Source organism: Phyllobacterium sp. OV277 (assembly GCF_900104355.1).
Classification (GTDB): Bacteria; Pseudomonadota; Alphaproteobacteria; order Rhizobiales; family Rhizobiaceae; genus Phyllobacterium.
This window is the reverse complement of sequence record NZ_FNIY01000009.1, coordinates 1-57,671: the sequence shown is the minus strand read 5'-3', so window position 1 is coordinate 57,671 and position 57,671 is coordinate 1. Positions and strand designations below refer to the sequence as shown.

General features: G+C 55.6%; 51 protein-coding genes and 1 pseudogene (1 of these 52 running past the window's edge). 34 read left to right on the top strand and 18 right to left on the bottom strand.

Annotated features, from left to right (window positions below; genetic code table 11):
• The 5 genes from BLU05_RS21480 to BLU05_RS21460 form a co-directional block, all read left to right on the top strand.
• On the top strand, nt 1-801 hold the end of the coding sequence (locus BLU05_RS21480) for a CocE/NonD family hydrolase (protein WP_091884866.1). The gene continues 1,206 nt to the left of window position 1, outside the view; 801 of the gene's 2,007 nt are visible here — the last part of the coding sequence; its start codon lies beyond the left edge, outside the window; it ends in the stop codon at nt 799-801.
• A 120-nt stretch (nt 802-921) separates the two neighbouring features.
• Nucleotides 922-2,511, top strand: coding sequence for an ABC transporter substrate-binding protein (locus BLU05_RS21475; protein ID WP_091884863.1), 1,590 nt, complete (start codon nt 922-924; stop codon nt 2,509-2,511).
• A 3-nt stretch (nt 2,512-2,514) separates the two neighbouring features.
• Nucleotides 2,515-3,474 carry an ABC transporter permease gene (locus BLU05_RS21470; RefSeq protein WP_091884631.1) on the top strand — a complete coding sequence of 320 codons (960 nt, stop codon included), beginning with the start codon at nt 2,515-2,517 and terminating at the stop codon, nt 3,472-3,474.
• A gap of 9 nt (nt 3,475-3,483) precedes the next feature.
• Nucleotides 3,484-4,314 (top strand): ABC transporter permease, encoded by an 831-nt coding sequence (locus BLU05_RS21465; RefSeq protein ID WP_091884628.1) that lies wholly within the window; start codon nt 3,484-3,486, stop codon nt 4,312-4,314.
• Nucleotides 4,307-5,968, top strand: coding sequence for an ABC transporter ATP-binding protein (locus tag BLU05_RS21460; RefSeq protein WP_091884626.1), 1,662 nt, complete (start codon nt 4,307-4,309; stop codon nt 5,966-5,968). The genes BLU05_RS21465 and BLU05_RS21460 overlap by 8 nt, the downstream gene beginning before the upstream one ends.
• A gap of 310 nt (nt 5,969-6,278) precedes the next feature.
• Here BLU05_RS21460 and BLU05_RS21455 read toward each other — a convergent pair whose 3' ends face one another.
• The 6 genes from BLU05_RS21455 to BLU05_RS21425 form a co-directional block, all read right to left on the bottom strand.
• Nucleotides 6,279-7,229 carry an alpha/beta hydrolase gene (locus tag BLU05_RS21455; RefSeq protein WP_091884624.1) on the bottom strand — a complete coding sequence of 317 codons (951 nt, stop codon included), beginning with the start codon at nt 7,227-7,229 and terminating at the stop codon, nt 6,279-6,281.
• Nucleotides 7,226-8,008: a carnitinyl-CoA dehydratase gene (locus BLU05_RS21450; protein ID WP_091884622.1), complete on the bottom strand. Its 783-nt coding sequence runs from the start codon at nt 8,006-8,008 to the stop codon at nt 7,226-7,228. Before BLU05_RS21450 ends, BLU05_RS21455 begins: the two co-directional genes overlap by 4 nt.
• Nucleotides 8,001-10,073: an acetate--CoA ligase family protein gene (locus BLU05_RS21445; protein ID WP_091884619.1), complete on the bottom strand. Its 2,073-nt coding sequence runs from the start codon at nt 10,071-10,073 to the stop codon at nt 8,001-8,003. The genes BLU05_RS21450 and BLU05_RS21445 overlap by 8 nt, the downstream gene beginning before the upstream one ends.
• Before the next feature lie 198 nt (nt 10,074-10,271).
• Complete coding sequence (locus BLU05_RS21435; RefSeq protein WP_091884614.1) at nt 10,272-11,435, bottom strand: acyl-CoA dehydrogenase family protein; 1,164 nt, start codon at nt 11,433-11,435, stop codon at nt 10,272-10,274.
• Nucleotides 11,436-11,439: 4 nt separating this feature from the next.
• Nucleotides 11,440-12,501 (bottom strand): carnitine 3-dehydrogenase, encoded by a 1,062-nt coding sequence (locus BLU05_RS21430; protein WP_091884611.1) that lies wholly within the window; start codon nt 12,499-12,501, stop codon nt 11,440-11,442.
• A gap of 4 nt (nt 12,502-12,505) precedes the next feature.
• Nucleotides 12,506-13,411, bottom strand: a complete 906-nt coding sequence (locus BLU05_RS21425; RefSeq protein ID WP_091884608.1) for a beta-keto acid cleavage family enzyme — start codon at nt 13,409-13,411, stop codon at nt 12,506-12,508.
• Nucleotides 13,412-13,490: 79 nt separating this feature from the next.
• Here BLU05_RS21425 and BLU05_RS21420 point away from each other — a divergent pair, with 79 nt between their 5' ends.
• A complete protein-coding gene (locus BLU05_RS21420) occupies nt 13,491-14,477 on the top strand; it encodes a GlxA family transcriptional regulator (RefSeq protein ID WP_091884860.1) in 987 nt (328 codons plus the stop codon).
• A gap of 92 nt (nt 14,478-14,569) precedes the next feature.
• Nucleotides 14,570-15,049, top strand: coding sequence for a thioesterase family protein (locus BLU05_RS21415; protein WP_091884606.1), 480 nt, complete (start codon nt 14,570-14,572; stop codon nt 15,047-15,049).
• A 181-nt stretch (nt 15,050-15,230) separates the two neighbouring features.
• Here BLU05_RS21415 and BLU05_RS21410 read toward each other — a convergent pair whose 3' ends face one another.
• Entirely contained in the window at nt 15,231-16,130 is a 900-nt protein-coding gene (locus tag BLU05_RS21410) for a LysR substrate-binding domain-containing protein (protein WP_091884603.1), read from the bottom strand.
• Between the two features lie 152 nt (nt 16,131-16,282).
• On the opposite strand from BLU05_RS21410, the gene BLU05_RS21405 reads away from it, so the two are divergent.
• From BLU05_RS21405 to BLU05_RS21395, 3 genes are read left to right on the top strand one after another with little or no spacing between them, the layout of a single operon-like run.
• Nucleotides 16,283-17,515, top strand: a complete 1,233-nt coding sequence (locus BLU05_RS21405) for an aromatic ring-hydroxylating oxygenase subunit alpha (protein WP_091884600.1) — start codon at nt 16,283-16,285, stop codon at nt 17,513-17,515.
• A gap of 38 nt (nt 17,516-17,553) precedes the next feature.
• Complete coding sequence (locus BLU05_RS21400; protein ID WP_091884598.1) at nt 17,554-20,001, top strand: GcvT family protein; 2,448 nt, start codon at nt 17,554-17,556, stop codon at nt 19,999-20,001.
• Nucleotides 19,998-22,442: a GcvT family protein gene (locus BLU05_RS21395; RefSeq protein ID WP_091884595.1), complete on the top strand. Its 2,445-nt coding sequence runs from the start codon at nt 19,998-20,000 to the stop codon at nt 22,440-22,442. Before BLU05_RS21400 ends, BLU05_RS21395 begins: the two co-directional genes overlap by 4 nt.
• 308 nt (nt 22,443-22,750) lie before the next feature.
• Here the strand turns inward: BLU05_RS21395 and rocD are convergent, their stop codons facing one another.
• The gene (gene rocD, locus BLU05_RS21390) at nt 22,751-23,959 is read right to left on the bottom strand and encodes an ornithine--oxo-acid transaminase (RefSeq protein ID WP_091884856.1); all 1,209 of its coding nucleotides are present in this window, start codon (nt 23,957-23,959) and stop codon (nt 22,751-22,753) included.
• A 28-nt stretch (nt 23,960-23,987) separates the two neighbouring features.
• Nucleotides 23,988-24,977, bottom strand: a complete 990-nt coding sequence (rocF, locus tag BLU05_RS21385) for an arginase (protein ID WP_091884593.1) — start codon at nt 24,975-24,977, stop codon at nt 23,988-23,990.
• 171 nt (nt 24,978-25,148) lie between these two features.
• On the opposite strand from rocF, the gene BLU05_RS21380 reads away from it, so the two are divergent.
• From BLU05_RS21380 to BLU05_RS21355, 6 genes are all read left to right on the top strand, one after another.
• Complete coding sequence (locus BLU05_RS21380; protein ID WP_091884590.1) at nt 25,149-25,574, top strand: Lrp/AsnC family transcriptional regulator; 426 nt, start codon at nt 25,149-25,151, stop codon at nt 25,572-25,574.
• A gap of 22 nt (nt 25,575-25,596) precedes the next feature.
• The gene (gene pabB / locus BLU05_RS21375; protein ID WP_091884587.1) at nt 25,597-27,000 is read left to right on the top strand and encodes an aminodeoxychorismate synthase component I; all 1,404 of its coding nucleotides are present in this window, start codon (nt 25,597-25,599) and stop codon (nt 26,998-27,000) included.
• Nucleotides 26,997-27,590 (top strand): anthranilate synthase component II, encoded by a 594-nt coding sequence (locus BLU05_RS21370; RefSeq protein ID WP_091884585.1) that lies wholly within the window; start codon nt 26,997-26,999, stop codon nt 27,588-27,590. Before pabB ends, BLU05_RS21370 begins: the two co-directional genes overlap by 4 nt.
• A 143-nt stretch (nt 27,591-27,733) precedes the next feature.
• Nucleotides 27,734-29,182, top strand: coding sequence for an aldehyde dehydrogenase family protein (locus BLU05_RS21365; protein ID WP_091884582.1), 1,449 nt, complete (start codon nt 27,734-27,736; stop codon nt 29,180-29,182).
• Nucleotides 29,183-29,333: 151 nt separating this feature from the next.
• Nucleotides 29,334-30,746: a magnesium transporter gene (gene mgtE, locus BLU05_RS21360; protein WP_091884580.1), complete on the top strand. Its 1,413-nt coding sequence runs from the start codon at nt 29,334-29,336 to the stop codon at nt 30,744-30,746.
• A 123-nt stretch (nt 30,747-30,869) separates the two neighbouring features.
• Nucleotides 30,870-31,256, top strand: a complete 387-nt coding sequence (locus tag BLU05_RS21355) for a MerR family transcriptional regulator (RefSeq protein WP_091884577.1) — start codon at nt 30,870-30,872, stop codon at nt 31,254-31,256.
• A gap of 229 nt (nt 31,257-31,485) precedes the next feature.
• Here the strand turns inward: BLU05_RS21355 and BLU05_RS21350 are convergent, their stop codons facing one another.
• Entirely contained in the window at nt 31,486-32,460 is a 975-nt protein-coding gene (locus BLU05_RS21350) for a heparan-alpha-glucosaminide N-acetyltransferase (RefSeq protein WP_091884574.1), read from the bottom strand.
• 213 nt (nt 32,461-32,673) lie between these two features.
• Here BLU05_RS21350 and BLU05_RS21345 point away from each other — a divergent pair, with 213 nt between their 5' ends.
• Nucleotides 32,674-33,873 (top strand): MFS transporter, encoded by a 1,200-nt coding sequence (locus BLU05_RS21345; protein WP_091884855.1) that lies wholly within the window; start codon nt 32,674-32,676, stop codon nt 33,871-33,873.
• On the opposite strand, the gene BLU05_RS21340 is transcribed toward BLU05_RS21345, so the two are convergent.
• On the bottom strand, nt 33,868-34,587 hold the full coding sequence (locus tag BLU05_RS21340; RefSeq protein ID WP_091884571.1) for a DUF599 domain-containing protein: 720 nt from the start codon (nt 34,585-34,587) through the stop codon (nt 33,868-33,870). The genes BLU05_RS21345 and BLU05_RS21340 overlap by 6 nt on opposite strands.
• A 587-nt stretch (nt 34,588-35,174) precedes the next feature.
• Here BLU05_RS21340 and BLU05_RS21330 point away from each other — a divergent pair.
• From BLU05_RS21330 to BLU05_RS21320, 3 genes are all read left to right on the top strand, one after another.
• Nucleotides 35,175-36,575, top strand: coding sequence for an L-serine ammonia-lyase (locus tag BLU05_RS21330; protein WP_091884566.1), 1,401 nt, complete (start codon nt 35,175-35,177; stop codon nt 36,573-36,575).
• 133 nt (nt 36,576-36,708) lie between these two features.
• Nucleotides 36,709-38,238 carry a nucleobase:cation symporter-2 family protein gene (locus BLU05_RS21325; RefSeq protein ID WP_175540702.1) on the top strand — a complete coding sequence of 510 codons (1,530 nt, stop codon included), beginning with the start codon at nt 36,709-36,711 and terminating at the stop codon, nt 38,236-38,238.
• Nucleotides 38,239-38,343: 105 nt separating this feature from the next.
• On the top strand, nt 38,344-38,778 hold the full coding sequence (locus BLU05_RS21320; RefSeq protein WP_091884850.1) for a DUF1489 family protein: 435 nt from the start codon (nt 38,344-38,346) through the stop codon (nt 38,776-38,778).
• Between the two features lie 18 nt (nt 38,779-38,796).
• On the opposite strand, the gene BLU05_RS21315 is transcribed toward BLU05_RS21320, so the two are convergent.
• Together BLU05_RS21315 and BLU05_RS21310 are read right to left on the bottom strand one after the other, a co-directional pair.
• Nucleotides 38,797-39,057: a hypothetical protein gene (locus BLU05_RS21315; protein WP_091884564.1), complete on the bottom strand. Its 261-nt coding sequence runs from the start codon at nt 39,055-39,057 to the stop codon at nt 38,797-38,799.
• 48 nt (nt 39,058-39,105) lie between these two features.
• Nucleotides 39,106-40,437 (bottom strand): D-alanyl-D-alanine carboxypeptidase, encoded by a 1,332-nt coding sequence (locus tag BLU05_RS21310; RefSeq protein WP_244518485.1) that lies wholly within the window; start codon nt 40,435-40,437, stop codon nt 39,106-39,108.
• A gap of 309 nt (nt 40,438-40,746) precedes the next feature.
• Here BLU05_RS21310 and BLU05_RS21305 point away from each other — a divergent pair, with 309 nt between their 5' ends.
• From BLU05_RS21305 to BLU05_RS21280, 6 genes are all read left to right on the top strand, one after another.
• Entirely contained in the window at nt 40,747-41,079 is a 333-nt protein-coding gene (locus tag BLU05_RS21305; protein WP_091884559.1) for a phasin family protein, read from the top strand.
• 218 nt (nt 41,080-41,297) lie between these two features.
• A complete protein-coding gene (gene clpS / locus BLU05_RS21300; protein ID WP_162700234.1) occupies nt 41,298-41,630 on the top strand; it encodes an ATP-dependent Clp protease adapter ClpS in 333 nt (110 codons plus the stop codon).
• Between the two features lie 6 nt (nt 41,631-41,636).
• Nucleotides 41,637-44,111, top strand: coding sequence for an ATP-dependent Clp protease ATP-binding subunit ClpA (gene clpA, locus BLU05_RS21295; RefSeq protein ID WP_091884554.1), 2,475 nt, complete (start codon nt 41,637-41,639; stop codon nt 44,109-44,111).
• Between the two features lie 65 nt (nt 44,112-44,176).
• Complete coding sequence (locus BLU05_RS21290) at nt 44,177-44,935, top strand: AzlC family ABC transporter permease (protein ID WP_091884847.1); 759 nt, start codon at nt 44,177-44,179, stop codon at nt 44,933-44,935.
• Nucleotides 44,932-45,279 (top strand): AzlD domain-containing protein, encoded by a 348-nt coding sequence (locus BLU05_RS21285; protein ID WP_091884845.1) that lies wholly within the window; start codon nt 44,932-44,934, stop codon nt 45,277-45,279. The genes BLU05_RS21290 and BLU05_RS21285 overlap by 4 nt, the downstream gene beginning before the upstream one ends.
• Before the next feature lie 189 nt (nt 45,280-45,468).
• Nucleotides 45,469-46,272 (top strand): phosphatase PAP2 family protein, encoded by an 804-nt coding sequence (locus BLU05_RS21280; RefSeq protein WP_175540701.1) that lies wholly within the window; start codon nt 45,469-45,471, stop codon nt 46,270-46,272.
• Between the two features lie 8 nt (nt 46,273-46,280).
• Here the strand turns inward: BLU05_RS21280 and BLU05_RS21275 are convergent, their stop codons facing one another.
• The 4 genes from BLU05_RS21275 to BLU05_RS21260 form a co-directional block, all read right to left on the bottom strand.
• Nucleotides 46,281-46,706: an HIT family protein gene (locus BLU05_RS21275; RefSeq protein ID WP_091884550.1), complete on the bottom strand. Its 426-nt coding sequence runs from the start codon at nt 46,704-46,706 to the stop codon at nt 46,281-46,283.
• 65 nt (nt 46,707-46,771) lie between these two features.
• Nucleotides 46,772-47,956, bottom strand: coding sequence for a GNAT family N-acetyltransferase (locus BLU05_RS21270; RefSeq protein ID WP_091884548.1), 1,185 nt, complete (start codon nt 47,954-47,956; stop codon nt 46,772-46,774).
• A 114-nt stretch (nt 47,957-48,070) separates the two neighbouring features.
• Complete coding sequence (locus tag BLU05_RS21265; RefSeq protein WP_091884546.1) at nt 48,071-48,790, bottom strand: glycerophosphodiester phosphodiesterase; 720 nt, start codon at nt 48,788-48,790, stop codon at nt 48,071-48,073.
• A 2-nt stretch (nt 48,791-48,792) separates the two neighbouring features.
• Nucleotides 48,793-49,257 (bottom strand): RidA family protein, encoded by a 465-nt coding sequence (locus tag BLU05_RS21260; protein ID WP_091884544.1) that lies wholly within the window; start codon nt 49,255-49,257, stop codon nt 48,793-48,795.
• A gap of 150 nt (nt 49,258-49,407) precedes the next feature.
• Here BLU05_RS21260 and BLU05_RS21255 point away from each other — a divergent pair, with 150 nt between their 5' ends.
• Nucleotides 49,408-50,202: a cell envelope integrity EipB family protein gene (locus BLU05_RS21255; protein WP_244518481.1), complete on the top strand. Its 795-nt coding sequence runs from the start codon at nt 49,408-49,410 to the stop codon at nt 50,200-50,202.
• Between the two features lie 423 nt (nt 50,203-50,625).
• Here the strand turns inward: BLU05_RS21255 and BLU05_RS21250 are convergent.
• Nucleotides 50,626-50,973, bottom strand: a pseudogene (locus BLU05_RS21250) (XRE family transcriptional regulator).
• 285 nt (nt 50,974-51,258) lie between these two features.
• Between BLU05_RS21250 and rpsB the strand changes: the two are divergent.
• The 7 genes from rpsB to rseP all read left to right on the top strand — a co-directional run bounded on the left by rpsB (nt 51,259) and on the right by rseP (nt 57,347).
• On the top strand, nt 51,259-52,053 hold the full coding sequence (rpsB, locus tag BLU05_RS21245; RefSeq protein WP_091884539.1) for a 30S ribosomal protein S2: 795 nt from the start codon (nt 51,259-51,261) through the stop codon (nt 52,051-52,053).
• A gap of 117 nt (nt 52,054-52,170) precedes the next feature.
• Nucleotides 52,171-53,094 (top strand): translation elongation factor Ts, encoded by a 924-nt coding sequence (gene tsf, locus BLU05_RS21240; RefSeq protein WP_091884536.1) that lies wholly within the window; start codon nt 52,171-52,173, stop codon nt 53,092-53,094.
• Between the two features lie 101 nt (nt 53,095-53,195).
• The gene (pyrH, locus tag BLU05_RS21235) at nt 53,196-53,918 is read left to right on the top strand and encodes a UMP kinase (RefSeq protein ID WP_091884534.1); all 723 of its coding nucleotides are present in this window, start codon (nt 53,196-53,198) and stop codon (nt 53,916-53,918) included.
• A gap of 69 nt (nt 53,919-53,987) precedes the next feature.
• On the top strand, nt 53,988-54,548 hold the full coding sequence (gene frr, locus BLU05_RS21230) for a ribosome recycling factor (protein WP_091884531.1): 561 nt from the start codon (nt 53,988-53,990) through the stop codon (nt 54,546-54,548).
• A 39-nt stretch (nt 54,549-54,587) separates the two neighbouring features.
• Complete coding sequence (locus BLU05_RS21225; RefSeq protein ID WP_091884529.1) at nt 54,588-55,307, top strand: isoprenyl transferase; 720 nt, start codon at nt 54,588-54,590, stop codon at nt 55,305-55,307.
• Nucleotides 55,304-56,155 (top strand): phosphatidate cytidylyltransferase, encoded by an 852-nt coding sequence (locus BLU05_RS21220; RefSeq protein ID WP_091884527.1) that lies wholly within the window; start codon nt 55,304-55,306, stop codon nt 56,153-56,155. Before BLU05_RS21225 ends, BLU05_RS21220 begins: the two co-directional genes overlap by 4 nt.
• A gap of 52 nt (nt 56,156-56,207) precedes the next feature.
• Entirely contained in the window at nt 56,208-57,347 is a 1,140-nt protein-coding gene (gene rseP, locus BLU05_RS21215) for an RIP metalloprotease RseP (RefSeq protein ID WP_091884524.1), read from the top strand.
• Nucleotides 57,348-57,671 lie beyond the last annotated feature (324 nt).

Sequence of the window (57,671 nt, the reverse complement as noted above, 5' to 3'; positions counted from 1 at the left end):
TGCTATGATGGCGCTGTGCTTGAAAAGGCTGTTGATATTGTCGGCGCACCTGAAATCTCGCTGACGCTTTCCAGCGACAAGCCTGTTGCCCTGGTTGCCGTGCGCCTGTGCGATGTGCACCCGGATGGCGCATCGACACGCATCACCTATGGTGTGTTCAATCTTTGCCATCGCAACAGCCACGAAAAGCCGGAAGCCCTGACACCGGGCGAACCTGTCAAAATCCGGTTCAAGCTGGATGACATTGCCTACCGTGTCCCTGCCGGTCATCACCTGCGCATTGCCGTCTCATCAAGCTATTGGCCGATGGTCTGGCCATCGCCTGAGACTGTCAGCCTGACGCTGCACGGTGGCAGACTGGATTTGCCATCCCGTGATCTCGCAATGGGTGACGAATGGACCTTTCCCGAGCCGGAAGCAGCGTCGCCATGGCAACTCGACACCTTGCGCAAGGGCACAAACAGTCGCCTGATCGAACAGGATCAGGTCAGCGGCAAGATTGTCCTGTCGATCATGGATGATTTTGGCGAAGCGCGCGACAAAGAGCATGGGCTGATCCATGGCAGTGTTGCGCGTGAACGCTGGGAAATTCATCCTGACAATCCGCTTTCCGCCTATGGCGAGACACATTGGACGGAGCTATCAGGCCGCGATGAATGGCGCGTCCGCACGGAAACGTTCACCACGATGCGGTCAGACAAACAGAACTTTCATCTGACGGGCCGCATTGAAGCCTACGAAAATGACGAGCTGGTTTTCGAGCGAAATTTCGCCGAGACAATCGCGCGTCAGCACATCTGATTGCTGGAGGTTATAGTCAAACGTCACATTGACGGTTGAAATCCACGGGTATCAAGTCGCATAATTCACAAAAACCGAATTTGGGCGCTATGCGTTCCAAGCAACAAAAGGGGAATGGGTATGTCAAAAGAACTCGATTATCTGAGCCGCAAGGTCGCACGCGGACATTTGTCCCGTCGTGATTTTCTTGGCCGCGCTGCCGCTCTCGGTGTCACCACCGTTTTAGCCAATTCATTGCTTTCCAGCGCGGCTTTGGCAGAAGGTCCGGTCAAGGGCGGTACGCTGAAAGCCGGTATGCAGGGCGGCGCTTCGACCGACAGCATGGACCCGGCAACATGGCAGAGCCAGGTTCCCTATAAATTTGGCCGCCAATGGGGCGAACAGCTCGTTGAAATTCAGGCCGATGGCACGTTAAACCCGAAACTTGCCACGGAATGGGGTTCGACACCCGACGCCAAGGTCTGGACCTTCAAAATCCGCAAGGGCGTACAGTTCCACAATGGCAAGGAAATGACCGCTGATGACGTCGTAGCCACGATGGAACGCCATTCCGACGCCAATTCAAAATCCGGTGCGCTTGGTGTCATGAAGGGCATCGACAATGTGAAGAAAGACGGCGATACCGTTGTTTTCACATTGAAAGAGCCGAATGCCGACCTGCCGTTCCTGATGGATGATTACCATCTGATGATTCAGCCCAATGGCGGCAAGGACAAGCCGACCGCCGGTATCGGCACCGGGCCTTATAAGGTCGTCAAGGACGAACCGGGCGTGCGCCATATCGGCGAGAAGTTCGCCAGCTATTGGGACGGCGATAAGCGCGGTCACGCGGATCAGATTGAAATCATCGTCATCAACGATGCCACGGCCCGCACATCCGCTTTGCAGTCCGGACAGGTTCACATGATCAACCGCGTCGAGCCGAAGATCGTTGATCTGGTCAAGCGCGTTCCCGGCGTGACCATCCAGAACGTGGCGGGCAAGGGACATTATGTGTTCATCGCCCATTGCAACACGGCACCGTTCAACAATAACGACCTGCGTCTGGCGCTGAAATACGCCATGAATCGCGAAGATATGGTGCAGAAAATCCTGCGCGGCTATGGTTCGATCGGCAATGATTTCCCGATCAACAAGGCCTATCCGCTGTTTTCGGATGATATCGAACAGCGTGCCTACGATCCTGACAAGGCGGCTTTCCACTTCAAGAAGTCTGGCCATGATGGTTCGGTACTGCTGCGCACATCCGATGTGGCCTTTCCGGGCGCTATCGATGCGGCACAGCTTTTCCAGCAGAGCGCGGCAAAGGCTGGCATCAAGATCGAGGTCAAGCGCGAACCCGGCGACGGCTACTGGTCCGAAGTGTGGAACAAGCAGCCATTCTCGGAATCCTATTGGGGTGGCCGTCCGACACAGGACCAGATGTATTCAACCGCCTATCTTTCCACCGCAGACTGGAACGACACACGCTTCTTCAATGAAAAATTCGACAAGACATTGATTGCAGCGCGCGGCGAGTTGGACCCCGCCAAGCGCAAGCAGATGTATCGCGACATGTCGGTGACTGTCCGCGATGAAGGCGGTGTTATCGTGCCGATGTTCAACGACTTCATCGATGCGACCAGTGCCAAGGTTGGCGGCTGGGTGAAAGATGGCAATCAGGAAATGAGCGGTGGCTATGCCTTGTCCCGCTGCTGGCTGATGGCCTAACGGATGAGTGGTCCTGTCCTCAAACTGGTGGCCCAACGCATAGTCATGGGCCTTCTTCTTCTTCTGGCAGTCTCGGTGCTGATTTTTGCAGGCACCCAGATACTGCCGGGAGATGTGGCGCAATCCATTCTCGGCCAGTCGGCCACGCCGGAGGCTTTGGCAAACCTGCGGCGTGACATGGGGCTGAATGATCCGGCCTATATCCGCTACCTGCATTGGCTTGGCGGCATATTAACCGGCGATCTCGGTACGGCGCTATCCAGTGGACAGGACATTGCGACGTCGCTCAAAGGGCGGTTATGGAACACGCTGTTCCTCGCTTTCTGGGCGGCCGTTGTCTCGATCCCCTTGGCAATCGCGCTTGGCCTTCTGGCCGTGCGCTATCGCAATGGCTGGGTGGACAAGCTCATTTCCGGCCTCGGCCTTGCCTCCACCTCGCTGCCGGAATTTTTTACCGGCTATCTGCTGATCTATTTTGTTGCCGTGCGTCTGCAATGGTTCCCGAGCGTTTCCACCGTCTATGACGGCATGCCGCTCGGCGAACGGCTGAGCGCCATTGCCCTGCCGGTCACGGTTCTGACACTGGTGGTTCTGGCGCATATGATGCGCATGACCAGAGCTGCCATCCTCAATGTCATGCAATCAGCCTATATTGAGACGGCGGAGCTGAAAGGGCTGACGCCGCTTCAGATCATCACCCGCCATGCCTTTCCCAACGCCATTGCGCCAATCGTCAATGTGGTGATGCTCAATCTGGCATTCCTTGTTGTCGGTGTGGTCGTGGTCGAAGTTATCTTCGTCTATCCCGGCATGGGGCAGTATCTGGTTGATCATGTGGCCAAGCGCGATGTTCCCGTCGTTCAGGCGTGCGGACTGGTTTTCGCGGCTGTCTATATCACCCTCAATATTATTGCTGACATCGTGGCGATTGTTTCCAATCCCCGCCTCAGACACCCCAAGTGAGGCCGCGCCATGTTGAACGTTAAAAACATTCCCATCAGCGCCTGGATCGGTCTGATCATCACGGCCATCTTTCTCTTCGCGGCGATTTTCGCACCATGGGTTGCTCCATATTCCGTCGGCGAAACCGTCGGCGACGTCTGGGAACCCATGTCGGCCAAATACTGGCTCGGTACGGATAATCTTGGCCGCGATCTGCTTTCGCGCATGATCTACGGCGCGCGTATCACCATCTTCATTGCTGCCATGGCAACGGCCCTGTCGTTCATTCTCGGATCGGTGCTGGGCTTTGCTGCTGCGGTTATCGGAGGCTGGTTCGATCAGCTCATGTCGCGCTTTGTCGATCTGATCATGGCGATCCCCACCCTGATCTTTGCGCTTGTCGTGCTCTCGGTTCTGCCCGCCAATATCACAACGCTGATCTTCGTTATGGGGCTTCTTGATGCCACCCGTGTTTACCGGCTGGCGCGGGCGGTGGCTGTCGATATCAACGTCATGGATTTCGTCGAGGCGGCAAAGCTGCGCGGCGAGGGGCGTATCTGGATCATTTTTCGCGAGATACTGCCGAATGCGCTGACGCCGCTGATTGCTGAACTTGGCCTGCGTTTCATCTTCGCTGTGCTGTTTCTATCAGCGCTGTCGTTCCTCGGTCTTGGTGTTCAACCGCCGGATGCGGATTGGGGCGGTATGGTCAAGGAAAACAAGGAAGGTATTGTTTTCGGCATTCCCGCAGCGCTTATTCCGGCTGCCGCTATCGCTGTCTTGTCGATCTCCGTCAATCTGGTTGCGGACTGGATACTCAACCGAACCACCAGCTTGAAGGGAGGTCGCGGCAATGGCTAAAGCACCTGCAAAGGACAAATCTGGCCTTCTTCTCGATATCCGCAATCTGAGAATTGAAGCCACCAGTTATCCGCCCGGCGAACCGCCATGCAATGTTGTGATTGTCGACGATATCTCGGTGAAGGTTGAGCGCGGCAAGGTTCTGGGCTTGATCGGCGAATCTGGAGCAGGGAAGTCCACCATCGGTCTTTCCGGCATGGGCTATGGCCGCGGTGGTGTCCGTATCACTGGCGGCGAAGTGCTGCTCAATGGCCGCGATATCCTCAAAGGTGGCGCAAAGACGCTGCGGCAAATCCGTGGCCGCGAAGTCTGCTATGTCGCGCAGTCGGCAGCAGCGGCTTTCAATCCGGCACGCAAACTGATGGATCAGGTGATTGAAGCGGCGCTTCAGCACAGGATCACCACGCGCGCCGAAGCGGAAAAACGCGCTATCGGCCTGTTTAAAAAGCTGGGCCTGCCAAATCCTGAGACTTTTGGTCAGCGCTTTCCGCATCAGGTATCAGGCGGGCAGTTGCAACGCGCGATGACTGCCATGGCACTGTGTTCCGAACCGGATCTGATTGTCTTTGACGAGCCAACGACGGCGCTTGATGTGACCACCCAGATTGATGTGCTTGCTTCGATCAAGGATGCCATTCACGACACGAACGTCGCCGCGCTTTATATCACCCACGACCTTGCGGTTGTGGCACAGGTTGCCGATGACATCATGGTACTGCGCCACGGCAAGATGGTGGAATATGGCGATACGCGCCAGATCATCAAGGAACCGCACCAGGAATATACGCGCCAGCTGGTTTCGGTGCATCACATCCCGCATCAGGAAAAGACAACCGATGGCACGCCCATTCTGTCGGTGAAGAACGTCACGGCGGCCTATGGCGGCGGGCTAGTCAAAGTTCTGAAAAATGTCTCGGTGGATCTGCATCTCGGCCAGACACTCGCTGTTGTCGGCGAATCCGGCTCAGGCAAATCGACACTCGCACGCGCGATCACCGGCCTTCTCCCGCCGATGGAAGGCACGATCACCTTTGACGGGCGCACGCTTTCACCACGTCTCGCCAATCGCACCCGCAATGATCTGCGCGAATTGCAGATGATCTACCAGATGGCGGATGTGGCGATGAACCCGCGCCAGACCATAGGGACCATTATCGGCCGTCCGCTCGAATTCTATTTCGGCATGCGCGGCAAGGAACGGGACAAGCGCATTGCCGAACTGCTCGACAAGATCGAAATGGGCAAGGGCTTTGTCGACCGCTATCCCGCCGAACTCTCAGGCGGGCAAAAACAGCGCGTCTGTATTGCTCGCGCGCTGGCCGCCAAGCCGAAACTGATCATCTGCGACGAGGTAACAAGTGCGCTCGATCCGCTCGTGGCCGATGGCATTTTGAAACTTCTGCTTGATCTGCAGGCGGATGAACATGTGGCCTATCTCTTCATCACCCACGATCTTGCCACGGTCAAATCCATCGCCGATGCCATTGCTGTCATGTATCGCGGCGAGGTGGTGCGCTATGGGCCAAAATCGCAGGTACTGACGCCGCCGTTCGATGCCTATACGGACCTGCTTCTGTCATCGGTTCCTGAGATGGAACTGGGCTGGCTGGAAGGGGCGGTGAAAAACCGTCGCATGGCGAGTGCGGGGAATTAGGGTCCGCTTTCATTTGGTTTGGGGAGATCACAACCGTTGCAGAATATAGCTCCCTCTAACCCACCCATCTCTCCGTCATCCTCGGGCTTGACCCGAGGACCCACAATTTAAAAGCGCCAAGTATCCAGATTCGTCTAATTTCCTTAACCGTGGGTCCTCGGGTCAAGCCCGAGGATGACGAAAATGGGGGCGCGGGGAACCATATTTTGCAACGATATTGCGATTAGCGTTGCATCCTCACTCTCCCCCATGGTTGTTATATCGAACCACGCACCACTCACCACACCATCGACCACTCACGATATCCAATTCAAAGCTGACCCGGCCAGCGGCCTTGGCCCAGCAAATGCACCGCAGTGCATATCCGGCGGAAGCTGGAGCGGGCGCGTTCGACGCTGTGGCGGGCACGCAGATAGCCGTGCACCAGACCGGGCTCATTGTTCCAGATCGCCTTGCCGCCATCAGCTGAAATCCGCTCGCAATAGTGCCTGCCATCATCCGAAAGCGGATCACACTCGGCAGAGATTACAATCGTATCGGGCAGGTTGGAAAAGTCGGTGTCAGCGAGCGGGGCAAAACGCGGGTCTTTTGACCAGTCGTGATCGCCGCTTCTGACCTTGGCGTAGTAGACCGTATCGCGTGTGGTCAGCATAGGTGCTTCCGCATGGGTGACATACGAACCCTCGTTCTGCGCACCGCCCAATCCGGGATAGATCATCACCTGACCAATTGGCGCGCGATCACTGTGGCGCACATAATGCGAAACCGCAGCAACCAGATTGCCGCCAGCGCTGTCGCCGCACAGCACGATGGGCAGAGCAGACGTTGCCGCCACATGCTCGAATACCGCAAGGCAATCCTCGAACGATGCGGGATGTACGTGCTCGGGCGCAAGGCGATAATCGACTGAGATAACGCGAAAGCCGGCGGCGTCACAAATCTCGGCACAGACATCATCATGGCTGTCGAGACCACCGACGACAAAGCCACCGCCATGAAAATACAGGCAGATGGCTTCGGGTGTGGTGTTCTCTTTGTCATAGATACGGACAGGGATTTTCCTGCTATCAGCATCAACGAAGCGATCAGCGGATGAAACGCTCTGGGGATAGCCGACGAAAAACCCCCGGCACATCCGGTTATAAACCTCGCGTTGCTGTGCGACGGTATATTCAACCGCATCGGGCGGATAAAAGCTGTTGGTCCGCTCGATGAAAGCCCAGGTTTCCGCGTCGATCAGAACCGAATAATCCGTGCTCATTTGCCTTTCCATACGGGATCGCGTTTTTCGGCAAAGGCTTTAAAACCTTCCTGACCGTCTTCCGAGGCATAAAGCACATCGACCGTGCGGAATTTGCGCTTGGTGATCCGGCTCATGGCGTCCTGAAAACTCATATCCTCCGCTTCACGCGCCACTTCCTTGATGGCGGCAAACACCAGTGGCGGGCCGCTTTCGAGCAGACGCGCGATCTCCCAGACGCGCTCCATCAGCTTGTCTTTTGGCAGAACCTCGTTGACGAGACCCCAGCGATGCGCCTCCGCAACATCCATCCATCGTCCGGTGAAAAGCAGGTCCATGGCGACGTGATAGGGAATGCGCTTGGGCAATTTTACCGTGGCGGCATCAGCAAGCGTACCTGCGCGAATCTCAGGCAGGGCAAAACTGGAATGGTCGGAGGCAAAGATAAGATCGCAGGAGAGGGCGAGTTCAAACCCGCCGCCCACCGCCATGCCGTTGACGGCGGCGATGACAGGCTTATTGAGGTCGCGCAGCTCCTGCAATCCGCCAAAGCCACCGACCCCATAATCACCATCCACGGCATCGCCGCTTGCGGCTGCCTTCAGATCCCAGCCAGCGGAGAAGAATTTGTCGCCTTCGGTCTGGACAATCGCCACGCGCAATTCAGGATCGTCGCGGAAATTCTGGAACGTTTCTCCTAGCAGGCGGCTGGTCTTGAGATCGATGGCATTGGCCTTCGGACGATCCAGCGTGACTTCGAGAATACCGCCTTCGCGGCGCGTTCTGATCACATCACTCATGCAACTCTCCCCTGGTTACAAGCAGCGCATCGGCTATCCATGCGCCCTGACCGCTGCGGCAGACAAGCAGCGGATTGATATCGAGTTCAACGATCCTGCCGGCATTCTTCACCGCAAAATCGGCAATGCCAAGAATGGCATCCAAAGCCGCATCAAGATCGGCTTTCGGTTTGCCACGATAGCCGTCAAGCAGCGGAAACATACGCAGCGAGCGCAGGGCGGCTTCGGTCTCCGCCCGGCTGGATGGCAGGAGCAATGTCACGCTGTCTTTCAAAAGTTCAACCAGCACACCGCCGGTACCAAGCGTCATCAGCGGTCCGAATTGCAGATCATCAACAATGCCGACAATGAGTTCGGCAACGGCGTCGGTCACCATGCGTTCGACATAAAGCCCACTGCCAATGCCAATCAAGTCAGTGGCAGCAACGCGCACGGATTGTTCATCCCGCAGATTGAGCCTGACAGCATTAAGCTCGGATTTGTGCGCAACGCCAAGTGCCTTGAGCGCGACCGGAAAGGTCAATCTTTCCGCCGCTGCAACCGCTTCTTCGACGCTTTGGCAACGTTGGCCCAAAGGCACGGGTAGCCCCCGCATTCTAAGGAGGGCTTTTGCTTCCGCTTCGTCGGGCGTCAGATTTTCCGCATGGATTTCTTCGGGAGAAACAACGGGCTGAGGCAATGGTGTTTTCCATGCCTGACCAATAAACGCGGCAGCCTCAGCAGCATCAAACGCCTCGGTGATCCCGCAGAGTGGCGCAATACCTCTCGCCATCAACCCGGCAATATATTCCTCGGGTATGTTTTCCGGCAGGGACGCGACAATGGCGCCCTTGGCATTATTGGTTTTAAGAGCAGCCTCAAAACCCCGCACGGTTGCCCACCAATCCACATCGGAACAGCGGTCTTTGCGGGGAAAGTCAAGCACAAGGCAATTGAGCGCGAAGCCCCCTGATACCATGGCTGTAAAGGTCTCGGTGAGTGCCGGTTCATTGTTCCAGATAAAGGTGTGGTAATCGAGCGGATTGGCCACGGCGACCAGCGGCCCCAACGTGGATTTTACTTTGGCCCGGTGTTCGGGTGTGAGGACTGGAAAGTGAACCGCGCGGCCTTCGGCACTGTCGGCCATGACAGAGGCTTCGCCGCCGGAACAACTCATGGACGAAAGCGTATTGCCATCAAGCTGTTTATGCACATGCAGAAGCTTCAGCGTTTCAAGGAAAGAGGCGATGGAATTGACCCGGGCAATGCCGAGGCGCGTCAAAAATGCATCCGACGCCGCATCCGATCCAGCCAGCGAGGCCGTGTGCGAAACGGTTGCCGCGCGGGCCTGCGCCGAGCGACCAACCTTCATGGCAACGATGGGTTTGTTTAGTTCCCGCGCGCGTTTTGCCAGTGCCTCGAATTTTGCCGCTGATTGAAACGCTTCGATGTGGAGACCGAGCGCTGTGACCCGCTCATCCTCAAGCAGGGCAATAGCCATATCGGGCAGGCCTGTTTGCGCCTGATTGCCTGCCGTCATCACATGGGCAATTGGCAATCCGCGCGTCTGCATGGTCATGTTGATGGCGATATTGGACGACTGGGTGATGATGGCAACACCGCGCTCATCAGCGGCAAGTCTGCGTCCGCCATGCTGGTCGGGCCAGAGCAGGGCACCATCGCAATAATTGATCAGGCCATAACAGTTTGGCCCGATGATCGGCATATCGCCCGCTGCCTCAATCAGCTCATCCTGCAGCCGCGCACCATCCGCATCATCGGCGCCAGCTTCCAGAAAACCCGAGGCATAGCATACGGCAACACCCGCACCGCGTTCACGCAATTGCCTGACAATATCGATGGTAAGAAACCGGTTGACGCCAACAAACGCCGCATCCGGGCTGCCGGGAAGGTCGGCGACGGAGCGATAGGCTTTGAGGCCGAGTATTTCATCATGCTTGGGGTGGACAGGCCATATCTCGCCTGAGAATCCCATTTTCTGCGATTGCTTGATGACTTCGGCCGCCTGAAGACCGCCGAAGACTGCAATGGTTTTGGGTCGAAGCAGACGGTCGAGTTTTGGCACTAGTGACCACCCCCCTCTGCCTTGTCAGGCATCTCCCCCACAAGGGGGGAGATCAGCCTACAATACTGCCTTTGCACAATTTGAAACGTTTCCGGTTGTGCAAAGGCGTTCATGCCAATGTGATCTCCCCCCTTGTGGGGGAGATGTCCGACAGGACAGAGGGGGGTGATGATGGCGAAACCTGACCTCATAAACCGCTCATGCTCCATGCGGACGAAGCAAAGCGCGGGAAATGATGTGGCGCTGGATTTCCGATGTGCCTTCCCAAATCCGCTCCACGCGGGCATCGCGCCAGATGCGTTCAAGTGGCAGGTCGTCCATCAGTCCCATGCCGCCGTGAATCTGGATGGCTTCATCGGCAACGAAGGCAAGCACCTCCGTGGCTTTCAGCTTGGCCATGGCCATGTCCTGATCGGTCACAGTGCCCTGATCGAATTTCCATCCGGCTTCGAAAGTCAGCAGATCAGCAGCCTTCAGTTCCGTTGCCATATCGGCGAGCTTGAACGAAACGCCCTGGAATTTGCCGATCTGCTGGCCAAACTGCACCCGCTGCGCCGCATATTGGATGGCGTGGCCAAGCGCGCGTTCCGCCCGGCCAAGGCAAGTGGCCGCAACCTGCAGCCGTGTGGCACCGAGCCATGTATTGGCGACGTCAAAGCCTTTATGCACTTCGCCAAGGATGGCATCGGCGGGCAGGCGGCAATCGTCGAACTCGATGATCGCATTGGTATAGCCCCGGTGCGAGACGTTGCGATAACCCTCGCGGATGGTCATCCCCGGATGATCCTTGTCGACGAAGAAGGCAGTGATCTTTTTCTTCTTGCCGCGCGGCGTGTCTTCTTCACCTGAAGCCACGAAGAGGATGACAAAATCCGCTTCCAGCGCATGGCTGATGAAATGTTTCGTACCGTTGACGATCCAGTCTCCGCCTTTTTCCACGGCTGTTGCCTTCATGCCGCGCAAATCCGAACCCGCACCGGGTTCGGTCATGGCCAGACAATCGGACTTTTCGCCGCGAATGCAGGGATAAAGGTATTTTTCCTTCTGGGCGTCTGTGCCAGCGAGCAGAATGTTCGATGGGCGTCCGACACAGGACCAGTGCAACGCATAATTGGCGCGGCCAAGCTCCTTTTCATAGAGCAGCCATGTCACCGTATCGAGACCGGCACCGCCAACGCTTTCAGGCATATTCGCCGCATAAAGACCCGCGGCAATCGCCTTTTGCTTCAGCTCATCAGCCAGTTCCTTGCGCAGGACACCCGTGCGCTCGACTTCCGCTTCGTGCGGATAAAGCTCGTTTTCGACAAAGGCGCGGGTTGTCTCGACAATCAGCCTTTGCTCCTCCGAAAGACCGAAATCCATGGTTCTAAACCTTCTTCTTCGGTTTGGTGGATTTGGCTTTTTCGGCAGCTTTTGAAATGGCAGGCTTCTTTGCCAGTTTGGACAATTGTTTTGTGTAATCCTTGTAGAGTGCCCCGGCGCCCCAGCCCTTGCCTTTGTTCTGGCGGGAGAGGGCATCCATGATGGCAACCAGATTGTCGTCGCGGATGCGCTCGAGTTCGCGGATCGAAAGACCATGCGCCTGTTCATCCGACTGGGTGGCGATCTTGTCGACCAGCTCGTCTGTCAGCTCAGGCACGTCCATCAGCTTGGTCCACGGCCATGAGAGGCAGGGGCCAAACTGGGCCATGAAGTGGCGCATGCCCGCTTCGCCGCCCGCCACACGATAGACCTGGAACATACCCATCTGCGCCCAGCGGATACCAAAGGAATAACGCATGATATCGTCGAGTTCCTCGACGGTGGTAATATCATCCTTGATCAACCACAGCGCTTCGCGCCAGACGGCCTCCAGCAGGCGGTCGCCAACAAAGGCTTCGATTTCCTTGCGGATGACCACCGGCTTCATGCCGATGGAGGCATAGAGTTCGCGGGCCGTTTCGATGGCTTCCGGGGAGGTCAGCTTACCGCCGACGATTTCCACGAGGGGAAGCAGATAAACCGGATTATAAGGATGGCCGACGACAAGACGCTCCGGATGCTGCATCGATGTCTGCATATCCGATGGCAAAATGCCTGATGTGGACGAACCGATAATCGCGTCGACAGCCGCATGTTTGTCGATTTCCGCCAGCACCTTGTGTTTCAGATCAAGCCGTTCCGGCACGCTTTCCTGAATGAAATTGGCACCGGCGACAGCTTCGGCAATGGTCTTGGCAAAAGTCAGCTTGCCTTCTTTCGGCAGGCCATCAGGAACCATGGTCTTGTAGGCGCGCCGTGAGTTTTTCATCACCTCGCTGACTTTGCGTTCTGCTTCCGGGTCAGGATCGAAGATCGAAACATCGATGCCGTTGAGAATGAGGCGGGCGACCCAGCCCGCGCCGATAACACCGCCGCCGACGGCTGCCGCTTTGCGAATTGTCGTCATGATGTCACCAGCCCTTTGTCAGTTTCATGCGGGCGCGAACCTCGTCAGGTCCAAGGATTTTCGCGCCAATGCTTTCGGCAACCTTCACCGCCCGTTCGACCAGTTGGCCGTTGGTGGCAAGAACGCCCTTGTCGAGCCAGATATTGTCTTCAAGGCCAACGCGGATATTGCCGCCAGCCAGCATCGCCATGGCCGCATAGGGCATCTGGTTGCGACCAATGGAGAAGGCCGAAAATGTCCAGTTGGATGGCAAATTGTTGGTGAGTGCCAACAGCGTGTTGATATCGTCAGGTGCACCCCATGGAATGCCCATGCAAAGCTGCACCATCACAGGATCTTCCAGCAATTTCTGGTCATAGAGCCATTTGGCGAGTAGCAAATGACCGGTGTCGAAAATTTCAACTTCCGGGCGCACGCCGAGCGCCTTGATCTGCGCTGCCATGTCTTTCAACATGGCAGGCGTATTGGTCATGACGTAATCGCCTTCGCCGAAATTCATCGTGCCGCAATCGAGCGTGCAAATTTCCGGACGCAGCTTTGCCACGTGCACGAGACGCTCCGTTGCTCCAACCATATCCGTACCATCAGGCGAGGGCGGCATGGGCTGTTCGGTCGAGCCAAGCGTCAGGTCGCCGCCCATACCGGCGGTGAGGTTCAGCACCATGTCGACACCAGACGCTTTGATCAACTCGACCACTTCCGTATACAGCGCAATGTCGCGTGAGCCTTTGCCCGTTTTCGGATCACGCACATGGATGTGAGCGATAGCCGCTCCCGCATTAGCGGCGGAAATGCACTCATCGGCGATCTGGCGCGGGGTGACCGGAACCTTGTCGGACCGGCCTGTCGTGTCACCGGAGCCGGTTACGGCACAGGTAATGAATACGTCGCGATTGGGGGTGAGTCCCATTGCTTTGCTCCCATTTTTTCGTTGGGCAAATCATGCAGCTGTTGCAAACCAATGCTTTGCAATATACGAATTTGATTTGATGAATAGCGAATCGTCGCCACTCTTTTTGCCCAACACCCAAACGCTCGAAGTGACGGTTCTTGTCTTCAGCGGTGCATCACTGATGTGCGTGGCATCCACCATTGATCCCATGCGTGCGGCCAATCGCGTCTCGAGCAGCAACCTGTTCAAATGGCAGATCGTTTCTCTGGATGGAAACCCTGCTATCACCACCTGCGGTCTGCCGATTGCGGTCTCCGGTGCCTTCGATCCTTGTGACAAAGCCGACATGCTGCTGATGATCGGCGGCTTCGGCACATCGGATATTTCGCGCACGACCTTTACCGCCAGCCTGCGCCGCGCCACGCACTGCTACCAGATGATCGGCGGCATCGAAGCGGGGTCATGGCTACTTGGCCGGGCAGGATTGCTCAGGGGACGCCGGGCTACAACTCACTGGGAAGACATGGAGGAGTTCACCGCCGAATTTCCTGAAACCGATGTGCGACCGGATCGTTATGTCATTGATGGTCCTGTCTTCACCACCGGCGGCGCATCGCCAACCTTTGATCTGATGCTGCATCTCATCCGTTCGCGCTGCGGCATGTCCGTGGCGCTCGATGTGGCGAGCGTCTTCATCTATGACGAGGCCCATGCCTCCAATGACGCCCAGCCACTTGTTTCGCTGGGGCGGCTTGACGATGTGCATCCGAAACTCGCCACCGCAATCCGGCTGATGGAGGGGCATCTCGATGCGCCGCTGACCATCGGGGCCATTGCCAAACGTTGCGGTCTCAGCGCCCGCAGTCTTGAAAAGATATTTGCAAAAGCCGTCGGGGAAGGTCCCGGCCGCTACTATCTGCGCCTGCGCCTAAAGATCGCGCGGCGGCTGATCACAGACACAAAAACACCGCTTGCGGACATCGCTGCACGCACAGGGTTTTCATCCGCCGCCGCCTTCGCCCGGACATTTCGCATCTTCGAAGGCAAGACGCCGAGCAGTTTACGCACCAATGCCAATCGTTAGGCTGCCGCCATTATCAGTCGTTTTTGACAAAGTGAAGGGGTGGCTGCCATGCTTCAAATGCCGCTTAAATTTACAACCAAGGGAACCCCCGCATGTCAGAAGGTGAATTATACCGCTCCGCGCCGATCTCCATGGAAAAGGAATGGATCGATTATAACGGCCATCTGAACATGGCCTATTACAATGTGGTGTTTGACCGTGGTGGTGATGAATTCCTTGCGGAGCTTGGTTTCGGGCCCAAATATGCAGCGGAGCGGAAGCTGACGATTTACACCGCCGAGGTCCATATTTGCTATGTGCAGGAGATTCATCTGGACCATGTGGTGACTGTGACGAGCCAGCTGATCGACTTTGATGGCAAGCGCCTGCACACCTATAACGAGATCATCCACCGGGATGGATGGGTGGCCGCCACCTCGGAAGTTCTGTCGCTGCATGTGGATATGAACGGGCCCAAAGTTGTGCCGTTTCCGGAAGATGTATTGCCCAAGCTTGAGTTTTACAAGCAGGCCCATTCAAAGCTGGAGCTACCTGCACGCGTGGGGAGAGCGATTGGGATTAAGCGGAAATAGGGTTGGAGATGGTTTGTGGTTTGGGTTGGTGGTTCGTGGTTCGACAAGCTCACCATGAGGGAAAGTGGGGATGCAACGATAATCACAGAGATCGGAGATCAAAAGGCTGCAGAATAAAGCTCCCCTTCATCACCCATCTCCCTCATGGTGAGCTTGTCGAACCACGAACCACCAACCACGCTCACACCGCCTCAAACTGCTCCACCAGCCATTTCTCAAACTGGCGGATGCGGGCTTCATTGACCCGCTCTTTGCGGCAGATCATGTACCAGGCACCGGGTTGCGGAACTCTCAGCGGGAAGGGTGCCACCAGACGTCCGGCTTTGAGATCATCCGCCACCAGAAAACCCGGTGCGATGGCCAGTCCCTGACCATCCAGCGCCGATTGCAGGGCGGCGAGATAGGTGTCGAATTTCAGCGTCACAGCCTGTCCGGTGTCGGCAATGCCTGCTGCTTCCAGCCATGTTCCCCAATCTTCAGGTGCCGTATAGAGCGCGAGGCGCGGCACCTTGTTCAATGCCTTGGCACTGTTGTCGCCCGCGATCTTTGCTGCGACCTGCGCGCTGCATACGGGAAACATCTCTGCCTTTACCAATAGCCGGTAATGCAAGTTCATCCGCTCCGGCCGCGTGGTGTGGATGATGCCAATATCACAACTGTCGATGTTGAGTTCCCAATCAAGCTGGCTGGTACCAATGCGAATGGCAAGGTTTGCATTGACCTTGCGGAAATCCGTCAGTCGCGGAATGAGCCAGCGAATGGCAAAGGTCGCGTAGGTTTCAAGCGCCAGATCATCCGTCGTGCCAAGCCGGTTGATCAGCGCCGTGCCGCGCGCGATCTTTTCAAAGGCATCGCGCATATAGGGGTAGTAAAGCGTTCCCGCATCGGTCATCGCCACACCGCGTGGCAAGCGCTCGAACAGTTTCACCCCCAGAATTGCTTCAAGTTCGGAAATGCGATGGCTGATCGCTGATTGCGTCACGCCAAGCTCATCACCCGCAAGGCGAAAGCTCAGCAATCGCGCCGAGGCTTCAAACGCACGCAATGAGCCAAGCGGCGGTATTCTGGGCTTCGACATCATCGGGTGGCACCTGCAATTTCGACTGTTGAGAATAATTCATGTCTTCATGAGCAACCATCGCTTGAACGGAGCCCAATGCGGAATCATTCTAATCTGCGACGCATCCGAGAAACAATAAGCGTTCGGGAACAATCTTTTTGAGCGAGGCAAAGATGGGCGCAGAACAGGCAGTGGCCGGGATTGCACCGGCAGGCGACAAGATCGATCGCATGATTGCGGAACACCGGCCGGGTCACGGTCTGGTGCGCGCCTTCTATATGGACCCGGATGTCTATGCCAGAGATATGGAGCGCGTGTTCCGTCGCCACTGGCATTGCATCGGTCACGCCAGCATCATTCCCAATACCGGCGATTTCGAGCTGTTCAAGATCGATACGGAAGCGGTGATTGTTTCGCGCACCGAAGATGGGTCGATCCATGCCTTCCTCAATGTCTGCCGCCATCGCGGCGCCGAGGTCTGCACCCAGCAAAAGGGCAATGCGCGCTTCTTCGTCTGCCCCTACCATGCATGGACCTACATGAACGACGGCAGCCTGCGGGCAGCCCGGTTGATGCCGCGGGATTTTGATCGCAGCGCTCATGGTCTGAAAAAACTACATGTGCGCGTGGCCGAAGGGCTGATTTTCATCTGCTTCGCTGACGAACCATTGGATTTCTCCATCATCGAACAGTCACTGCGCACCACCTGCGGCCAATATGGCTGGGCCGATGCCAAGGTGGCGCACCGCGAGACCTATCCGGTTGATGCCAACTGGAAACTGGCAGTTGAGAACTATGTGGAGTGCTACCACTGCGGTCCGGCGCATCCTGAATATTCACAGACCCATGCGCTGGAGCAGCCGCTGGAGAAAATCACCGAACTGAATGCCCGCATGGAGCAGCGCACCTGCGCGCTTGGCATTGACATCGCCACCGGCGATCACTGGCAGAATTCGGCGCAGGGGCAGGAAACCATCGATACGTTCCGCTATGCGCTCTATGATGGCGTATCGAGCGGCAGCGAGGACGGTTCGCCCGTGGGACCACTGATGGGCCGTTTCACCGAATTTGATGGCGGCGTGACGTCCATTCACCTTGGCGGCACGAGTTTTCTTGTCTGCTACCCTGATCATGGCATGATCTATCGCTTTATCCCGAAGACCGCAGAAACCTGCGAGATGGAACTGATCTGGCTGGTGCGCGGCGATGCGGAAGAGGGCAGGGATTACGATCTTGAAAAGCTGACATGGCTTTGGAAAGTGACCACCGCCGAGGACAAGACAATCATTGAACACACGGCGCGCGGTGTGCGCTCGCACTACTTCGTGCCGGGACCCATCGCGCCGATGGAGCAGAACGAATTGCGGTACATCCAGTGGTACCTCGATGAAATCGCACGGGCTTAGCCTGCAAACAAAAAGCATAAGACCACGGGAGACTTTGCATGTCTGAATTTCCAACGTCGGCGCGGGTCGTCATCATTGGCGGCGGGGCGGTCGGCGTCTCCTGCCTCTATCATCTGGCCAAGGCTGGATGGACCGATTGCGTACTTCTGGAAAAGAACGAGCTGACATCGGGTTCCACATGGCATGCGGCGGGTAATGTGCCGACATTCTCCGCCTCGTGGTCGGTGATGAACATGCAGCGTTATTCGGCTGAACTCTATCGGGGACTGGCGCAGGAAGTCGATTATCCCATGAACTACCATGTCACGGGCTCGCTGCGGCTTGCCCATGGCAAGGAGCGGATGCGCGAGTTTCAGCGGGTCAAGAGCATGGGCCGCTATCAGGGCATGGATATTGATGTGCTCGGTGTCGATGAAATCACCGGGCGCTATCCCTTCCTGTCGACGCATGATCTGGAAGGTGCGCTTTATGATCCCAATGATGGCGATATCGATCCTGCCCAGTTGACGCAGGCTCTGGCCAAGGGCGCCCGCGATATGGGCGCAAAGATCATCCGGTTTTGCCCTGTGACCGCTGCCCGGCGCGATAGTGATGAATGGGTGATTTCCACGCCGCAGGGCGATATCCGCTGCGAATATGTGGTGAATGCCGCCGGATACCGTGCGCAGGAAATCGGCAGGCTGTTTGGCCGCGATGTGCCGATGATGGTGATGAGCCATCAATATCTGCTGTTTGACGAAATCCCCGAAATTGCCGCATGGAGCCGCGAGCAGGGGCACAAGCTGCCGTTGCTGCGCGACGTGGATTCGTCCTATTATCTGCGGCAGGAAAAGAACGGCATGAATCTTGGCCCCTATGAGCGCAACTGCCGGGCGCATTGGGCAACGTCAGATGATCCGATGCCGGATGACTTTTCCTTCCAGCTTTTCCCCGATGATCTGGAACGGCTCGACTGGCATCTCAATGATGCCATTGCCCGCGTGCCCATTCTGGGAACGGCCGGCCTATCAAAGGTCATTAATGGTCCGATACCCTATGCACCCGATGGCAATCCGCTGATCGGGCCGATGCCTGGTGTTCCCAATGCTTTTGAAGCCTGTGTTTTCACCTTCGGCATTGCGCAGGCGGGCGGCGCAGGCAAGGTGCTGGCTGAGTGGGTGACGGAAGGCGCAACGGAATGGGATATGTGGTCCTGCGATCCGCGCCGTTTCACCGGCTTTGCCGATCAGGCTTACAGCGTCGCCAAGGGTGTTGAAGTCTACGGCCATGAATATGCCATTCATTTCCCGCGTCTCACATGGCCAGCCGGACGCAACAAAAAACTCTCGCCGCTGCATGATCGTATCGCCAGGCTCGGCGCGCAGTTCGGTGCCTATAATGGCTGGGAGCGGGCAAACTGGTATGCGCAGCCCGGCGACGATACGTCGGAAGAGTCCACCCAGACCTTTACGCGCGAAGGGCCATGGCAGCAGCGTATCCGCGAAGAATGCCATGCGGTGCGCGATGCGGTCGGCATTCTCGATCTACCCGGCTTTTCCCGCTTCAAGGTGAGCGGTGCGGGTGCGCGTGACTGGCTCGCATGCCTGATTACCGGACTGGTGCCAAAACCCGGCCGTATAGGCCTTGGCTATTTTGCTGATGCCAAGGGCCGGGTCGTCACCGAAATGTCCATCATGGCGCTGGATGAGGACGTGTTTTTCCTGATCACCGCAGGTGTCGCCGAGTGGCATGATCTGGAATGGTTGCAAAACCATCTACCCAAGGGCAGCGCAATCACAATCACCAATGTCACGGAGGAATTTTCCTGTCAGATCGTCACAGGCCCCAAAGCCCGCGATCTCTTTGCCGGTATCTGCGATGCGGACCTGACAAAATCATGGCTGTCGCACCAGACAACGCAGATTGCCGGACACTATTGCCAGTTGGTGCGCGTTTCCTTTGCCGGAGAGCTTGGCTGGGAAATCCATAGCAAGATTGCCGACACCACAGCCATTTTCGATGCGGTCTGGCAGGCGGGACAGACATATGGGCTAAAGCCTTTCGGCATGTATGCGCTCGACTCGCTGCGGCTGGAGAAGGGTTATCGCGCATGGAAGGGCGATCTTTCCACCGACTATACGCCGCTGCAAAGCGGGCTTGAGCGTTTCATCAAATGGGAAAAGCCCGATTTTCTTGGCAAAGCCGCGCTGGAAAGCGAAAAACAGCGGGGCGTCACAAAGCGCTTCGTCACGTTGACCATCGATGCCGGTGATTGCGATGCGCCTTACATGTCGACGCTTTGGCACAAGGGCAGCATTGTCGGTGAAACCACATCGGGTGGCTGGGGCCACCGGATCGACAAATCCATAGCCCTTGGCATGCTCAAGACCGAACTCACCGAACCCGGCACGGAAGTTGAAGTCGAGATTTTTGGCGAACGCTTCAAGGCCACCGTTCATCCGGATCAACCGCTCTGGGACCCCAATAACGAAAGAATCCGCGCATGAGTTCGCTCCCCTCGAAAGCCCGGGCTGTCATCATCGGCGGCGGCGTTTCCGGCTGTTCCGTGGCCTATCATCTGGCGAAACTCGGCTGGACGGATATCGTCCTCCTGGAGCGCAAACAACTGACTTCGGGCACCACTTGGCATGCCGCTGGCCTGATCGGCCAGTTGCGTGCCTCGCAGAACATGACACGCCTCGCCAAATATTCAGCCGATCTCTATGTGAAGCTGGAGGAGGAAACCGGTGTTGCCACGGGCATGCGGCAGGTGGGTTCGATCACCGTGGCGCTGACCGAAGAGCGCAAGCATGAGATTTACCGGCAGGCATCACTCGCCCGTGCCTTCAATGTCGATGTGCGCGAGATTTCTCCAAGCGAAGTCAAAGAGATGTATCCGCATCTTAATATTGAAGATGTGGTTGGTGCGGTGCATTTGCCGCTCGATGGACAGTGCGATCCAGCCAATATCGCCATGGCGCTGGCCAAGGGCGCGAGACAACGCGGCGCAAAGATATTCGAGCAAGTGAAGGTCACCGATATCAGCAAAAAGAATGGCCGGGTATCGGGTGTTTCATGGGCCAAGGGCGAGGAACAGGGCACGATTGAAACCGATGTGGTGATCAACTGCGCCGGGATGTGGGCGCGTGATCTCGCATCCATGTCGGGTGTCACGGTGCCACTGCATGCCTGCGAGCATTTTTATCTCGTCACCGAAGCCATTCAGGGGCTTGGGCGGCTTCCGGTGCTGCGCGTTCCCGATGAGTGCGCCTATTACAAGGAAGATGCCGGAAAGATGATGCTCGGCGCCTTCGAACCTGTGGCAAAGCCTTGGGGCATGAACGGCATTTCCGAAGATTTCTGCTTTGATCAACTGCCTGAAGATTTCGAACATTTCGAGCCGATCCTTGAAATGGGCGTCAACCGCATGCCGATGCTCGGCACGGCAGGTATTCATACTTTTTTCAATGGTCCTGAGAGTTTCACCCCGGATGACCGCTATTATCTTGGTGAAGCGCCGGAGCTTGGCGGTTATTGGGTCGCGGCAGGCTACAACTCGATTGGCATCGTCTCGTCGGGTGGCGCAGGCATGGCGCTGGCGCAATGGATTCACGATGGTGAAGCGCCTTTCGATCTCTGGGAGGTGGATATCCGCCGCGCCCAGCCATTCCAGAAAAACCGAAACTATCTGAAAGAGCGCGTCTCCGAGACGCTCGGTCTGCTCTATGCCGACCATTTTCCCTACAGGCAGATGGCAACCTCGCGCAATATTCGCCGTTCGCCGCTGCATCAGCATTTGAAGGATCGCGGTGCCGTCTTTGGCGAGGTAGCGGGCTGGGAACGCGCCAACTGGTTCGCAAAACCCGGTCAGGAGCGCGAATATCGCTATTCGTGGAAGCGGCAGAACTGGTTCGACAATCAGCGCGATGAGCATCTGGCGGTGCGCAGTGGTGTCGGTCTGTTCGACATGACGTCATTCGGTAAAATCCGTATTGAGGGCCGCGATGCACTGGCTTTCCTGCAAAAGCTCTGCGCCAACCAGCTTGATGTCGAACCCGGGAGGATTGTTTATACACAGATGCTCAACAATCGCGGCGGCATCGAAAGCGACTTGACCATTACGCGCCTGTCGGAAACCGCGTTCTTTGCCGTCGTTCCGGGTGCCACGCTGCAACGTGATCTGGCCTGGATGCGTAAACACCTCAAAGACGAGTTTGTCGTCATCACCGATGTGACGGCAGCGGAATCCGTGCTTTGCCTGATGGGGCCGAAATCCCGCGACCTCATCGAAAAGATCAGCCCGAATGATTTCTCCAATGCCGGGCATCCCTTTGCAACAGCACGGGAAATCGAGATTGGCATGGGATTGGCGCGGGCGCATCGCGTCACCTATGTTGGTGAACTCGGCTGGGAACTTTATGTATCATCTGACCAGACCGCCCACGTCTTCGAGGCTTTGGAAGAAGCAGGGCAGGCGCTTGGCTTGAAACTCTGTGGCCTGCATACGCTGGATTCCTGCCGGATCGAAAAGGCTTTCCGCCATTTCGGCCATGATATCACCGATGAGGATCACGTTCTGGAGGCCGGTCTCGGCTTTGCCGTTAAACCCGCCAAGGGCGATTTCATCGGGCGCGATGCGGTGTTGAGGAAGAAGGAGAACGGGCTTGATCGCCGGTTGGTGCAGTTCCGCCTTGCTGATCCCGAGCCGCTGCTGTTCCACAACGAAGCGATCGTGCGCGATGGCGAGATTGTCGGAACGATCACCTCAGGCAATTACGGGCATCATCTCGGCGGTGCAATTGGCCTTGGCTATGTCGCCAGCAAGGGCGAGAGCGAAGAACAGGTGCTTTCATCCGTTTATGAGATCGAGATCGCCGGGGAGCGCGTGAAAGCCGAGGCTTCGCTGAAGCCGATGTATGATCCGAAGGCTGAGCGGGTGAGGGTGTAAGAAAGATGTGTGGTGCGTGGTTCGACAAGTTCACCATGAGGGAGATTGGTGGATTGCAGGGAGCCAGGTTCTGCAACGTTGGCGATTAGCGTTGCAACGCCTCCCTTTCCGTCATCCTCGGGCTTGACCCGAGGACCCATGGCTGTGCAGCACTAAACTTCCCACTTAAACAGATGCATTCCAGCAACTCGCTGACTTAAAGGCGCGTGCAGCATTTGCAACAAGCAGGAACAATGAATGCTGTCTTTCTTTGTTTGCCGTGGGTCCTCGGGTCAAGCCCGAGGATGACGGAGAAGGAGGGGGCGTCCTCAATTCATGCTCGTCAGCACTTCATCGAACTGTTCCAGCGCCCAATCCACTTGATCGCGCGTGATCACCAAGGGCGGTGCAATGCGGATCGTATCGCCATGGGTGTCTTTCGCGAGAATACCGCGTTCCTTCAACGCGTAGCAGAACCGATTGGCACCACCGGCTTCCGGATGCAATTCAATCGCCAGCATCAGGCCACGACCCCGCACCTCGCGGACAATATTGCTGCGGATGCCCTTGAGCTGCTGCAGGAAATATTCGCCTTCGATGCGGGAGTTTTCGATCATGTTTTCTTCGGTCAGCACGCGCAGGGCAGCCCGGGCGATGGCGCAGGCAAGCGGGTTGCCGCCAAATGTGCTGCCATGCTGACCGGGTTTCAGAACACCCAGAACATCGCTGTTCGAAAGCACTGCGGAAACCGGATAGAAACCGCCTGACAGCGCCTTACCAATCAGCGTGACATCCGCTTCGATACCCTCATGGGCTTCGGCCAAGAGAGCGCCGGTGCGGCCAAGGCCAGTCTGGATTTCATCAAGGATGAGCGTGATGTTATTCTGCGTGCAAAGTTCGCGCACCTTGGTGAAATAGCCCTTTGGCGGGATGATCACGCCCGCTTCGCCCTGAATAGGCTCAACGAGGAAAGCCACCGTGTTGGGTGTCAGAGCCGCGGCAAACGCATCAATATCGCCAAACGGAACCACCTTGAAGCCCGGCGCAAAGGGGCCAAAGTTCTCGCGCGCCGATGGGTCGGTGCTGAAACCGACGATTCCCATGGTGCGGCCGTGAAAATTATCGGAACAGACGATGATCTCTGCGGCATTCTCTGGCACGCCCTTGACCTCATAGCCCCATTTACGAACGGCCTTGATGGCAGTCTCGACGGCTTCGGCACCGCTGTTCATTGGTAAAATCTTGTGCGAGCCGGTTAGCGCTGCCAGTTCCTCGTAGAACAACGCCAGCTGATCATTGCGAAAAGCGCGGGAGGTCAGCGTGAGCTTTGATGCCTGTTCAGTCATCGCGCTAAGGATTTTGGGATGGCAATGGCCCTGATTGACAGCCGAATAGGCCGAGAGGCAATCGAGATAACGATTGCCATCGATATCCCAGACATGCACGCCTTCACCGCGCGACAGAACCACATCAAGCGGCTTGTAATTATGAGCGCCAAGACGGGACTCGGTCGAAATCAGTTGGGCGGCTGTCTGCAGCAAAATATCCTCCTATTTGCCAATTTTCTTATACGTTGAGAGCAGCGGTGCTCTGGTCTGACTGGGCGGGACGTTCATAAATCTGCCGGCCGAACAGGCTGGCGACGAGATCGACAAGCAGCATGGCGCTCTTGCCGCGATCATCAAGAAACGGGTTGAGTTCAACGATATCGAGCGAACCGACAACGCCGGAATCGTGCAGCATTTCCATGGCGAGATGCGCTTCGCGATAGGTCGCGCCGCCGGGAACTGTCGTGCCAACACCGGGTGCGAGCGATGGATCGATGAAATCCACGTCAAAGCTGACATGCAGGATGCCATTGGCCTTTTGCACGCGTTCAATGATGCGGCGCATGAGCTTGGCCACGCCGAACTCATCAATCTGGCGCATATCAATGACATCGATGCCGCGTTCACGCAGCAGCTTCCGCTCAACAGTATCGATGGAACGAATGCCGAAAAGATGCAGATTTTCAGGCTTGATCAGGCCATGCGGCTCATCGCCAAATACGCCTTCAAGGCCGGGTTCGTTGCACAGGAGCGCCGCCGACATGCCATGCATATTGCCCGATGGCGATGTGGCCGGTGTGTTGAAATCCGAATGGGCATCGAGCCAGAGCACGAAGAGTTCGCGGTTGTTTTCCTGGCAGTAACGGGCAACACCAGCGACGGAACCCATGGAAAGGGAGTGGTCGCCGCCGAGAATAACCGGAAATTCTCCCGCCTTCATCGCTTCATAGGTCTCAACGCACAGCATACGCGACCAGGCGGCGATCTTCTCGATGTAGTGGGCAAGACCAACAACGGGTGGGACGACAGGCAATACATCGGGCAAGCGAAGGTCGCCATGGTCATCAACAGGGTGGCCCATTTCTTCCAGCGTGCGGATGAGACCGGCGGTGCGTAGCGCAGCGGGTCCCATGAGGGCTCCGAGACGACCGGCGCCTTCCTCGATGGGTGCGCCGACAATCATCAATTTCTGTTTTGGGTCGTTCTCAAATTTGCCGAGCATGTTCATCAACAAGCGCCACTTTCGCGTTTAATTGGTCAATAGATGGAAGCCGGAGAACCCTCCGTCGCGGCCATTATACTGCCAGCCCGAGGCGGTGACAAATAGACAGCATCCTGATAGAAATGCGCAACTTAATGCGCAGATTGCGCAACAGAATTATACAAATTGGAATATGATATGGATGACCTCGACCGCCGATTGCTGTCTTTGCTCCGGGATGATTGCCGCATGCCCGTTTCGTCGATGGCGACATTGCTGGGTATTTCGCGCGCCACCGTGCGCGCCCGCGTCGACAAGCTGACCAGCGATGGCACCATTCAGGGTTTCACCGTGACGCTGAAAGCCGGGGCGGGTGTTTATGGTGTGCGTGCCATTGCCATGATCGAAGTGGCGGGCCAAGGTGCGGAGAAAGTTATCCGCCGTCTGCAGGGGTTTCCCGAGATTCGCGCGCTGCATACGACCAATGGACGTTGGGATATTGTCGCGGAAATCGAAGTCGAAACCCTTGAAGCCTTCGATCATACCTTGCGGGACATTCGCCATATTGACGGAATCACCCTGACCGAGACAAGTATCCTTCTTTCAACCCGCAAAAGCGGGTGAAATCACCGGGAGATAGTAACGGATGTATATCCGGGAAATTCCATGGCTGGAACCTGTAGATGCTGCCGAACGCCTCAGGCCATTCGGGGGCTTGAGCTTTCTTGACAGCGCCATGCGTCATGACCAGCTTGGCCGTTATTCCTATGTGGCCGCCGATCCCTTCGGAAAACTGGTGGTAACAGACGGTGTAGCCCACTGGAACGATGAAGCATCGCAACTTCTGCCACTGGAGGCGCTTTCCCATTATCTGGACCTGTATCAGCTCGAGGATCAGCGTGATCTTCCTCCTTTCCACGGCGGAGCGATCGGTTATTTTTCCTATGAATTCGGACGCCTGCTGGAAAATCTTCCCGAACCGGTAAAGCAGCCGCAAGGCGACGTTCCGGATGCGGTCTGGAGTTTTTATGATGTCATTCTTGCCTTCGATCACCTGAAACAAAAAGTCTGGCTGGTTTCATCGGGCTTGCCTGAGCAAGCGGGGGAACAACGTGCGGCTCGTGCTGTAGAGCGTTCGGATGCCTTCTTTGCCGCGCTCGAAAAGCGACCAGAACAGCACAGCTTTCCAAGACCACGCATTGCGCGAGAAATCTGGCAATCCAATTTCGAGCGTGAAGCCTATATGCAGGCTGTCGCTGGGGTTGTTGAATACATTCTCGACGGCGATATTTTTCAAGCCAACATCGCGCAACGCTTTAGCGCCGATCTCCCTGATGATTATCCCGTCTGGTCGTTCTACAAAGCCCTGCGTCAGCGCAATGCTGCAACATTTGCCGCCTATCTCGAACATGACGATCTGGTGATAGCCTCAAGTTCGCCTGAGAGGTTTTTGTCGGCGCGTGGCAGGAATGTCGAAACACGGCCAATCAAGGGTACTGTACCGCGCTCGGCTGATCCTGACATCGACCGGCAGCATGCGGATGAACTGCTGGCGTCGGAAAAGGATCGCGCTGAAAACCTGATGATTGTTGATCTGATGCGCAACGACCTTTCGCGCGTCTGCAATCCCCATTCTGTTCTAACGCCTGTGCTTTGCGGTCTGGAATCCTATGCCAGCGTGCATCATCTGGTTTCCGTCGTCACCGGTCGTTTGGCGGATGATAGAACATTGCTGGATCTGATCCGCGCAGCATTCCCCGGCGGTTCGATCACTGGCGCACCAAAATTGCGGGCGATGGAGATCATCACGGAAACCGAGCATGTTGCGCGGGGCATTTATTGCGGTTCAATCGGCTTTATTGGCTTCAACGGCAATATGGATACCAATATCGCTATTCGCACGGTGCTGTTTCAGGGCGGCAAGGCGGTGTTTCAGGCGGGCGGTGGTATCACTGCGCTGTCCGATCCGGCGGCGGAATATCAGGAGACGCTCGATAAGGCGGTGCGGATTTTGGACGTGTTCAATATGGCCGGAGATATCGGGTCATGATCCTCATCATCGACAATTACGATTCGTTCGTTTTCACCGTGGCGCGCTATTTTGCCGAACTTGGCGAGGAAACGCAGGTTGTCCGCAATGACGCGATCTCGATTGCCGATATTGAAACGCTAAAGCCCTCGGCTCTCGTTATTTCGCCGGGACCATGCGGACCGCATGAAGCGGGCCAGTCGCTGGCCATCATCGAAAAGTTCAGCGGTACCGTTCCCATTCTGGGCATATGCCTTGGCCACCAGTGCATTGGCGAAGCCTTTGGCGGCAAGGTTTTGCGCGCGCAAGAGCCTATGCATGGCCGTTCATCACTGATCCAGCACGACGGAACAGGGGTGTTCAAGGGACTGCCAAGCCCATTCAAGGCGGGGCGTTACCATTCGCTTATTGTCGTGGCTGATGAAAACACCACCGCGCTCACTGTTACTGCACGTTCGGATAGGGGCGAAATCATGGGGCTCGCACATAATGAGCACCCGACCTTTGGCGTACAGTTTCATCCGGAATCGGTGCTGACGGAATATGGCCATGCGATGCTGGGCAATTTCCTGCGCCTTAGCCGTCAGTTCCATCAGCGGAAGAAATCGTGAACCGATAAGAGTACGCCGCTATTTTCGCCTCTTTGTTCGATATTGCTGTTGGCTGGTAACCTATTCATCGGCTACACCTTCAATCGAACAATGAGCGGCATCGACCAGCTCTCAATCAACATCCCACAGGCAGGAGACCAACCATGCTTCGCAAGACCGATTTCTATATCAATGGAAAATGGACAGCTCCAGCCGTGGCAAGAGACCTTGAAGTCATCAATCCTGCCGATGAGCAGGCATTTGCTGTCATTTCAGTTGGATCAGCCGCCGACGTCGATGCTGCAGTGAACGCCGCGCGCAAGGCATTCAGCACCTGGAGCCTGACAAGCCGTGAGGAACGCATTGCGTGGCTTGAACGCCTGACCGCAGTCTATGAAGCGCGTATCAACGATATGGCGCAGGCGATTTCCTCGGAAATGGGTGCGCCGATCAAAATGGCTCTGGAAGAGCAGGCGGCCTCGGGCACCAGCCACCTCAAGGCTTTCATGCGCGCTTTGAAGGATTTCAAATTCGAACGGCCATTGGATGAGCACAACAAGAATGTCCTGATCGCCTATGAACCAATCGGCGTTTGCGGCCTGATCACACCATGGAACTGGCCGATGAATCAGGTCATTCTCAAGGTTGTGCCCGCTATTGCTGCAGGTTGCACCGTTGTGCTGAAACCTTCTGAAATTGCACCGATCTCGTCAGTTGTATTTGCTGAAATGATCGATGCATCGGGCCTTCCGGCTGGTGTTTTCAACATGGTCAATGGCGATGGCCCGTCGGTCGGTGCTGCCATGTCTGCGCATCCCGGCATCGACATGATGTCGTTTACCGGATCGACCCGCGCAGGCATCGCCGTCACCAAGGCGGCTGCCGATACGGTCAAGCGCGTGTCGCTGGAACTTGGTGGCAAGTCACCCAACATCGTTTTTGCCGACAGCGACGTCGAAGCTGCGGTGACGCGCGGTGTGCAGCATGTCTTCAACAATACGGGTCAGTCCTGCAATGCGCCAACGCGCATGCTGGTGGAACGCTCGGTTTACGCCAAGGCAACGGAAGTGGCTGCCGCCACAGCCAAGGCGACAGTGGTTGGCGATCCGGCCAAGGATGGCGATCATATGGGGCCGCTCGTTTCCGAAGCACAGTTCAATAAGGTACAGGGCCTGATTGAACAGGGCATCAAGGAAGGTGCGCGCCTGATTGCCGGTGGTACTGGCCGTCCGGAAGGTTTCAATCGGGGCTATTTCGTTCGTCCAACCGTGTTTGCCGATGTAAACAATGACATGACGATTGCCCGTGAAGAAATCTTTGGACCGGTGCTTGCCATGATCCCGTTCGATACGGAAGAAGAGGCCGTCGAAATCGCCAATGACACGCCTTATGGGCTCGCTGCCTATATCCAATCCGGTGATCGCGAACGGATCAAGCGTGTGTCAAAGCAGCTGCGTGCCGGTATGGTTCGCGTGAACGGCGCGTCGCATAAGGCAGACGCACCTTTCGGCGGCTACAAGCAGTCCGGCATTGGCCGTGAGGGCGGTCATTGGGGACTGGAAGACTTTCTTGAGGTCAAGGCAATCAGCGGCTGGGAAGACAGCGCCGCCTGATATCAATGCTTTGCGTCCAATGGTTGAGCAGGGTAGTAGTAACCCTCTGAAATTGCGCATAATCCTGCAGAATTCGATTTGGATTTCAGGGGTTATGCGCTAACTGACAGTCTGACAGTGTAAGACACGTCAGGAAGGCAGGTGCGGACCGATGGACGAAACTGAAACATTGCCTCAGTCCGCCGATGAAGAGCGGGACGTCGACATTTATGGCGAAGACGGCGCTGTCCGCTCTTCCTATCTCGCCCGTGTCGGCGCCGCCATTGCGGATCGCGATGTTCTGTTTCTTCGGTCCCACGTCGGCAAGCTGCACCAGTCCGAGCTTGGCCACGTTCTTGAGGCGCTGCAATCGGAGCAGCGCTCGGCACTCATCGAGCTTCTTGGCGATGAATTCGATTTTGCGTCTCTGGCGGAAGTTGATGAGGCCGTGCGCCTCGAAATCGTCGACGCCATGCCGAATCAGCAGATCGCTGAAGCGGTTCAGGATCTTGATTCCGATGATGCCGTCTACATTCTTGAGGATCTCGACCAAGAAGACCGCGACGAGATTCTGGCACAGTTGCCATTTACCGAACGCGTTCGCCTTCGCCGCTCTCTCGGCTATCCGGAAGAAACCGCCGGTCGCCGTATGCAGACGGAGTTCGTTGCGGTTCCACCATTCTGGACCGTCGGACAGACCATCGACTACATGCGCAACAACGCCGATTTGCCCGAGTCTTTTTCGCAGATTTTCGTTATCGACCCAATGTTCCGGTTGCTTGGTGCCATTGATCTTGATCGTATCCTGCGCGCCGGACGTGATGCGAAGATCGACGAGATCATGCACGAGACGCGTCACGCCATTCCTGCGACCATGGATCAGGAAGAAGCGGCGCAAATCTTTGAACAGTACGATCTTCTGTCTGCGGCCGTTGTTGATGAGAATGAGCGGCTCGTCGGCGTGCTCACCATCGAAAACATCGTGGACGTCATTCAGGAAGAGGCCGAAGAGGACATCATGCGCCTCGGCGGCGTCGGCGACGAAGAGCTCTCCGACTCGGTCTTTTCAACATCCCGTTCCCGTACGCCATGGCTGGTCGTAAATCTGTTCACCGCGTTTCTGTCCGCATCCATCATCGGGCTGTTTGACGGGACGATCCAGCAGATGGTTGCGCTTGCGGTCCTTATGCCCATCGTGGCTTCTATGGGTGGCAACGCGGCGACCCAGACCATGACCGTCACCGTGCGCGCCTTGGCGACCCGGCACATGGACATCTACAATGCGGGCCGCATCATCCGCCGCGAGGCTTCGGTCGGGCTTATTAACGGCATGGTGTTCGCGCTATTGATAGGCATGGTCGCGGGCCTTTGGTTCCAGAGTGTCGAACTTGGCGGGATTATCGCCACAGCCATGATCATCAACATGATGGCGGCGGCACTGGGTGGCATTCTGATTCCCCTGCTGCTCGACAAGTTCGGAGCCGATCCGGCTATTTCATCGGCAGTTTTTGTAACGACTGTAACCGACGTTGTCGGCTTTTTCTCATTTTTGGGATTGGCAACCTGGTGGTTTGCACTGGGTTGAAACGCCTCTTACGTAAGGTTTGTGACCAACGTTCATTTGTGCGAACAAAGGTGCAATTGACTTTTACGTAATTGCGTGGCCAAACATTCGTGTGAAATAATGAGAAACAGAGCAGTGTCTGTCATGCGCGAATATTATTCCATTACTGAGCTGACGCGGGAGTTTGGCGTTTCGACGCGGACATTGCGCTTTTATGAGGACGAGGGGCTGATCCACCCGGTTCGCCGTGGACGCACCCGCCTGTTTCGTCCATCCGACCGGCATCTTCTCAAGCAGATCCTTCGCGGCAAGCGCCTCGGCTTTTCCATCGCCGAGATCCACGAGATCGTGCAAATGTACACCGAGCCACCGGGTGAAATGGGTCAACTGCACCTGTTGATGAAGCGCGTGGAAGAAAAACGTGGTGATTTACGCCAAAAGCGCCGGGATATTGAAGAGACGCTAACGGAACTTGATCAGGTGGAAGAGGCCTGCATTGAGCGGCTGGCAGAGCTGGGTGTTAATACCTGAGATTTACGCTCACTTCCAAGATTACGCTAACAAGGCTGCATAAATCAGTGGTTCGTGGTTCGACAGGCTCACCATGAGGGAGAGTGGGGATGTAAGGGAGCTTTATTCTGCAACCCTTATGCCCAACCTTTGTGCGTGAGCCTTTATGATTTATGCCGAAACCTTCGCGATTATCGTTGCATCCACACTCTCCCTCATGGTGAGCTTGTCGAACCACGAACCACACCATTTAAGGCTGCATTGCCTCATTGGTGCACATGTTGGTAATATCCTGTATCTGCGGATCATTGTCCTGCGTGCGTTTGCCCGCATAGACATCATCGAAAATCTTCTGTGTTTCCAGCTGGCTCATCGTGCAGGTGCAGAAGCGCTCACAGAATGCCTTCTCATTGTCCGCAGAACAGGTACGCGTGCATTCCCGGTCAAAAACCTCGTGTGGCGTCAGCGTTGCAGGAGGAAACACCTGAGCAATGAGGAACACGCAGCCGAATAGAACCGGCTGATGAATGAGATAGAATGCCAGACTGTGCCGCCCGATGAACCGCAATCCGCGGTCGAGCCAGCCGGGAACAATGTTTCCTGCGAAAATTCCCGTGAGATTGAAGTGCAGCAGAGTTTTGGCAAGCGCCATTCCGGCGAGTACCGGACCGAACCACGGGAAAACCGGGACGTAATCATTCGAAAGGATCGGCATTTCCGACAGGCCCAGCGGCCAGAAAACCGGCCCGTCGAATGTGGCCGATGCCAGATAATGCGGTGCGGCGACAACAGCGGCTGCTGCCACAGCAATCACGATAGCCGGAAGGCGCAGGAACAACAGGCCGAGTACACTTGCGGCGGCAATCTCGTGCAGAATGCCAAAAAACACAAAACTATCCGGCGTGATATACAGGGTAACAAGCGTGACCGCCAGTGATGCCAGGACAATCTGCACAAGACGGATACCAAAGGGTCGCCAGCGAACGCCGTTGCGATGCGCAAGAACAAGGCTGAAACCGACAAGCACAAGAAAGGTCGAGGCGATGATGCGGGCATAGAGCTTCCACGCCCCATGGCCGGTGGTGCCGGGCTCCATATAGCCGAAAAACTCGAAATCCCAGCCCGTGTGATAGGTGGCCATAGCGATGAGCGCGATGCCCCGCAAAACGTCGAGCTTGCCGAGACGGGATTTGGCGGGCGGGGTCAACGTCTCAGTCTGGCTCATACGGGAATCTCGATTAATGCAACTCTATGCAAGCTAGGGGAGTTGGAAAACAAAATCCACGTGTTCCCATGCGCTGGATGATTGATATTTCGCATTTATTTCAGCATTTTCTGCGAAACAGACATATTATGTCGCTTGATTGACTGCTATCCCTTGCGTGGCGTCCGATTGTCCAAGGGCGCTCGAATCAGCACATCCCCGATAGCCAAGCCAGTGATCAATCAAGTTCGCCATCCTATCTGGATCAGTACGGCCAAACGCCCGACAGCTCGGGTGTTTGCGATCCTCTTTGGCATCGAGTCGATGGCCCGTGCGATCATCACCAGCGTGGTGCCGATCCAGACCTATGATCTGCTGCAGAGCGAACGCAGCGTAAGCATCCTTTATACCTGTATGTCGATGCTTGGATTGATGGTGACACTGTCGATTCCGCTGCTGATTGTCCGCATACCGCGCCGCTGGGTCTATACATCTGGTGCGGTGTCGCTGATGCTCGGCTGCGGCGCCTTTGCGCTGGATACGGTGCCGGGACAGGCGGCTGGACTTTTCCTGCGCACTTTTGGCGCGGGTGCGCTGTCGATCACCCTGAGCCTCTACATCATGGATCACATCAAGAGGGGCGAACTGGTCCGCGCTGAATCCGTGCGTATGGCAACGGCCACCGTTGCGTGGACAGCGGGGCCATTCCTTGGCGTTTTCCTCTATAGCACGATGGGGATGATCGCGCCGTTCCTGTTGTCGATCGGCTTTTCCCTGCTGCTGCTGACCCTGTTCTGGTATTTCCGCCTGAGCGACAATCCGGCCCTGCAGAAAGGTCCGAGCCGCGCCGCCAATCCCATTGCCAATGTCAGGCGGTTTGTTGCCCAGCCACGTCTGCGGCTGGCATGGCTCATTGCATTCTCGCGGTCGTGCTACTGGAGCACGTTCTTTGTCTACGGCCCTATTCTCATGGTGGCGACGGGGCAGGGCAAGCTTGCGGGTGGTCTGCTCGTATCGCTTGGCAACCTGTTTCTGCTTGGGTCGATCCTGTGGGGCAAGGTTGGCATGGCCAAGGGGCTGATGCGGACGATTTCGGGTGTCTTCGTTCTTCTGGCGTTGGCGCTGGCCGGTGCTGGACTTGCCGGTGAAAAATTCCCGATGATTGCAGCGCTCATGCTGCTGACCGGCGCTTTTTTCTGCGTCGCGCTGGATACGCTGGCGTCAACGACATTCATTCGCGCGGTTCATCCGCATGAGCGGGCGCAAATGACCTCAGTATACAGGACCTATCTCGATTTCTCCGAACTTTTGCCCGCGTTCTTCTATTCGATCATTCTGACATTTTTCAGCCTTGGCGCGATTTTCATCGCGCTTGGAATGCTGATGGTGTTCACGGCAATCGTCGTCTGGCGCTACCTGCCGCGCGGACTATGAATCAGTCTCGGCATTATTGCGCATGAGCGCATCGCGGGCGTTCGAGAAAAACTGACGGCGCAAGAGGACAACCGCAACCAGGCTGGTCGTGATCATGAACAGGATGGGGTCGAGGAACCATCCGAGATAACCGATGGAAAAGAAAATCCCGCGCAACCCGCTGTTGAAATGCTGGCCAGCCAGAATGTTGATCTCTGCCGCCCGGTTGACGGCAAAGACGACCTGCGGATCGTCCGGGGCCTTGTCACGCGCCATCGGCACGCCGCCGATCAGAATTGAGCAATAGTTGAACAGCCGGTATGCCCAGGCAAACTTGAAGAACGCATAGGCGAAGAGAACCAGCAGACCGAGAACTTTGGTTTCAAAAAGCCGCTCGGTTGTCTCGCCCAGAAACGGTATATCGTGGAAAAGCGTGACCACCCGCCCGGATGAATTCAGCAGACCGAAACAGCCGCCAATGGCAAGAATCGATGTTGACGCAAAAAAGCCGGTGCCTTGCTGCAAGCCGATCATGATGCTGGTGTCGATCATGCGCAACTCACGGCTCGACATGGTGGTCATCCATTGCCGCCTTGCCAGATTCATTTCCGATGTCAGCGAGCGCCGATTGAGAAACCCGTTTGCCGTCGTGTGCGAATACAGCCCCCATACGCCGAAGAAATAGAGAAGGGCCAGCGCATCAACCCAGTAGGACATTAAGCGTGCGGATTCCATGCGGGCTCTCTCGGTGGGAGATGAAGGCTATGAACGGCAAGTTACTCGTTTTACTGTTGCACTCAACATGATTTTACCCCAATCGTAAACGGCGCCGTGAGCAGTATTTCCATTTAAGGTGTTGATATCATTGGTGTCATGCACTTGGCGCATTTCAGCTATGCGTGTGTTCGCCCTGATTTTGCCACCTTTGGCGTTGCGAAGAAAGGTATGGACAGTTATATCCACTCTCCCAGAGACGGAGCCTTTCGAGAGAATCGTGTCCTTCCAAGAGAAACAGGGAAATACAAAATTCATGGACGATAGCGTTCAAAAATCCTGCTGGGGCATTACAGCCTGGGCAGTCGTTGGTTTTGCAGTGATTTTACTTGTGACCTATCTGGTCGTTATTCACTGAGTAAAATAGCAGGCTCCATACCAGTTGAGCCGGAATAATTTTCTGATGTAAGGGTGCGGCGCGACTGCACCCTTTTTCTTTGGTCTGGCATGTCGTAGAAACACAACGCTAGGTCGGTGGCTGGCTTCGGCGCAGACGCCAGAACAGCCATTATACGCTATATGCAATTTCACCTGTTGAGGTAGCCCGAATGTTCCTGTCGGTTTTCGATCTGTATAAAATCGGCATTGGCCCTTCGAGTTCTCACACGATGGGCCCGATGACCGCTGGCGGGTTGTTTCTCGCGGAATTGAAGAGCGGACAATGGCCACGGCCGACGGGCGTGAAGGTTGACCGGCTGCGCGTGCATTTGCACGGATCGCTGGCTTTCACCGGTATTGGTCATGCGACGGATCGTGCGGTTATTCTGGGCCTCTGTGGTCTTCTGCCGGCCACGATTGATCCCAACCAGATGGATGCGCTGCTGGAAACAGTGAAGCAGGAAAAACGTATTCGCCCTGACGGACATCCTGCCTATCGCTTCGATCCGGCTACGGATTTGATCATGGATCGCCGGACGCCATTGCCGGGTCACGCCAATGGCATGGCCTTCGAAGCCTATGATGCGGATGAGCGCCTGCTGTTGCGCCGTATTTTCTATTCGATTGGTGGTGGCTTTGTCGTCACCGAAGAAGAGCTTGAAAGCGCCAAGACCCGGACGGCTCCCAAAGCTGAAGACCCGGTTCCATTCCCGTTCAAGAACGCGGCGCAGATGCTTGCCATGAGCAAGGAAAGCGGATTGTCCATTGCGGAAATGAAGCGCCGCAACGAAGAAGTTTTCATGAGCCGCGACGATCTGAATACAGGTCTTGATCGCATCTGGTCGGCCATGCGCTCCTGTATTGAGCGCGGTCTGGAGCAGGAAGGCATTATGCCCGGCGGGCTCAAGGTCAAGCGTCGCGCGCGTTATCTGCATGACCGGCTGCAGGAGGAATGGCGGCAGAACCGCATGAACCCGCTTCTGGCCAATGACTGGCTCTCAGTTTACGCCATGGCCGTCAATGAGGAAAACGCCGCTGGCGGGCGGGTTGTCACTGCACCGACCAATGGCGCTGCGGGTGTCGTCCCGGCAGTGCTGCGCTATTACCTGCATTTCCATGATGATGCGGATGCCAATGGTATTCGTGACTTCCTGCTGACGTCAGCTGCCGTTGGCGGTGTCATCAAGCACAATGCGTCTATTTCAGGCGCGGAAGTCGGTTGTCAGGGCGAGGTGGGTTCCGCCTCTGCCATGGCGGCAGCCGGACTTGCCGCCGTTATGGGCGGCTCCGCTGCCCAGATCGAGAATGCCGCAGAAATCGCGCTGGAACATCACCTTGGCATGACCTGCGATCCCGTCGCCGGTCTCGTGCAGGTGCCTTGCATCGAGCGCAATGCGCTTGGAGCGGTTAAGGCTGTGACTGCTGCCTCGCTCGCCATCAAAGGCGATGGCACGCACTTCGTACCGCTCGACGCATGTATTGAAACCATGCGCCAGACGGGGCGTGACATGAACGAGCGTTATAAGGAAACCAGTCTCGGCGGTCTTGCGGTGAATGTGGTCGAGTGCTGACAATACCCGTGCATTGCCGAAAACACTTTCAATAAATCAGATACAGTCAAATCCCAAAATGGTGCCATAGTTTCATCCCGCCCGATCAGTGACATCTGGTTGGGCTGCACAAAGGTATTGGGAGGACACTACCTTGGCATCAAATTTACATGGGAATACACCGCAAGAACGACCTGAAGACGAAAATCTGGGAATAGCGGCCAATCTGGCCTACGGCTTTCAACATGTCCTGACCATGTATGGCGGGATCATCGCCGTTCCGTTGATCTTGGGACAGGCGGCAGGCTTGTCGCCGAACGATATCGGACTACTGATCACCGCATCGCTCTTTGCCGGAGGGTTGGCCACGATCCTGCAAACGATAGGCTTGCCCTTTTTCGGCTGCCGATTGCCTCTTGTTCAGGGCGTATCGTTCTCGGGTGTAGCCACAATGGTTGCCATAACAGGCAATGGAGGGATCGGGGCCGTACTGGGTGCTGTCATGGTCGCTTCGTTCATAGGGTTGTTAATCACACCAATCTTCTCAAGAATCACCCGGTTTTTCCCGCCCTTGGTCACCGGAATTGTGATTACGACTATTGGCCTGACGCTTATGCCTGTTGCAGCGCGCTGGGCGATGGGCGGCAACAGCAAGGCGCCGGATTTTGGCAGCATGGCCAACATCGAGCTGGCGGCTCTGACTTTGGTTATCGTGCTTCTGCTCAGCAAGGTCGGCAGTGCCAGGATTTCACGGCTTTCGATTCTATTGGCCATCGTCATCGGAACGCTCATTGCACTGGCACTTGGCATGACCGACTTCTCGAAAGTAAGCGACGGACCGATTGTCGCCCTGCCGACGATTTTTCAGTGGGGCTATCCAACCTTTCAACTTGCGGCGATCATTTCCATGTTCATTGTCATTATGGTGACTTTGGTCGAGACATCAGCTGACATTCTGGCCGTCGGCGAGATCATCGAGACCAAGGTGGACTCACGCCGCCTCGGCGATGGTCTGCGCGCCGACATGCTTTCAAGCCTGATCGCGCCGGTCTTCGGTTCGTTCACCCAAAGCGCCTTTGCCCAGAATGTCGGACTGGTTGCGGTAACGGGCATCAAGAGCCGCTATGTGGTGGCAACGGGTGGGCTATTTCTGGTCGGCCTTGGTTTGCTGCCCGTCATGGGCCGCGTTGTCGCCGCTGTGCCAAGTGCTGTGCTTGGTGGTGCCGGAGTGGTTCTTTTCGGCACGGTGGCCGCAAGCGGCATCAGGACACTCTCCAAGGTCGATTACAAAAACAACATGAACCTGATTGTTGTCGCCACATCGCTTGGCTTTGGCATGATCCCGATTGCTTCACCAACCTTCTACGATCATTTCCCCAGCTGGTTTGCCACGATTTTTCACTCGGGCATCAGCTCGGCAGCGCTCATGGCAATTACATTGAACATCGTGTTCAACCATTTGACCGCCGGGAACTCGGATCAGCAGTCGGTATTTGTAGCGGGAACAGAGCGCGTGCTGCGGTATCAGGATATCGCCGAGCTGCACGATGGCGATTATTTCCTCAACGGCAAGCTATATGATGCGCAGGGAACGGAAGTGCCCGTTGTTGCGCCGGATCACCCGGCGGTCGTTTCCAAGCGGCAGGCTCCGGGTGGAAGCGCCATCGCGGCAACCGGTCACTAAGTGTTTACCGAGGTCAGCGGACGAAATCACCGCGTTCGCTGACCCTTTGTGGAGAACCCATGGGTTTTGGTTGACCTTGGCACGCGAAAGCGTCAATTCTCTCCCATGGCTCTCAATCTTGTTAAACTTTGCGTCGGCTGCACTGCGATCGAAGATCTTGCAGCATGGATCGATTTCCGGCTCGATGAGCGCAGGCGCGCCGGTCTGTCGCCGGAACAGTTTCACACCACGCGCATGGTGCCCAAGCGGGTCGAGGAATTGTTGGCGGGCGGATCGCTCTATTGGGTGATCAAGGGCAATGTCCAATGCCGCCAGATACTGACTGATATCCGCACCTTTACTGATGATGAGGGAATTTCCCGCTGTCATCTGGTGCTTGATCCAAGAATTATCGTGACGGAATGGCAACCACGCCGGGCATTTCAGGGGTGGCGGTATTTGACAAGCGAAGATGCGCCTGCAGATGAAGGGCAGGGCAAAGGCCGGGCCAAATTGCCGCCGGAACTGCGCAACGAACTCGCGTCATTGGGACTGCTTTAAAACAAGCTCAGTCGAGTCTCAGGAAATTTTCAAACGGACTGCCGAAACGCCATCGCGACTGCCGGAGCGAATACGCACATTGACCTGGGGCATCGCTGCGCGGCGCGTCCTGGCCGCCTGACAAAGCAGAATATTCACCAGATCCATTGTCTTGAACGGCGAATTGCCACGCCTGAGATCGGCAATACGTTGCGCCGCCTGTTGCAAACCGCCAAACAGCGACCGTGATTCCTTGCCGGTGATACCGGCGGGGCGATGGAAATCATTGACAATAGACATTCGCAAAACCCTCTACTTCAGACACTTGGGTCTTTCGGATCGTTTGCCTTACGATTGCGGCGCAATCGCAAAGCAGTTGAAATTCTGGCGCTTCAGCGCAACACACGCACTGTTCGCCGCCTTGGCAGAAGCAATCCCGGCAAAACGGGCACGGTAGTAAGTCGCCGAACCCTTCTGGAATTTTTCCGTATAGATCGAGAGTGACGCCACAGGACCACCGACTTCAGATGCAGCGCGGGAAAGAATTGCCTTGGCTTCGTCAGCACTGCCCATCGAGCCGATCTGCACCATCCAGCCGCTGGCCGAACCCTTTTCCGGAGCCGAAGCAGTGGTCACAGGATCAACCTCGGCAACGTCTTCTTCAGCTGTATCAACGCGCGCTGTTGGAGTTGGAACACGCAGGATCTGGGCGGCTGGAGATGATTGCGCCGGAGCGGAGGCGTAGGCGGTTGCAGTCACGACATTGTTGGTTTGCGCCACAACCTCGTCACGCTGGACCGGCATTGGGGCATCTTCCTCATCAGGAAGATCCACCGCTGCGACCTGAACCTTGCTGTTCTTGCGGGAGGCAAGCAGGTTGCCGCCGTCACGACGCGAAGCGCCCGGAAGATACTGTTCAATCAGCTTAGCCATCTGGGCATCACGGGCACCGCCGCTTGTGCCGCCCATGACAACAGCAACCATCTTCTTGCCGTCAACATTGACCGAGGAGACGAGATTGAAACCGGAATCACGCGTATAGCCGGTCTTGATACCGTCAACACCGCGTACCTTGCCAAGCAAGCGGTTGTGACCGGCAATGCGGCGACCGCGATAGTTGAAGGCGCGGGTCGAGAAGTAATCGTAATATTGCGGGAAATGCTCACGCAGGGCGATGCCGAGCAGAGCCAGATCGCGCGCCGATGAGCGCTGTTGCGGGTTTGGCAACCCCGATGCATTGCGGAATGTGGTGTTGCGCATGCCGAGCTGGCGTGCCTTGTTGGTCATCATCTGCGCAAAGCGCTGTTCTGAACCGCCAAGATACTCGCCAATCGCGGTGGCTGAGTCGTTGGCCGATTTGGTGATGACCGAAAGAATCGCAGCTTCCGCGCTGATCGTCTGACCGGGCTTGAAGCCGATCTTTGTCGGTGGCTGGCCCGCAGCATAGGCTGAAACAGGAATAGGCGTCGACTTTGATACCCTGCCGGCTTCCATGGCTTCAAACAGCATATAGAGCGTCATCATCTTGGTCAGTGATGCCGGAAAACGCTGGGCATCCGCATTGGACGAATAAAGCGTCTTGCCTGTGTTGGCATCTACAACAATGGCAGAAGCCTTTGATGATGCCTCAGCTTTCGGGGCTTCAATGAAGCCTATTCCGGAAGCGAGCGCCAAGGCCAGGAATGCATGTGATAGTTTGGTATAAAGTCTGGAACCTTGGCGGGCTGGATAAAGCACAATCAACACCTGCTCATACTGAAGCATATATGGAATTTAACTGACGTAATGTTTCGTCAGATACGGATCGTGCGACTTTAGACGCAACAGCGTTACCAAACTGTTTATGGTAACCGGGAAGTTCACGAATTCCGTGGCGTTCGATCTTTTAAAATTGCTGATAATTATTGCAGTGCACAATAAAATTGACTTTTTGTGCATCGCACCCTAAATGAGGGCCAAGAGGAAAATTCATCCAAGGAAGGATTTATCATGGCCAATCCGTTTGAAACTCTCAATGAGTCCGGCAAGGAATTCGTCAACAACTCCCTGAAGAGCGTATCCGTTCTTTCGCAGGGCCTGCAGACGATCGCCAATGAAGCCGCTGGCTACTCCAAGAAGTCTTTCGAAGACGGTACAGCGCTCGTTGAAAAGCTCGGCACCACCAAGTCGGTGGAGCAGCTTTTCGAAGCGCAGACTGCATTCTCCAAGAAGGCTTACGAGGCTTTTGTTGCTCAGGCCACCAAGTTCGGCGAGCTTTATGCTGACCTCGCCAAGGAAGCTTACAAGCCTTACGAGGCTGCGGTTGCCAAGGTCACCAAATAATTCCAGATTCATTTCTGGGTCTGATGAGGTCCGGTTGCGCGCGCAACCGGACTTTTTTTGTTTCTAACACCTAAAACAGGCTGTGCAGCGGCAAGTTGATATTGCATGCTTCGAGAGAGGGCTTAAAATCGACGCGTTGCAACCTACATAGGATACACAGGGCAACACATGACCACCAAATGCGGGTATCGGAAGAGATGAAGCGGTTTGCACCAACAATGCAAGATGACGACAAAGGCAGCGGCAATGGCCCCGGCCGGGGAACAGCTGTCATCACAAGAACCAAGCCCAAACTCAAGAAGCCGAGTCTTTACCGGGTGTTGCTCCTGAATGACGATTACACTCCCATGGAATTCGTCATTCACGTTCTGGAACGCTTTTTCCAGAAAAACAAAGAAGATGCCACGCGCATCATGCTTCATGTGCATAATCATGGAGTCGGAGAGTGTGGTGTCTTTACCTATGAGGTCGCGGAGTCCAAGATGACCCAAGTCATGGACTATGCGCGGCAAAACCAACATCCGCTGCAATGCGTGATGGAGAAAAAGTGAGGTTTCATGCCATCTTTCTCACCTAGTCTGGAGCGGGCCCTCCATCAGGCGCTGACGATCGCGAACGAGCATCATCATGAATATGCAACGCTGGAGCATCTGCTCCTTGCGCTCATTGATGATCAGGACGCGAGCAGTGTCATGCGCGCCTGCAATGTTGACCTCGCACAGCTAACCCGCACCGTGACCGATTATGTCGATCACGAGCTGGATAACCTTGTCACCGGGTATGACGAGGATTCAAAGCCAACTGCCGCGTTCCAGCGCGTCATCCAGCGCGCCGTTATTCACGTTCAATCCTCCAACCGTGAAGAAGTAACCGGCGCCAATGTTCTTGTGGCGATTTTCGCCGAGCGGGAGAGCCATGCGGCATTCTTCCTACAGGAACAGCAGATGACGCGTTACGACGCGGTCAACTACATCTCCCATGGCATCTCGAAGCGCCCCGGCGCCGCCGAGCCGCGCACCCCCTTGGGTGCGGAGAGCAACAATGAAGAAAACCACGCTGCCGAGTCGGAAGAGGGCGCAACAAAGAAGAAGCAGGATGCCCTGACGGCCTACTGCAACAATCTGAATGACCGGGCGAAAGCAGGCAAGATCGATCCATTGATCGGCCGTGATCAGGAGATCAACCGGACAATCCAGATTCTTTGCCGCCGTTCGAAGAACAACCCGCTCTATGTCGGTGATCCCGGTGTTGGCAAGACAGCCATCGCCGAAGGTCTCGCCAAGCGGATTGTCGAAGGCAAGGTTCCCTCCGTCTTGGCGGATGCCACGGTGTTTTCGCTCGATATGGGTACGCTGCTTGCCGGAACACGCTATCGCGGTGATTTCGAAGAACGTCTGAAGCAGGTCATCAAGGAACTCGAGGAGTTTCCGGGTGCCATCCTGTTCATCGACGAGATTCACACGATCATCGGTGCTGGCGCTACTTCAGGCGGCGCAATGGATGCGTCCAACCTTCTGAAGCCTGCGCTATCGTCGGGAGCCATTCGTTGCATCGGTTCAACGACTTACAAGGAATTCCGCCAGTTCTTCGAAAAGGACCGGGCGCTTGTTCGCCGTTTCCAGAAAATCGATGTCAATGAACCATCCATCCCGGATGCCATTGAGATCATGAAGGGTCTTCGCCCCTATTTTGAAGACTTCCACAAGGTCAAATACACCGTGGAAGCGATCAAATCGGCGGTGGAACTATCGGCACGTTATATCAACGACCGCAAATTGCCCGACAAGGCAATCGATGTGATCGATGAAACGGGTGCGAGCCAGATGCTTCTGCCTGAGTCGAAGCGCAAGAAGTCCATTGGCGTGAAGGAAATCGAGGCAACCATTGCCACGATGGCCCGTATCCCGCCAAAAACCGTGTCCAAGGATGACGAAGCGGTTCTGTCCAATCTTGAGGCTGAACTGAAGCGCGTTGTCTACGGTCAGGATCTGGCGATTGAAGCCCTGTCATCCTCGATCAAGCTGGCCCGCGCTGGCCTACGCGAACCGGAGAAGCCAATCGGCTCCTACCTGTTCTCGGGTCCTACCGGTGTCGGCAAGACTGAAGTGGCCAAACAGTTGGCTGCGTCGCTCGGCGTGGAACTCCTGCGTTTCGACATGTCGGAGTATATGGAGCGCCACACGGTCTCGCGTCTGCTTGGTGCACCTCCCGGCTATGTCGGATTTGACCAGGGTGGTCTTTTGACCGATGGCGTTGATCAGCATCCGCATTGCGTGCTGTTGCTCGACGAAATTGAAAAGGCCCATCCGGATCTGTTCAACATCCTGTTGCAGGTTATGGATCACGGCAAACTGACGGATCACAATGGCAAGCAGATTGATTTCCGCAATGTCATTCTGATCATGACAACCAATGCAGGCGCGTCCGATGCGGCTCGTTCGGCCATCGGTTTCGGCTCTTCGCGTCGTGAAGGCGATGATATGGAAGCGATCAACCGGCTGTTTACGCCGGAGTTCCGCAACCGTCTCGATGCCATCATTCCGTTTGGTCCGCTGCCGATTCCGGTCATCCATCAGGTTGTGCAGAAATTCGTCATCCAGCTTGAGGCACAGCTTGCCGATCGCGGCGTGACGTTTGATCTGAAGCCTGAAGCAATCGCCTGGCTGGCCGAGAAAGGCTATGACGACCGTATGGGCGCCCGTCCGCTTGGCCGTGTCATTCAGGAATACATCAAGAAGCCATTGGCTGATGAAGTCCTGTTTGGCAGGTTGAAGAAGGGTGGCACGGTTGTTGTCTCGGTTGCCGAGAAGGCCGATGGCTCGAAGGGGCTTGTTCTGGATTACCTCGCCGATGAAGTGGCGGTGAAGCCCAAGCAGGAGATTGCAACTCCGAAAAAGCCGGTGGCGAAGAAGAAGCCTTCTCCGAAGAAGCCGGTGCTCGAAAAAGTGACGGCCGGACCATCCATTGCTGATGATCCGACACCGCCATCACGCGGCAAGGCATCGGTACCGAAAGTACCACGCAAGAAATAATGAAAAGGCCGCCCTTGGGCGGCCTTTTTCTTGCTGGCATGACAGGATCGGGTTATCGGTTGGATATGGCCGATTCCGAATTTTCTCCCTTGCCAGAACAGGAAGACGATAGCCTGAGAACACGGTTATCATGGTTTCTCTCCGGCGCATCGATGATTTTCAGCATACCGGCTTTCATCCTCATGACGGCGCATGTGGGTTTTGCCGGTTTTGCCAGCGAGAACGGCGTTTCCCTGTTGCAGGCGAGCTTCATGGTCGCGGCAATCTGGGCGCTTCCGGCCAATATTGTTCTGATCGGCGCAATATCAGGAGGCTATTCACTTCTTGGAGCAGCCATTGCTGTCGCCCTGTCATCAATACGGCTGATGCCGATGGTGGCTGCGTTCATTCCGGAAATGCGCGGTCCAAAGACGCGCAGGATTACGCTGCTGTTTCTGTCGCATTTCATTGCTGTTACTGCGTGGGTGATGGGCATGGAGCGCTTCCAGCACATTCCGCGCCATATGCGTACGAGTTACTTTGCCGGGCTCGGCATGACGCTGACTGCGACCAATTCGCTTGTTGTCGCACTTGTCTATTTTCTCTCGACGGACTTTCCGCCGATTGTCTTTGCAGCGCTGTTCTTTTTAACGCCCATGTATTTCCTGACGTCACTATGGGGGTCGGCGCGTGACCGGTCTATCCATGTGGCCATGGTGTCCGGCCTCGTATTGTTTCCGCTCATTCATCATCTGGCACCGGCCTATGATCTGCTGCTGACAGGTTTTGCCGGGGGCGCGGCGACCATGGCTTATGTCAGATGGGCGAGGGCGCGCGCATCATGACCTGGCACAGCCTGACCGACTGGTGGTGGCCCTATCTCTTCATTCTGCTGGCCGGCTGGCTACCAACCGATATCTGGCGCTATCTCGGTGTTTTGATCGGCGGCAAGGTGCGCGAGGATTCCGATGCGCTCATCGCTGTGCGCGCTGTTGCCACAGCACTTGTTGCCGGCGTGATTGCCCAGCTTATTCTCTATCCGAGTGGATCGCTTGCCGAGTCCTCGATTTTCCTGCGTATTGGCGCAGCCGCCGTCGGGTTTCTGGCCTATTTGCGTCTTGGCCGTCATGTCATTGTAAGTGTGATTGCTGCCGAAATTGTTCTTATTACGGGGCTCTATTTTTCATAAAACTTGAATCATTTGGATTCAGCCATCCTTAAACGAGGCTGGGTATATTGGACCCACATAAAGGGCTCCAAGATGAATTTGCATCCGGCTGAAAAGATTTGCGCTGGCATCATCGCCACCTTGTTGGTTTTCGACGCCATCCTCATTCCTGTCAGAGGCGTTGGCGTTGACTGGACCAATTATGCCCTGATGTCCGCAATCGGGCTAACGGCAATTGGTGTCGGACAATTTTATCGCACGGTGCGTCCGGAAGAAAAGATTGCTTTGGCGGCAACCGCGTCGGGTCTGTTCATTCTTTTCACGATTGTAGGTTCAGTCTTCAATTACCTGCTGCTGCCCGTTGGCGAACTTCACGATATGGCGTTCATTGTCTTGGACCGCGCATTCGGCTTCCAATGGCTGGATTTTCTGAATGCCACAGCGGAAGTGCCGCTATTGAGTCCTATTTTGCGGGTTGTCTATGCGAGTTCGCAGATGCAGCTGATCTTGGTTGTTCTACTTCTGGGCTTTAGGGGCGAAGCTCGGAATCTACATCAATTCCTGCTGTGTGGTATGATCTCGGCTTTGATAGCGATTTTGATCTGGTGGATGTTTCCAAATTCCACGCCAGCTGCCTACTACGTGCTTTCCGATGAAACGGCACGAATTGTCCAACCCGCAGTTGACCATACCTACGGACTGGAACTCGTGCGGCTTGCCAAGGAAGGCGTCCGTTTCATTTCACCGCGCGATACTCTCGGACTGATTTCATTTCCTTCGTTTCATACGGTGATGGCTTGTTTATCCGTTTGGTTTACACGCAGAATTCACTATCTGTTTCCGATTTTTGTCGTGATCAATATCCTGATGATCCCGGCAATTATTATCCAGGGTGGACACAATCTGGTCGACGTCATCGCCGGAGTAGCCGTTTTCGCTACGGCTCTTTTCAGCGCAAGGGCGATGCTTGGCACCATAAAAAGTTCGGCGCAGGGCGTTTTCGCGACAACTTAGCTGAACCCCTAAGCCAGCGCCTGCCTGATCTTTTCCGCATTTGCCGCAAGCACGCCCTGATCTTCCATCTGTCCGGTATGGGGCTTCAATGCGACACCCTCAAAACGTGGAATAATGTGAAAATGCAGATGGAAGACCGTCTGGCCGGAGGCCGGTTCATTGAACTGGATCACAGTCACGCCATCCGCATTGAACGCTGATTTAACAGCGCGCGCGAGTTTCTGCGTCGTGGCGATCACCGCCGCGAGGCTGGCTGGCGCAACATCCAGAATATTGCGCGACGGTACCTTCGGTATCACCAGACAGTGGCCATTGCCCTGCGGCATCACATCCATGAAGGCAAAAGTGTCGGCATCCTCATAAAGCTTGTGCGAAGGAATTTCACCGCGCAGGATTTTTGCGAACACATTGTTGTCGTCATAGGTCTGGCTCATGGGGCACCCGTTTTGTCTCAGTGATGAATCGGATGTTTGCCATGTGACGCTACAAGGTCAAGCGTTCAACAGTCGGATTTCTTGAACGGAGCATGTTCATTGAGAACTTCGCTCATCATGGCAACCTCATTGCGCTCCTGTTCGAGAAAGCCCGCAATGGCACGGCGCAGACCCTCATGCGCGATATAATGGGCGGAATGGGTTGTTACCGGCAAATAACCGCGTGCAAGTTTGTGCTCACCCTGCGCGCCCGCTTCAACCACATGCAGCTTGTGTTTAATGGCGAAATCAATGGCCTGATGGTAGCAGACTTCGAAATGCAGAAATCGATGGTCCTCGATGCAACCCCAGTGGCGGCCAAAAAGCCTGTTGGAACCAATGAAATTAATGGCACCAGCGATATAGCGTCCATCGCGCCGCGCCATCATCAAAACGATGTCATCGGGCATGCGCTCGCCGATGAGACGATAGAACTCACGGTTGAGGTAAGGGCGACCCCATTTGCGGTTGCCAGTATCCGTATAGAAGGTGAAAAAGTCGTCCCAGACAGGTTTGGTCAGGGCACTGCCAGTCAGATGATCAATTGAAATGCCATTGGAAAGCGCCTCGCGCCGCTCGCGTTTCAATGCTTTGCGTTTGCGTGCGGCCAGAGTTTCCAGAAAATCATCATAGGTTTCATAGCCTTCGTTGAAGAAGTGAAACTGCTGATCGATACGATGCAGGAACCCGGCTTCATTGAAGGCGGGCAGGTCGTCATCATTCACAAAGGTCGAATGCGCTGAGGAAACGCCAAGTTGTCCTGTCAATTGCCGCAGACCATTGGCAAGGGCAGCGCGAACAGCAGGACCATCCCAATCACGATGTGCAAGCAGGCGAGGGCCGGTCGCAGGGGTGAAAGGAATACTCGCCTGCAACTTTGGATAGTATCGTCCACCTGCGCGCTCGAAGGCGTCGGCCCAGCCGTGGTCAAAGACATATTCGCCCTGACTATGCCCCTTCAGATAGCACGGCACCGCGCCTATGACGGTTCCGGCCGCATCTTCTAAGCGGAGGAATTGCGGAAGCCAGCCGGATTTTTGCACGACACAGCCGGAATCTTCCAATGCGGAGAGGAAGGCGTAGGACAGAAAGGGGTTGTAGTCAGGTGCATCTCTGGATGTGCCAGAAAGCTGCGACCATTCCTGCGCTGTAAACGCGCCGATACCATCGCCGACGCGCAAGGTAAACTCGCCCTGATCAAGATTTGACATTGGTGAATTAGATTCCCGACGTTGCCGGCAGGATAAAATCGCCTCGCTGCCTTTGTTTAAACTAGGTATTTCACCCGGCGATACAAGAGGCGGCGAGGCATAAGATGAGCCCATTCAAGCCGTTCGTGGATCAAATCCCTCAAACGTGATCTGATCAACATGCGCATCGCTTATCGCCTTGTCGTCAGGGCTGCGCACCGTCCAGGAAATCACCGGCAGACCAAGCTTGCCCTTCACAAAACCGATAAATCGATTTTCCAGATGGTGGACATTGTAGGAAACGAAATCGATATCGTAGGCAAGCATGGCGAAATGTTCTTCCAGATCGCTGTCCTTCAGCCCCTCGGCAGTGAGCCCGGCGGGAATACCGGGGGCATCCCTGCCAAACAATCTGATCAGGTGATGGTCGAAGGACATGATCGCCGCATCGCCCTCATAACCGGCCAAATCCTTGGCAACCGCCTTCACGAGACCATCATCACGTCCCGGAATGCCCTTGAGTTCGATGACAATGGGCACGCGTCCGGCAATAAGTTTTAGCGCTTCAGCCAGTGTCGGCACATGATCTTTGGTGCCACCGACCCGCAAGGCTGCGGCATCGGCAACCGAAACGTCGTGAATATTGCCTGATTTGCCAACCAGGCGATCCAGTGTGCCATCGTGGAAAACAACGGCTTCGCCATCGGAAGACAGATGCACATCGCATTCAATGGCGAAACCGGCGCTTGCCGCAGCGTCAAACGCAGAAAGCGTATTTTCCCAACGGGATTTATTGAGGTCATGCAGTCCGCGATGGGCAATCGGCGTTTTCGTCAGCCAGTCCAAAGATGCCATAATCAGCGAACCTCGATAATGGCTTCGATTTCCACAGGCGCATTGAGTGGTAGAACGGCAGTGCCAACAGCTGAGCGCGCGTGACGGCCCTTATCCCCGAGTACGGCAACCAGCAGATCGGAAGCGCCATTGGCGACGAGATGCTGTTCGGTGAAATTGGCAGATGAGGCCACGAATACAGTGATCTTTACAACTTTCTCGATCTTTTCCAGATCGCCAAGCGCTGCCTTTGCCTGTGCGAGAATGTTGATGGCACAGGCTTTTGCCGCTTCCTGACCCTGTGCAAGCGTAAGATCAGCACCCAGCAAACCCGTGTGAATGAGTTTACCGCCTGCCAGTGGCAACTGTCCTGATGTCAGAAGCCAGGAGCCGCTTTGTGCAAACGGGACATAATTGGCTGCCGGTGCCGCGGCGACGGGGAGGGTGATGCCAAGCTCGTTTAGACGGCTGTCGATGGTGCTGCTCATGGGATTTCCTATCCTTATGTTGCGGAATCGCAATTGATTGTGAATGAAGTTGCGATTTTTGCCTCGCTTCCGCCAAGAGTTTTTTTAATATGCACATTCGAAAACTGGAGAATCTTGTCAATGCGTCTATTCCCCGTCCTCGTTTTCAGCATGAGCGCCCTCGGTCTTTCCGGATCATCCATGGCCCTTGCTGCTGGAACAGCGACTCTCGTACCACACCGCGCCATCTATGATCTCAAGCTTGATAATGCGCAGGAAAGCAGTGGTATCACGGGGCTAACAGGCCGCATGGTATACGAGTTCAATGGTTCGGATTGTGAAGGTTACACGACAAATTTTCGCTTTGTGACGCGCGTTGACATGGAAGAGCAGCCGCAGCGTGTGACCGATCAGCAGACCACAACTTTTGAGTCGGGTGATGGGGCGAAATTTCGTTTCGTCAACAAGACGTTTGTCGACCAGAGCCTGACCAAGGAAGTGCGCGGCGATGCGCTATTGGCAAAAGACAAGACGGAAATTTCCCTGACCAAGCCCGATGCGAGCAAGGAAAATCTGGAACTGTCGCAGTTTCCCACGCGCCACATGCAGGAACTGATCGGGAAGGCGATTGCCGGAGACGTGTTCTACCAGACCAAACTGTTTGATGGTTCGGAGGATGCCGACAAGGTGATGGCAACAACGGTGGTCATCGGCAAGCCAGCCACGAGCGATCCGGATGACGAAACGAAGAAGATGGGACCGCTTGAGAAGGAAAACACCTGGCCGGTGTCCATCGCTTACTTCGATGATTCAGACAAATCCGAGGGCCTTCCAAGCTACCGCATCAATTTCAAACTCTATCGTAATGGCGTCACCCGCGACCTCAAGATGGACTACGGCGATTTCTCCATGACCGGAAAACTCGTCAATCTTGAGCTTTTCGACGCACCGAAATGTACGAAATAAGAACTACGCTGCTTTGGTGATGGGGAGATACGTTCTGCAACTGCAATGTTGGAGATGCAATCACCCCCTCTGTCCTGTCGGACTACCGGGGCGAGCAACGGGTCTCGCCCGTCCTTCGGCCCCCCCACAAGGGGGGAGATCACCTTGGCATGAACGCCTTTGCACAACCGGAACAGTTTCAGATTGTGCAAGATGGTATTGAAGGCTGATCTCCCCCCTTGTGGGGGAGATGCCCGACAGGGCAGAGGGGGGTGAGCACCGCCGATGCGTTGTGCGTTGTGCATGGTTCGTGGTTCGACAAGCTCACCATGAGGGAGAGAGGTGATGAAAGGGAGTCAAGTTCTGCACCCTTTAAACCGCAATCTTTGCGATTCAATCTCTGCAATTCAACCTCTGCGATTATCATTGCATCCTCACTCTCCCTCATGGTGAGCTTGTCGAACCACGCACCACATTCGTGCAACCTACTCCCCAACAACCGCTGATATCGAGCCGGACTGAAAGTCCGGCTTCGGTTGCGATATTGACAAGCGTATCCGAACTGAAGTGAGTGATCCGTCCTCGCAAAAAATCATGCGGGCCTCACAAAAGCTGATTCAGGCAAGGTTGTGTTATTCCCCGACGCGATGCTGCTGCGGCTTGCGTTCGTTTCCAGCTCCTTACCTCTTGCTCAATCGCTACGAGTAAACTGGATCGCATGGACATGCTGGCAACTTCTCGAGGATTGGATTCCAAAGTGTCCCAGATATTCGAAAAGCCTTCACATTTGATTGGTTTGATCAGAGAATCTCCTTGGCCATGGTCCATAAGAGAATAACGAACAATCCCGAGATTGAATATTGAACCATAGTCGTAAGCCATGACAGCAGTGCCTAAAGCGGCTAAAATCGCCTTTTCTCGCGCTTGCTCTTGCGTTTGCCGGGAATATCGATTAACAGCCGCTTCATTCCACACACGGGATTTGGGTTGATATCGGGAGAAATCCGATATGGCCTCCGGTGGCGGGTCTCCCGCCTCTTTCCTGTGGAGGTTAAACCGGAAAAGGAAAACTAAGAGATGGCATTGCCTGATTTCAGCATGCGTCAGCTCCTTGAAGCTGGCGTTCACTTCGGCCACCAGACACATCGCTGGAACCCGAAAATGGCACCATACATTTATGGTGACCGCAACAACATTCATATTCTCGATCTGGCCCAGACTGTTCCGCTGCTTCACCGCGCGCTGCAGAAGGTTTCCGACACCGTAGCCCGTGGCGGCCGCGTTCTGTTCGTCGGCACCAAGCGTCAGGCTTCCGATATCATTGCCGATGCGGCAACCCGTTCGGCTCAGTATTACGTCAATGCCCGCTGGCTCGGCGGTATGATGACCAACTGGAAGACGATTTCGAATTCCATTCAGCGTCTGCGCAAGCTGGACGAACTTCTTTCTGGCGATGCACAGGGCTTCACCAAGAAGGAACGCCTGAACCTTGATCGTGAACGCGAAAAACTCAACCGCGCTCTCGGCGGTATCAAGAACATGGGTTCGATCCCGGATCTGATCTTCATCGTTGACACCAACAAGGAAGCGATTGCGATTCAGGAAGCCAAGCGTCTTGGTATTCCGGTTGTTGCTGTTATCGATTCCAACTGCGATCCAGACCAGATCGATTTCCCGATCCCTGGCAATGATGATGCGTCGCGCGCTATTTCGCTTTATTGCGATCTGGTTGCCAAGGCTGCACTCGACGGCATTCTGCGTCAGCAGGGCTCGATGGGCATCGATGTCGGCGCTCAGGAAGAAGCTCCTGTTGAGCCAGCACTCGAAGAGCCAGCACAGGCTCCTGCACAGGACGGTGAAGCCTCCGCTTGAGGCTTCATATACCCGTCGTAACGGGTGACTAAAAACAATTATATTGGCGCATGACGCGCCGCAAAGTTGGCATGCTGGTTTCTCCAGTATGCCTTCGCTTTGAGAAGAGGCGACACAATGAGCATTTCTGCATCACAGGTAAAAGAACTCCGCGAAATCAGCGGCGCTGGCATGATGGACTGCAAGACAGCCCTGACTGAAACCAATGGCGACATGGAAGCTGCTGTTGACTGGCTGCGTGCCAAGGGTATTTCGAAGGCAGACAAGAAGGCTGGCCGTACGGCTGCTGAAGGTCTGGTTGGCGTTGCAACGAACGGCAAGAAGTCGGTTGTTGTTGAAGTCAACTCCGAGACGGACTTCGTTGCCCGCAACGACGCGTTCCAGGATATCGTTCGCAATGTTGCTAACGTTGCGCTTGGCACTGACGGCGTGACGGCAACTGTTGCCGCTGCAACTTATCCGTCGACAGGCAAGTCCGTTGTCGACACCATCAAGGATGCGGTTGGCACGATCGGTGAAAACCTGTCGTTCCGCCGTTCGGCAGCGCTCAGCGTCAATGAAGGCGTTGTGGCTACCTATATCCATAACGGTGTTTCCGATGGTCTCGGCAAGCTCGGCGTTCTGGTGGCTATCGAAACATCAGGGAACGCAGATGCTGCAAACGCATTTGGCCGTCAGGTTGCCATGCACGTGGCTGCAACCAACCCGCTGGCCCTGACTGCGGCTGAAGTCGATCCGGCTGCTGTTGAGCGTGAAAAGGCTGTGTTCACAGAATCAGCCCGCCAGTCCGGCAAGCCAGAAAACATCATCCAAAAGATGGTCGAAGGTCGTCTGCGCAAGTTCTACGAAGAGGTTGTTCTTCTGTCGCAGGCTTTCGTTATCAATCCTGACCTGACTGTTGAAGCCGCGCTCAAGGATGCGGAAAAGGCAATCGGCGCACCAGCCAAGATCACGGCATTTGTCCGTTTTGCTCTGGGCGAGGGCATCGAGAAGGAAGCCACCGATTTCGCAGCCGAAGTTGCAGCAGCTGTGAAGAAGTAATTTCACAACTGATGAAATCAGAGGGCACCGCGTGACAACGCGGTGCCCTTGGTGTATCCGGGCTTCGAATATCTGAAATGCACGACTCTACGGGAGGTCTTATGGTTGGTACGGCTGTCTATAAACGCGTTCTGCTGAAAGCCTCCGGTGAAGCCCTGATGGGCGATCAGGGTTTTGGTATCGATGTTGCGGTTGCCGACCGTATTGCCAGTGATATTGCTGAAGCGCGGGCTCTGGGCGTCGAAGTTGGCGTTGTTATCGGCGGCGGTAACATTTTCCGCGGTGTTGCTGTCGCTTCCAAAGGCGGCGACCGGGTTACCGGCGACCATATGGGCATGCTGGCTACAGTGATCAATTCACTGGCCTTGCGGACCTCTCTGGTCAAGATCGGTATCGATACGGTCGTTCTTTCCGCCATCGCCATGCCTGAATTGTGCGAAACTTTCTCCCAGAGACAGGCGACAGCCTATATGGACATGGGGAAAGTGGTTATTTTCGCAGGCGGCACGGGCAATCCATTCTTCACGACAGATTCGGCTGCAGCCCTGCGCGCTGCCGAAGTTGGGGCTGATGCCCTGTTCAAGGGCACCCAGGTTGATGGCGTTTACACCGCCGATCCCAAAAAAGACCCCGATGCAGTGCGCTTTGACCGACTTACCCACAAGGAGATGCTCGATCGCGGGCTTACTGTTATGGATACAACGGCAGTAGCCCTTGCGCGCGAGAACAATATCCCAATAATTGTCTATTCCATCCACGAAAAGGGTGGTTTTGCCGAAATTCTGCAGGGCAGAGGGCGGGCGACAATCGTATCCGACGATTGATCAATCATTCTGGCACAGGCTGACCGGAATACCGGCCAGACGAGCAGAAAGAATATAGGAGCAGTGAACATGAGTGATGCACTCGATTTGAATGATCTGAAGCGCCGTATGGACGGTGCTGTGCAGGCATTGAAACATGACCTTAATGGTCTGCGCACCGGGCGTGCGTCGGCAAGTCTGCTTGAACCCATCACTGTGGAAGCCTATGGCTCGAATATGCCGCTCAATCAGGTCGCCAATATCACCGTGCCTGAATCCCGCATGCTCGCCGTATCGGTCTGGGACAAGTCGATGGTCGGCAAGGTCGAACGCGCTATTCGCGAATCCGGCCTTGGTCTTAATCCGATCACGGACGGCAATAATCTGCGCATTCCCTTGCCTGAGCTTAACGAACAGCGCCGCAAGGAACTGGTGAAAATTGCCCATCAATATGTCGAGCAGGCAAAGGTTGCCGCACGTCATGTCCGCCGTGATGGTATGGATGAGCTGAAAAAGCTCGAAAAGGACGGCGCAATCAGCCAGGACGACAACCGGGTTCTCTCCGAAAAAGTACAAAAACTGACGGATGAGACAATTACCGAGATGGATAAGGTCGTTGCCGTCAAGCAAGCGGAAATCATGCAGGTTTAGGTCGCTTTCGCCCTTTAATACCACCGGAGGTTGAGTGTCATGTCCAATCCGAGCCACATTGCCATCATCATGGATGGAAATGGCCGTTGGGCAAAGGCACGCGGTCTGCCGCGCGCGGCCGGACACAAGGCCGGTGTGGAGGCTTTGCGTGAAACCATTCGCGCTGCCGGAAAAATGGGCATTCCGTTTTTGACCCTGTTTGCATTCTCCTCGGAGAACTGGTCGCGCCCGCGCTCCGAAGTCTCGGATCTGATGGGATTGCTCAAGCTGTTCATCCGCCGCGATCTGGCCGATCTCCACCGTGAAAATGTGCGTGTGCGCGTCATTGGCGAGCGCGAGGGCTTGGCCAAGGATATTCGCGGTCTGCTTGGTGAAGCCGAGACCCTGACCGAGAAGAACACCGCGCTAACCCTTGTCATCGCTTTCAATTACGGTTCACGCAACGAAATCACGCGGGCAGTGCAGAAAATCGTCGCTGAAGTTGCCTCAGGCACCTTGGCGCAGGCGGATGTCACTGCTGAAGCCATTGCGGCGCGGCTGGATACATCGGATATCCCCGATCCTGACCTGATCATCCGCACCAGCGGCGAGATGCGCCTTTCCAATTTCCTGCTGTGGCAGGCGGCCTATTCGGAATTTATGTTCCTGCCGTGCTACTGGCCGGATTTCCGCTCGACGCATCTGGCAGAGGCGATTGAGACATTTCATATGCGCGAACGGCGCTTTGGCGGGGTCAATCAGCAGGAAATCGCCCTGTGACGGCTTCGGGGGCATCTGCACCGGATAAGGGCCCCGGCCGTTTTTCCAATCTGTACAAGCGCACGTTCAGTGCGATTATTCTGATCGCGATTGCGGTTGCGCTGACATGGGTTGGCGGCTTGCCGTTCACGCTGATGGCCTGCGCTATCGGGCTCGGCGTTCTTTATGAATGGCATGCCATTACGGAACCACGTTCAAATGCTCTGACCCGCAGCGTTTCCTGGGTCTGTCTCATCATCGTGCTTGGTATGCTGATGCTGTCGCACAATGGCTTGCTGATCATTGCCGTCTTGCTGGCCGGATCGGCTCTGGTGGCTATCCTCGGCGGCAGGCAATACGGCATCTGGGCGGCTACAGGACTGCTCTATGCGGGATTTCCGTCCATAGCCCTGACCTTCGTGCGCGGCGACACGGGCGATGGGTTTGCAGCCATTCTGTTCCTCTTTGCCGTTGTCTGGTCGACTGACATTTTTGCCTATTTCAACGGGCGCGCGCTCGGTGGCCCAAAGCTTGCGCCGCGCTTTTCACCCAACAAGACATGGGCAGGGGCCATCGGCGGTGCCGCAGCCGGCATTGCAGCCGGTGTGGCTTGCGCGGCATTTATAACACCGGCTGGCGGTGTTCCCATTCCGCTCATCGCTTTTGTGCTGTCGGTAACAGCTCAAATCGGTGATCTCGGCGAATCATGGGTCAAACGCAAATTTGGTGTGAAGGATTCGGGCCAGATGATTCCCGGTCACGGTGGCGTGATGGACCGGGTGGATGGACTTGTGGCGGCTGCGGCATTGCTGTACCTCATCGGGGCAATTCTGGTGAAACCGGAAACGCCTTACGATATTCTTTTCTAGCAGGCCAAACCCGGTCACCCTCTGATGGGTTGGGCGAGGCCCGGAGGACATTTTGACGGATATGCTGAGCTATCTTTTCGGCACGCACAGTTTGCTTATTGGTACGATTTTACCCTTTCTGATTGTACTAACGGTTGTGGTCTTCGTTCACGAGATGGGACACTATCTCGTCGGGCGTTGGTGCGGCATCGGCGTGAAAGCCTTTTCCATTGGTTTTGGCCCGGAACTGTTCGGCTTCAATGACCGCAGCGGCACGCGCTGGAAACTGTCGGCGATCCCCCTGGGCGGTTATGTCAAGTTTGCTGGTGACGAGAGCGTTGCGAGTTCACCGGTCGCTGCGACACAAAACATGAGCGCCGAAGAGCGGGCAGTTGCCTTTCATACCCAGCCGGTCTGGAAGCGCGCGGCAACTGTCTTTGCCGGACCTGCTTTCAATATTCTCCTGACCGTTGCAATCTTTTCCGTCTTTTTCGCTCTCTATGGTCGCATGGTTGCAGATCCCATGGTCGCTGAAGTGCGTCCGGGTGGCCCCGCCGCCGTGGCGGGATTTCAGCCTGGCGATCGCTTTATCAGTGTGGATGGCGACAAGGTTCAAACTTTTGCCGACGTACAGCGTCATGTTTCTGCACGGGCAGGCGATTCTCTGAAATTTGTTGTGGAACGCAACGGGCAGGAAGTGAACCTGACAGCAACACCGGAACTTGCAGAACAAAAAGACGCCTTGGGCAACACGGTGAAAGTGGCCGTTATCGGTGTCGTGAACAATCAGGAACTCGGTAATTTCCGCCGCATTACCTATAACCCAATCGAATCAGTCGGTCAGGCTGTGCGTGAGAGCGGTTTCATTATTGCCCGCACCGGCCAGTTCTTCGGTCGTTTCTTTGCAGGCCGTGAAGATAAGTGCCAGCTCGGTGGACCTGTGAAAATTGCCACAATGGCAGGGCAGGCGGCCAGTCAGGGGGTTGATTGGCTGATTCAGCTGACCGCGATGCTGTCGATCGGCATTGGTTTGCTCAATCTTTTCCCTTTGCCACCGCTCGATGGGGGACATTTGATCTTTTATGCGGTTGAAGCTGTCATCAGAAGGCCGGTAAAACCCGCTGTTCAGGAGCTGTTTTTCCGTGCAGGCTTCCTTTTGGTGCTCGGATTTATGGGATTTGTTGTGTTTAATGATCTTTTCGCCTGTCGGTGACGAAAATTAAACATTAGTGAAAATTACAGGCGTGGGCTGGAAAAGCGTCATGATCTGTTTACTATAAGCGGTGAATGGCGTGGCATGGATGCCACGCTTTCGTGTGAAGTAAACAGATTTTAACCGTAAGCCTTGCGTGTATGTAAAAACCGGCTATGACGGTGTGCGAGTAAGTGCTTAGTCCGGGATCTCGCCCGGGGACAACGAGAAACAAAGGTTTAGTAGGCCTATGGCGGCAAGTTCAAAATTCGTTGGTGCAGCGTCGGCGCTCGCCATTTCAGCGGCTCTTGTAAGTTCGGGAGCAATCGTCACCACGATTGCGGG

What these genes read in the sequence shown, in the direction of transcription:
- BLU05_RS21475 (WP_091884863.1), top strand. Translation starts at nt 922, where the DNA reads ATGTCAAAAGAACTCGATTATCTGAGCCGCAAGGTCGCACGCGGACAT.
- BLU05_RS21470 (WP_091884631.1), top strand. Translation starts at nt 2,515, where the DNA reads ATGAGTGGTCCTGTCCTCAAACTGGTGGCCCAACGCATAGTCATGGGC.
- BLU05_RS21465 (WP_091884628.1), top strand. Translation starts at nt 3,484, where the DNA reads ATGTTGAACGTTAAAAACATTCCCATCAGCGCCTGGATCGGTCTGATC.
- BLU05_RS21460 (WP_091884626.1), top strand. Translation starts at nt 4,307, where the DNA reads ATGGCTAAAGCACCTGCAAAGGACAAATCTGGCCTTCTTCTCGATATC.
- BLU05_RS21455 (WP_091884624.1), bottom strand. Translation starts at nt 7,229, where the DNA reads ATGAGCACGGATTATTCGGTTCTGATCGACGCGGAAACCTGGGCTTTC.
- BLU05_RS21450 (WP_091884622.1), bottom strand. Translation starts at nt 8,008, where the DNA reads ATGAGTGATGTGATCAGAACGCGCCGCGAAGGCGGTATTCTCGAAGTC.
- BLU05_RS21435 (WP_091884614.1), bottom strand. Translation starts at nt 11,435, where the DNA reads ATGGATTTCGGTCTTTCGGAGGAGCAAAGGCTGATTGTCGAGACAACC.
- BLU05_RS21430 (WP_091884611.1), bottom strand. Translation starts at nt 12,501, where the DNA reads ATGACGACAATTCGCAAAGCGGCAGCCGTCGGCGGCGGTGTTATCGGC.
- BLU05_RS21425 (WP_091884608.1), bottom strand. Translation starts at nt 13,411, where the DNA reads ATGGGACTCACCCCCAATCGCGACGTATTCATTACCTGTGCCGTAACC.
- BLU05_RS21420 (WP_091884860.1), top strand. Translation starts at nt 13,491, where the DNA reads ATGAATAGCGAATCGTCGCCACTCTTTTTGCCCAACACCCAAACGCTC.
- BLU05_RS21415 (WP_091884606.1), top strand. Translation starts at nt 14,570, where the DNA reads ATGTCAGAAGGTGAATTATACCGCTCCGCGCCGATCTCCATGGAAAAG.
- BLU05_RS21410 (WP_091884603.1), bottom strand. Translation starts at nt 16,130, where the DNA reads ATGATGTCGAAGCCCAGAATACCGCCGCTTGGCTCATTGCGTGCGTTT.
- BLU05_RS21405 (WP_091884600.1), top strand. Translation starts at nt 16,283, where the DNA reads ATGGGCGCAGAACAGGCAGTGGCCGGGATTGCACCGGCAGGCGACAAG.
- BLU05_RS21400 (WP_091884598.1), top strand. Translation starts at nt 17,554, where the DNA reads ATGTCTGAATTTCCAACGTCGGCGCGGGTCGTCATCATTGGCGGCGGG.
- BLU05_RS21395 (WP_091884595.1), top strand. Translation starts at nt 19,998, where the DNA reads ATGAGTTCGCTCCCCTCGAAAGCCCGGGCTGTCATCATCGGCGGCGGC.
- rocF (WP_091884593.1), bottom strand. Translation starts at nt 24,977, where the DNA reads ATGAACATGCTCGGCAAATTTGAGAACGACCCAAAACAGAAATTGATG.
- BLU05_RS21380 (WP_091884590.1), top strand. Translation starts at nt 25,149, where the DNA reads ATGGATGACCTCGACCGCCGATTGCTGTCTTTGCTCCGGGATGATTGC.
- pabB (WP_091884587.1), top strand. Translation starts at nt 25,597, where the DNA reads ATGTATATCCGGGAAATTCCATGGCTGGAACCTGTAGATGCTGCCGAA.
- BLU05_RS21370 (WP_091884585.1), top strand. Translation starts at nt 26,997, where the DNA reads ATGATCCTCATCATCGACAATTACGATTCGTTCGTTTTCACCGTGGCG.
- BLU05_RS21365 (WP_091884582.1), top strand. Translation starts at nt 27,734, where the DNA reads ATGCTTCGCAAGACCGATTTCTATATCAATGGAAAATGGACAGCTCCA.
- mgtE (WP_091884580.1), top strand. Translation starts at nt 29,334, where the DNA reads ATGGACGAAACTGAAACATTGCCTCAGTCCGCCGATGAAGAGCGGGAC.
- BLU05_RS21355 (WP_091884577.1), top strand. Translation starts at nt 30,870, where the DNA reads ATGCGCGAATATTATTCCATTACTGAGCTGACGCGGGAGTTTGGCGTT.
- BLU05_RS21350 (WP_091884574.1), bottom strand. Translation starts at nt 32,460, where the DNA reads ATGAGCCAGACTGAGACGTTGACCCCGCCCGCCAAATCCCGTCTCGGC.
- BLU05_RS21340 (WP_091884571.1), bottom strand. Translation starts at nt 34,587, where the DNA reads ATGGAATCCGCACGCTTAATGTCCTACTGGGTTGATGCGCTGGCCCTT.
- BLU05_RS21330 (WP_091884566.1), top strand. Translation starts at nt 35,175, where the DNA reads ATGTTCCTGTCGGTTTTCGATCTGTATAAAATCGGCATTGGCCCTTCG.
- BLU05_RS21320 (WP_091884850.1), top strand. Translation starts at nt 38,344, where the DNA reads ATGGCTCTCAATCTTGTTAAACTTTGCGTCGGCTGCACTGCGATCGAA.
- BLU05_RS21315 (WP_091884564.1), bottom strand. Translation starts at nt 39,057, where the DNA reads ATGTCTATTGTCAATGATTTCCATCGCCCCGCCGGTATCACCGGCAAG.
- BLU05_RS21305 (WP_091884559.1), top strand. Translation starts at nt 40,747, where the DNA reads ATGGCCAATCCGTTTGAAACTCTCAATGAGTCCGGCAAGGAATTCGTC.
- clpS (WP_162700234.1), top strand. Translation starts at nt 41,298, where the DNA reads ATGCAAGATGACGACAAAGGCAGCGGCAATGGCCCCGGCCGGGGAACA.
- clpA (WP_091884554.1), top strand. Translation starts at nt 41,637, where the DNA reads ATGCCATCTTTCTCACCTAGTCTGGAGCGGGCCCTCCATCAGGCGCTG.
- BLU05_RS21290 (WP_091884847.1), top strand. Translation starts at nt 44,177, where the DNA reads ATGGCCGATTCCGAATTTTCTCCCTTGCCAGAACAGGAAGACGATAGC.
- BLU05_RS21285 (WP_091884845.1), top strand. Translation starts at nt 44,932, where the DNA reads ATGACCTGGCACAGCCTGACCGACTGGTGGTGGCCCTATCTCTTCATT.
- BLU05_RS21280 (WP_175540701.1), top strand. Translation starts at nt 45,469, where the DNA reads ATGTCCGCAATCGGGCTAACGGCAATTGGTGTCGGACAATTTTATCGC.
- BLU05_RS21275 (WP_091884550.1), bottom strand. Translation starts at nt 46,706, where the DNA reads ATGAGCCAGACCTATGACGACAACAATGTGTTCGCAAAAATCCTGCGC.
- BLU05_RS21270 (WP_091884548.1), bottom strand. Translation starts at nt 47,956, where the DNA reads ATGTCAAATCTTGATCAGGGCGAGTTTACCTTGCGCGTCGGCGATGGT.
- BLU05_RS21265 (WP_091884546.1), bottom strand. Translation starts at nt 48,790, where the DNA reads ATGGCATCTTTGGACTGGCTGACGAAAACGCCGATTGCCCATCGCGGA.
- BLU05_RS21260 (WP_091884544.1), bottom strand. Translation starts at nt 49,257, where the DNA reads ATGAGCAGCACCATCGACAGCCGTCTAAACGAGCTTGGCATCACCCTC.
- BLU05_RS21255 (WP_244518481.1), top strand. Translation starts at nt 49,408, where the DNA reads ATGAGCGCCCTCGGTCTTTCCGGATCATCCATGGCCCTTGCTGCTGGA.
- rpsB (WP_091884539.1), top strand. Translation starts at nt 51,259, where the DNA reads ATGGCATTGCCTGATTTCAGCATGCGTCAGCTCCTTGAAGCTGGCGTT.
- tsf (WP_091884536.1), top strand. Translation starts at nt 52,171, where the DNA reads ATGAGCATTTCTGCATCACAGGTAAAAGAACTCCGCGAAATCAGCGGC.
- pyrH (WP_091884534.1), top strand. Translation starts at nt 53,196, where the DNA reads ATGGTTGGTACGGCTGTCTATAAACGCGTTCTGCTGAAAGCCTCCGGT.
- frr (WP_091884531.1), top strand. Translation starts at nt 53,988, where the DNA reads ATGAGTGATGCACTCGATTTGAATGATCTGAAGCGCCGTATGGACGGT.
- BLU05_RS21225 (WP_091884529.1), top strand. Translation starts at nt 54,588, where the DNA reads ATGTCCAATCCGAGCCACATTGCCATCATCATGGATGGAAATGGCCGT.